Source organism: Streptomyces vulcanius (assembly GCF_042653945.1).
Classification (GTDB): Bacteria; Actinomycetota; Actinomycetes; order Streptomycetales; family Streptomycetaceae; genus Streptomyces; species Streptomyces mangrovi.
The window spans coordinates 1-57671 of record NZ_JBHSFK010000008.1; the positions used below are offsets into that span (position 1 = coordinate 1).

Here is a 57671-nt window from a genome sequence, read left to right on the forward strand (position 1 = left end):
TGCCGGGCTGCTCCACGCTGCCCTTCGCGGAGCGGGTCATGTTCTTGATGTTCAGCTTCTCGAAGCGGACCAGGTCGTAGGTGCGGGCGAGCAGGGTGCTGGTCTTCTCGCACCAGTCCTTGCGGCGATTGGCCTCGCGGGCCCTGAGCCGGGCGACGGCCGCGTACCCGGCCGCTTTCTGCTCGCTGCCTTTGGGTGCGCGGGCGGCGCGGCGCTGGTGTTTGCGGATCTGGGCGTGTTCCCGGGCGGTGAGCTGCGGGCAGTTCAGTTTCCGCCCGTCGGAGAGGGCGGCGGTGATGGTGACGCCGCGGTCGATGCCGATGACCTCGCCGGTGCCGGGCGCGGGTGTCGGCTGGGGGACGACGGCGAACGCGGCATGCCACTGCCCGTTGCGGAAGGTGACGCGGAACGTCTTCGCGTCGGGCAGTTTCGCGCCCTTGCCGCCGGTGCTGAGGCGGAAGCGGACCCAGCCGCAGCCGGGCACCTTCACCTGCGCCCACCGCCGGTTCAGCTTCCGTACCACGACCGAGCGGCCCATGACCTGCCGGCCGGTCTTCGCGTTCAGCTTCACCGAGCCGTCTGCCTGGTACTCGGGGACGCGGTCGGTGCCGATGACACGGAAACCCTCATGTACGAACTTCCTGCGCCAGGTCGGCTCACCGAACCCCGACGTGAAACGCGCGCTCTTGGCCTTCGCGAAGTCCTTGAGGGCCTGCTGCTGCACATCCGCGTTCCCGGCACCCAGCCACTCATTGGCGCGCCGGGCCTCGGTGAGCTGACGGCACTGCTCGGCAAACCCCGGCGCAGACCCGCGGCCCGGCTTCCAGTGCGCATGCTGCTCGACGGCAAGGTTCCACACATACCTCGCGTGCGCGCAGTGCAGCAGCATCTGCCGCTCCTGCCCGCCCGTCGGGTACATCCGAAACCGTGCCATGCCGTGAACGTAGGCCACACGTTCCACGGCCGCGCACAACATCGATCACCATCACCCATGCGAGTGACCACCCCACCCACCGTCGGCCGCCAGCCGCGGGCCCCAGGCCCCACGACTTCCCGTCGCCACCGCCCGTCCGTGGCCACCCTCGGCATCCCGGACGACGACGCCGGACCGCCCTGGCGGCCATCCGGCTACCCCTGCCCCGCACCACGGGAGCGGGCATTCACCCCGGCCCCGAAGGACCGGGCACCCCGCCCGAAAGCCAGGTGGATCCGGCCGGACTGCGTCAGCGCCGTGTTCCCCACGCCACCGCCGTACCGATGGCGGCCTCCTCGGGTTTCCCTCCCCAGACGGTGAGCATGCCGGCTGACAGCGCGGCGCACGCGTCGGAGCCCAGGTACCGAATCGCCGCGTCGACGGCCGCGTCGTCGACCAGGCCGGTGGCGAGCATCGCCGCTCTGCTCCGCTCCCACGTGTCCGCCCAGAAGCGGCTGATGGGACTGCCGGGCAGCAGCGGCGGCACATGGATCTCGGCGGCGACGGGCACGAGCCCCGCCCCGCGCAGCAGGTGGGGGTACGACGGTACCCAGGAGACATCGGTGCCGATGGTGGCCCCCAGCCCCTGCCACATCGCCCGCATCACCGCGGTGTACGGCGTACCGGGCGTCCGGTCGCTCGTCAGGTCGACCGCGTCGCTGAGCACCAGCACACCGCCGGGCGCGACGAGTTCGGCGAGTCGCGTGATCAGACGGTCGTGCTCGGGCAGATGCATCAGCACGAAGCGCGCGTGGACGAGCCGGAACCTGCCGGGGGCGAAGTCCGGGGCGGTGATGTCGGCCTTCAGCACGTCGAGCCCGGGCACCGCCCGCCCGGTGAGGAAACGTACGTCGCGGTCCACGGCGAGAACGCTCGCCACCCCGGCCTCGTCCAGCAGCCGACGGGAGACCGTGCCCGTGCCGGCACCCACGTCGAGGCAGCGCCACCCCGGGCCGGCCCCGAGGGCCCGCAGCCGCGCCATGGTGATGTCGTCGTAGGCGAGGGCGCCGAAGTCGACGCGCTCGCCCTCGCCCGCCTGTTCGGGACGGAAGACGGCCTCGCCGTAGCGGCCGCCGCCCGGCCCGTCCCGGCGCGGAACGCCGGTCACCTCGCCGCCGGTGCGACGCCGAGGGTGTCGTCGAGCAGGACGGAGACCCCCTGGTCGAACAGTTTCATGGCCGGACCTCTCACGCGTCGGGGCGGTGCCGGGTGACGGTCCCGAGGCCGCCTCCCCACCGATCCTCCACCGGCGGCCACCCGCACAGCCGAGGCGCGCCGCGCCTGAGCCGACCGGCCCAAGGGGCGCGCGCCGCATGCACGAGGACCGGCACCGGGCCGACGCCCTGCTCGACCTCATCGCCACCATGGTCGAGGACTACGGAAACTGGTGATCGACCTTCAGTAGTTCTCACCGAACGCGGCCCGCTGCCGCTTCTCCAGCCAGCGCCGGAACAGTGCCGCCACCGGCGGCGCGGGCACCCCTCCCCGCTCGCCGGAGCCGGCCACGGAGGACAGCCAGGCCGGCATGAACTTCAGGGTCCAGCTCGGGGCCGTCTTGCGCATGTGCGTCGCGAACCCCCTCCAGATCTGTTTGCCGAGCACCGGGGCGAGTCGTCCGGACAGTTCCCGCTCTTCGTCCCCGGCGTGCTCGGAGAGCTGTTCGCGTACCCCCTTCGTCAACCTCGCGAGTTCGGCCTCCACTCCGGAGGCCGTACCCAGCCTGCGGCTGACGTCGTGCCAGCTGTGCAGCACCTTCGACAGTTCGTCGTGCTCGGTGGTCATCAGGGTGAGCGCCTCCTCGTCGGCACCCAGCCGCCGCAGCCGCGGCCAGAGGAACTCGTCCTCACCCTCGTGGTGGTGTTCGATCACCTGGAACAGCCTGTCGACGTACTCCCTGAGCGCGACGGCCTGTTCGGGGTTCGGCGACTTCGCCAGCTGCTCGGCGGTGCGGGCGACCCGGTCCAGGTCGCGCACCATCGCGCGATGGGCCAGCAGCATCGTCTGATGGGCAGAGTGCAGGGTGGCGAAGGACTGGGACATGACGCTCCTCGGCGAGTTGGCTTCGTGCTCGGTGAGCGGAGGCGCTCACCAGGCGTCTTCCGGGACGGACATGAGGACGGTGTCCAGCCGGTCCGCGATGGAGCGTTCGGCGGTCACCAGCGCAGGCACCTCCTGGGCGAAGAATCCGGCAGTGGCAATCCTGCCCGGGCAGAAAACCTGTAGCGCTCGGATCACGCCACCGCCGTCGGGGGGCAGCGCGCCGTCCAGCGGGACGGTCGGGTTCGCGCAGGAAGGTCAGCGAGGTGACCAGAACCAGTCCGTAGGGGTACTCGTCGAGATGGAGCCGGAGGTGGTCTCCGCCGTCGACGATCTCGGTGTCGGCGAAGAAGCCGGGTGGCAGGACCTGCCGCTCTGGTCGTCAGCCGGTTCTCGTCCCGGCCGAGCAGGCTCCGGCAGCGGAACCGCTGGATCTTGCCGCTGGGCGTTCGGGGCAGGTGTCCGCGCTCCACGAAGACGCACTCGGAGAGCGCGATCGCCGGCCTTCTCCAGGCCACCCTGGCGGCGTGGTCGGCGATCGAGTGGAAGTCGTCGCTGCGGCGGCCCGGTTCGAGGAACAGGACGAGCCGGGGGACGGGTGAGCCGGGCACCTCGACCAGCGCCGAGCAGCTCTTGCGGACCGGCCCGCTGTCCTCGATCGCCCACTCGATTCGATCTCACCGGCGTACACGTTGCGCCCGCCGACCGAGATGAGGTCCGTCGGCGCGGCCACGAAGAACACCTCGCCGTCGTGGACGAACCCCACGTCACCGGTGCGCAGTTCGCCGTCGCGGAAGCGTTCGGCGGTACGCTGCGGATCCCCGTGGTAGCCGTGCCAGTGGTACCTCCACCTCTTCGCCCCCGAACAACCCGACCTCAACTGGGACAACCACGAAGTCCGCGCCGAGTTCGCCTCGATCCTGCGCTTCTGGTTCGACCTCGGCGTCGACGGCTTCCGCATCGACGTCGCCCACGGCATGGCCAAGGACCCGGCCCTCCCCGACCTCGGCCAGACAGAGTTCTCCGTCACCGCCCACGAGGGCCAGGACAACCACCCCCACTGGGACCGCGACGACGTCCACGACATCTTCCGCACCTGGCGCACCATCGCCGACAGCTACCCGGACCCCCGCGTCTTCGTCGCCGAAGCCCACGTCCGCCCCGGCCGCCTCCCCCACACCACCAACCCCCTCCTCACCTCAGCACCACTCAACAAAGACGGCACACTGCCCCCCGACACCACGGCCCTGCTGCAACTGGACTGACGGACGGCGACGGAATCACCCCAGCGCCCCCATCTGCAGGAGCCCGTCCGAGTTGCCGGAGACGAGGGCGGGCACCCGCATCTGGAGGCAGTCCTCAGGACTGGTCATGGCTGGCGCCCCCGCCGCTGAGCCAGAACGTGCAGTTCGCGACATGCCCTTGGGATTGTGGGCGGTGGAGACCACGATCTCCTTGCCGGCGACTGCCGTGTCCCGAGATCGGTCCGGCTCCGAGCAGACCTTCACAAGAACCGACCCTGCCATACCGCGCGTCCTGATCTACGGTGCCATCAGTCACCCACGACGGGGGAGGAACCGTGGAGCAGACAGGGACGGTGCTCGCCGAGCGGATCGCCGAGCGGAGAAATGGGGTCGGTGACCCCCGGGCGCTGGTCGGTGAGATGCGGCGCTCGGTCCTTCTGGTGCCGATGGCCGGCGGGGGTCTGTGGTCGGCGCGGTCGGGCGGGGTGCGGTGGATCTGCGGGTTCACCGACGAGGCCGCGCTGGCCCGGTTCGCCCTGCGCCAGGCGCCCGGTGACCAGCCCATGGACTACGCGGCGCTGCTGGGCGCGCGCATCGTCGACGAGATCGTGCCCGCACTGGACGAGCCCGCCGGGCTGGCCGTGGACATCGCCACCGAGGACGGGTCGATGTTCTTCCCGCCGGTCGTGGGCATCGTTGCGGACGCCGTCGCCGTGGACGCCGGTGCGGCGGGAGAGGGGCCGCGGCCATGAGCGGTGACGGAGCGGACCTGAAGCTCGACAAGGCATCCGTCGCGAAGTTCACCCAGGGCGTGGGCGCGACCATCGACCAGCTCGGTGAACTGGGCGGCGCCACCGGTTCGGTGATGGGAAAGGGCTTCTCGGGGCTGGCGATGACCGGGATGGAGGCCGGGCACCACGGCCTGTCGGTGGACTTCGAGGACTTCTGCGAGCGCTGGGAGTGGGGCGTGCGCGCCCTGGTGCACGACGCCAGCGCGCTGGCCAACCGCCTCGGTCTGGCGGCGGGTACCCAGTGGGAGCACGACCAGTACATCGCGGGCACGCTGAAGGTGGGCGTCAACTCCGTGATGGGCGGCAACCCGCACGCCAGCGAGGAGGAGATCACCCAGCAGGACTGGGGCGACGTCTTCACACCGGACGCCCTGAACCCGGACTGGAGTGCGGAGTCGTTCGACAAGGCCGGCCAGGACATCGAGCAGACCTGGAAGGACACCGGCCGCACGGTGCTCACCGAGGGCCGCGGCGGGCAGCAGTCGCAGATCCTCAACGACGCGTTCGGCATCTCCGACGACCAGTGGAACCAGGCCCTGGACGACACCTTCGGCCCGTCCCCGCAGGAACGCGCCCAACAGGAACAGCAGCAGGGTGATTCCGGGGGGAACTGACCGTGGGCATCGGCGACTTCATCAGTGACATCACACCCGACTCGGTCGAGGACGCGGTCGAGGACGGCGTCGAGTGGGTCGGCAACCGGGTCGAGGACGCCGGGAACTGGACCGCCGACCGGCTGGACGACGTCGGCTGGGAGTCCGGCGCGGACTGGGTGCGCGAGCAGTCCCGTTCGGTCGCCAACCGGCTGGGCGCCGAGGTCGAGGAGATGGACCTCGGGCAGACCGAGGACAAGACCAAGCTGATCTACGGCAGCCCGGACAAGATCCGCTCCACCGCCGAGAAACTGCTCGGTTTCCAGAGCGCGTTCGACGACGCGGGCGAGGGCCTGAAGGGCCTGGACTCCTCCCGGCTCAAGGGTGAGACGGCCGAAGCGCTGCGCACCGCGGTGAGCACCCAGCCGCCCAAGTGGTTCACCGGTGCCGATGCCTGCGCGAAGGCGGTCGGCGCGCTGGAGGCGTTCGCCGGCACGGTCACCTGGGCGCAGGGACAGGCGCAGACGGCGATCGACAAGTGGAAGGAGGGTGTCAAGGCGTCCGAGGACGCCGCCGACGCCCACCGCAAGAAGGTCGACGGCTACAACGCCGCCGTCGACCGCTACAACGCCCAGCCCGCCGACAAGCGCGACCCGTCCTCGCTGCCTCCCCGGCCCGCGGCGACGTTCGACGACCCCGGCCAGAAGCTGATGCAGGATGCCCAGGACATCCTCGCCGAGGCCCGCACGCAGCGGAACTCGGCGGCGGAGACCGCGCGCAGCGCGGTCCGCGCCGCCCGCGACATGGCCCCCCAGAAGCCGTCCTACGCCGAGCAGCTGAACGACGGGATGCAGGAACTGCAGATCATGGGCGACCACGTCGGCGGCGGCGTCATCAAGGGCACGGCCGGCATCCTCAACTTCGTCCGCAGCGTCAACCCCATGGACCCCTACAACCTCACGCACCCGGCCGAGTACGCCACGTCCCTCAACAGCCTGGCCGCCGGTCTGGTCGTCGCCGCCAACGATCCCGTCGGCACCGGCACCCAGATGGTCAAGGACTTCATGAAGGACCCGGCCGAGGGCTTCGGCCGGCTGCTGCCCGACGTCGCCCTGACCGTGGACACCGGCGGAGGCGGCGCCGCGGTGAAGGGCGTACGCATCGCCGAGGAGGCCGCCGACGCCGCACGGCTGCGCAGACTTCTCGACGACGCCCCGGACGGCACCCACAACACCCCGGACGGCGACCGCAACCCCGGCGGCGATCCGGTGGACCTCGCCACGGGCCGGATGTATCTGCCCCAGACCGACCTCGAACTCCCGGGCATCCTGCCGCTGGTCTTCACCCGCCGCACCGAGTCCGGCAACGCGACCGGCCGCTTCCTCGGACCCGCCTGGACGTCCACCGTCGACGAGCGCCTCCAGATCGACGCGATCGGCGTCGTCCACGTCACCGCCGACGGGCTCCTGATCCCCTACCCGCACCCGGTCCCCGGCGCGCCCACCACACCGGACTCGGGCCGCTCCCGCACGCTCCTGGCCCGCGACGCCGACGGCGACTACACGGTCACCGGCCCCGACAGCGGCCTGACCTTCCACTTCACCGCCCCGCCCGGCACCGAGCCCGGCGGCGACGGCACGGCCTGGCTGTCGGGCATCACCGAACGCAACGGCCACACCATCACCGTCGACCGCGCCGAGGACGGCCTGCCCCTGGCCCTCGTCCACTCGGCGGGCCACCAGGTGAAGCTGACCGTCACCGACGGCCTCGTCACCGCCCTCTCCGTGGCCGGCGCGGGCGAGAACGGCGCGGACCTGCCGGTGCTGGGCTACGGCTACGAGGACGGCAACCTCACGGCCGTCACCAAGCCGTCCGGCGCCAGCACCACGTTCCTCTACGACGACCGCCGCCGCGTCATCGCCTGGACCGACTCCAACGCAAGCCGCTACGACTACGTCTACGACGACCGCGACCGCGTCGTCGCGGAGGGCGGCGAGGCCGGCCACGTCCAGATCACCCTGGCCTACACCGAACCGGATGCCGAGACCGGCCACCACACCACCACCCTCACCACCGCCGACGGGCACGCGACCCGCCACCTGTTCGGCCCCGGCTGCCGTCTGCTGGCCGTCACCGACCCGCTCGGCCACACCACCCGGTTCACCTACGACCCGCGCGGCAACCTGCTGACCCGCACCGACCCGCTGGGCCTCACCACCGCCTTCTCCTACGACGAGGACGGTCGGGTCGTCTCCGCCGTCCGCCCCGACGGAAGCGAACTGCGTACCGTGCGCGGCCCGTTCGGTCTGCCGGTGGAGGTGACCGGCCCGGACGGGGCCCGCAGGACGCAGGAGTTCGACGAACGCGGCAACCGCACCTCGGTCACCGACGAGGCGGGCGCCACCACCCGCTACACCTACGACCACGCCGGCCGGCTCACCACGGTCACCGACGCGCTCGGCGGCACCACCCGCGTGGTGTGCGATGCGAAGGGGCTGCCCGTGGAGGTGACCGACCCGTCCGGCGCCCTCACCCGCACGGAGCGGGACGCCCTCGGCAGGCCGGTCCGCAGCACCGATCCGACGGGCGGCGTCACCCGCCTTCAGTGGCACGCCGACGGGCAGCTCGCCCGACGCACCGGCCCCGGCGGCGACACCGAGTCATGGACCTACGACGGCGAAGGCAACCTGCTCACCCACACCGACGCGTCCGGTGGCGTCTCCCGCTTCGAATACACCCACTTCGACCTGCCGGTCGCCCGTACCCGGCCCGACGGCGCCCGCTACGAGTTCGAGCACGACAACGACCTGCGCCTCACCCGTGTCACCGGCCCGCACGGGCTGACCTGGGCCTACCAGTACGATGCCGCCGGCGACGTCGTCCGTGAGACCGACTTCGACGGCCGCACCCTCACCTACCGCTACGACGCCGCCGGGCAGCTCGCCGCCCGCGTCGACGCGCTCGGCGGGACCGTCTCCTTCGAGCGCGACCAGCTCGGACAGGTGGTCCGCAAGGACGTCGACGGCCGCGTGACGACCTACGTCTACGACCGGGCCGGGCGCCTGCTGGAGGCGGCCGGACCGGACAGCGAGCTCCGCTACCAGTACGACCGACGCGGGAAGGTCAAGACCGAGCTGGTGGACGGCCGTCCCGTCTCCTACTCCCACGACGCTCTGGGCCGCCGCAGGCAGCGCACCACGCCCACCGGTCATGTCACCTCCTACGCCTACGGTGCCGACGGGCAGGTCGAGCGCCTGACCACCGGCGGTCACCGGATCGACTTCACGCACGACGCCGCCGGCCGGGAGCTCGCCCGCGTCTTCGGCGACGCGATCACCGTGTCCTCCACCTGGGACGAAGCCGGACGCCTCGCCGCACAGCACATCACCGCCGGAACCCGCGCCGTGAACAGCCGCGCCTACTCCTACCGCGCCGACGGTCACCTGATCTCGGTCGCCGACCGGCTGTCGGGCACCCGCGCCTTCGACCTGGACCCGATGGGCCGGGTCACCGCCGTCCACGCCCAGGACTGGACGGAGCGGTACGCCTACGACGACGCGGGCAACCAGACCTCGGCATCCTGGCCCGCCCGGCACCCCGGCAGCGAGGCGACCGGGGAGCGCGCCTACAGCGGCACCAGCATCACCCGCGCCGGAGGAGTCCGCTTCGAACACGACGCCCTCGGCCGGGTCACCCTGCGGCAGAAGACCCGTCTGTCCCGCAAACCCGACACCTGGCGCTACGCATGGGACACGGAGAACCGCCTCACCTCCGTCACCACCCCCGACGGGACCCGGTGGCGGTACCGCTACGACCCGCTGGGCCGCCGCACCGCGAAACAGCGCCTGGCGGCCGACGGCGACAGCGTGGTGGAGGAGATCCGTTTCACCTGGGACGGACTCACCCTGTGCGAACAGACCAGCCATCAGCCGGACGCCCCGCACACGGTCGCCCTCACCTGGGACCACCGGGACGTCGTCCCCCTGGCCCAGACCGAGCGCATCCTCACGGCCGACAGTCGCCAGGAGGAGATCGACCGCCGGTTCTTCGCCATCGCCACCGACCTCATCGGCTCCCCCTCCGAACTCATCGACGAGACGGGCGGCGTCGCCTGGCGCACCCGCAGCACCCTCTGGGGCACCACCGCCTGGTCCCGTGACAGCAGCGCCTACACCCCGCTGCGGTTCCCCGGCCAGTACTACGACCCCGAGACCGGCCTCCACTACAACCACTTCCGCCACTACGACCCGGAAACCGGCCGCTACACCTCCCCCGACCCCCTCGGCCTCGCTCCCGCCCCGAACCCCGTCGCGTACGTGGACAACCCGCACAGCGGGTGCGACCCGCTGGGCCTCATGCCCAAGTACACGAAGGAGGAGAAGGCCCAGAAGGCCAGGGACGACGCCCTCAAGGCGATGGACGATGTCATCGAGAGGGCGCAGGAAGGCAAGATCAAGAAGGCCGGCAACTACCACGCACACGACCATGGCTTCACTGAGGACATGGTCACGGAGATCCTCAAGAAGCCGGACGCCGTGTACCACTCGACAGCGGGCAGCGGAAACCTGATTTTCCGAAAGGGGGAGGACATCGTGGTGGTCCGGGCTGACCGTACCGGGGCAGGCAACGTCATCACGGCATACGGTTCGTCCGGTATCAAGGGTCCTTCCGGGGCGGAGGCGCTGGGCGGCTTGCCCACCGATCCCGGTGGGCCGATTACGCACGCCGACGTGGTGGAAGGCAGGATTCCGGCCAAGAACGGCTACATGGCTCCCGGAGTGCAGGTCAGATGAGGTGGCATTCACCATGAGAATCACCATCGACGACAACTGGACCGCGACGGTGACGGACGATCCGCTGCCCATCAGCCCGCGTTTCGATTTCCGGGACTTCCGCGTGCGCGTCGCGACGTACGCAAACGTCGAGGAACGCGGGCGGTTCCTTCTGGACACCTTCGGCAGTCAGCCGTGGCTGTGGGACACGCCTGACGAGCTCCGGTTCGATCAGGCGGGCCGGGATCTGGTCGGCGCCGAGTTCCAGATCGCCGGTGAGGCCGCCGATGCCGAGGACTCCGCCCGCCTTCCCGCTACACCCCCCGTCCGCCCGGGCGGCCTTCGCGCGGACGAGGCCCAAGACTTCCGCTTGGAGGTGACCACGGAGCTCTGCCGCGCCCCCGGAGACACCGAACTCACCTGCCTACGCGACCTCGACGTCCTGGACGAGCCGCTTCAGGCCCGCATCGGCATCGCCCCCGACGTGGCGCTCCTCGTCCAGCACGGCACCGTCGTCGGCTGGAGCCTCACCGACCCCGCGCGGTACCTGACCACCGGCTTCGCCGCCCCCGACCCGACTCCTCCCTCCCCGGCCACCCGGCTCCTGCTCACCGCATGCCTGGACCTGATCACCACGGAGCTGCTCGACGAGGTGCGGGACCGGGTCCCGGCCGCCCTGAACCAACTCCGGGCGCTACACCAGTCCCTCCGCGCCCAGCGCGAGGACCGCCACCGCATCGACGCCCTGCTCTCATTCGTCGCCGACCTGGTCGAGGACTACGCCGACCGGCCGACCGGGCAGAAGCCGTGAACCACCGGCGTGCGACGACCTTCTGTTCGACTGGGAGACGTTGTTGAGCGCGCCCGCCGTACTCGCGTCGCGCGGATCGGCACCCTGCTGCACGACCGCGGCCGCCGAGACGACGGCCGACCCGATACCGGTCCCGACCAGGATCAGCCCTGGCAGCACCCAGGCCGCGTAGGGACTGCCCGCGTCGGCCTGGGTCAGCGGCGCAGCTCCGGCGCCCGGCCTGCGCGGCGCGGCGCTGACGACCGCCAGCGACGCGCTCAGATCACTGTGGTGCCGCCGTCGGCAACCAGCTCCATGCCATTGACGTAGCTCGAGTCGTCCGAGGCGAGGAACAAGGCGACCGACGCGATCTCTTCAGGGCGGCCCATCTCTCGCCGCGGGATCACGGATTCGAACTGCGCCTTCATCTGGTCGTCCATCACCTGCTCCAGAATCGGCGTGGCGACCTGGCCGGGGGTCAGCACGTTCACCCGGATCCTCCTGTCCCTCAACTCGGACACCCACACCCGTGCGTAGGCGGGCAGCACGGCCTTGCTCGCTGCGTACACACTCCAATCGGGGTAGCCCCGGAGCGACGCGTTCGACCCGGTCATGAAGATCGAGCCTCCATCGTTGAACAGCGGCAGCGCCTTCTGGACCGTGAACAGCGTGCCGCGCGCGTTCAGCGAGAAGGCGGCATCGAACTGCTCCTCGGTGATCTCACCGAGCCTGCCCTGCTCGCCCGTCCCGGCACTTGCCCACAACACGTCGACCGCGCCCTTTTCCCGCTTGACCGTCTCGAACAGACGGTCCAGATCATCGAGGTCGGCCGAATCGCCCTGTACGCCGGTCACGTTCCGGCCGATCAGCTTGACGGCTTCGTCCAGCGCGTCCTTCCTCCGGCCCGAAATGAAGACGTGAGCTCCTTCATCGACGAACAACTTCGCACCGGCCAGCGCCATCCCACTCGTCGCGCCTGTGATCACCGCGACCTTGCCATCGAGCTTTCCCACGACCACTCCATTCACCTGCCGTGCCGACGTTATGTACACCGGTCTGCATACTTAACGTATCGAACGGCCGCGCGGGGTGCAAGCTATGCACACCGAGCGGTACCCAAGTGGGCTACGCTGGGTGTGTGACTGAGTTGGAGAAGGGACCGCGAGGCCTGCGCCGCGGCAGGGGCGCACGAGAGCGCATCCTCAGCGCGTCACAACAACTGTTCCGCGATCAAGGCATCAACTGCACCGGCATGGACCAGCTCTGCGCGGTGGCCGAGGTGTCCAAGCGCACGCTGTACCAGCACTTCACCGGCAAGGACGAGCTGATCGCCGAATGCCTACGCCGATTCGATCCCGACATCCTGCCCGAAGTGTTCGACCGCACCGACCTCACGCCTCGCGAACGACTCCTCGCCGCCTTCGACGTGCACTCGCCCCTGTGCCCATTCATCGCGGCGGCCGTCGAAATCCCCGACCCGGACCACCCGGCACGCGTACAGGCCCGCACCTACAAAAAAGCCTTCGCCGCCCGGCTCACCGATACCGCCCGCGAGGCCGGCGCCACCAACCCCGAACAGCTCGGCGAGCAACTGGCACTGCTCCTGGACGGCGCCTCGGCCCGCAGCCGAGTCCTCAACACCGAGGCGTTCACCACCGCCGCCGCCATCGCAGCCGTCCTCGTCGACAACGCCATCCCCACGGCAGCGGCAGCGGCAGCGGCCGGCGCAAGCGCTGTCGAGCAGCACGGCCAGGATCACGATGACGATGACGATGACGCCGGCCGGGGCGGCGCCCCACGTTCCGGCCGTGGCGCCGTTGCCGAGCACCCTGGCCAGGGCCACATCCTTGACCGCATCACGGAGCAGATGTGATCGGAAAGCTTCATTGAGCCGAACGGCACGCGCAAAGATCGCAGCGTCGACTCGCGCAGGCGCGAGGCCCGGCCGGATGCCGGCATGACGAATACCGCCACGGCACGGAGATTCACCATGATCGAGGCAAGTCTGAAGTGGTGAGCCCAACGCCACGCTGGTCGCAGAGCTCGAAGGCCTGGCGTCGGGCCGGGCGCTCGACGTCGGCTGCGGCGAAGGGGCTGACCCAATCTGACTGACCGGCCAGGATTGGCAAGTGGGCGCTCTGGACGTCTCCGAGTTTGCGCTCAATCGAGCCCGCGCCGCTGCCCGTCGTGCGTGCGTCGACGTCGAATGGATTCACGCGGGTCTGCTCAAGGCGTCGCTCGGCGAGTGAGTCCTGAGGCTTCGGCAGAGCCGCCTTCGGGATTCGAACCCGAGACCCACGCATTACGAGTCGGCACATGATCTTGTCTGACCGTAGAGCTGGAGCCGGCCGTCGACGTCGGACAGATCCCAGGCCTCGTTCTTGAAGGCGGCGTGGAGGGTAGTGCTGGACGGACTGCACCGAGGCGAGTTGACACATAGGTGACTCCCGGGCTCCGGGCACCGGCCACCCCGGGGGGAACACCGTCAACATGGGGGAGTTCGGCCGGGGTGGTCGGGATTGTGTTCTGGTCCGTCAGGTCTGCGTCGTTGGTCAGCGGGGCGGTGCTTCGACGCCTGTCATCGCGAGGGCCGCCGGCGGGAGCCGGTCGCCGTGGATGGTGATGCGGGCGACAGCGGCGTTGAGCTCCTGGAGTTCGTCGGGGCTGAAGCGGACTTCTTCCGCGCCGATGTTCTCCAGGAGGTGGGACAGCCTGGTGGTGCTGGGGATCGGTACGATCCACGGCTTCTGGGCCAGCAGCCACGCGAGGTCGATCTGGCCAGGCGTGGCACCCTTGCGCACGGCCCACTCCTGGAGCAGCTGCACCAGCGGCATGTTGGCGGCCAGATTGTCCCGGCTGTTGCGGGGGAACACGGGCCGGAAGTCGCCCTCCGCGAACGGGAAGTACGGGCTCATCGCGCCGGTGGTGAAGCCCATGCCCAGCGGTGCCCAGCACACGAAGCCGATGCCGAGTTCCTCACAGAGCGGCAGGACGTTCTCCTCCGGTCCGCGCCACAGCGTGGAGTACTCGTTCTGGATCGCGGTGAGCGGCAGGATCGCGTGGGCCCGGCGGACGGTCCCCAGGCCCGGCTCGGACAGGCCCCAGTGCAGCACCTTGCCCTGGGCCACGAGGTCCTTCACCGTGTCCGCGACGTCCTCGATCGGGACGGTGGGATCGACCCGGTGCTGGTAGAGCAGGTCGATGTGGTCCGTCCGCAGCCGCTTCAGCATGCCGTCGACGACTCGGCGGATGTGGTCCGGGCGGCTGTTCAGGCCGGTTACGGCCCCGGTGTCCGGGTCGATGTCCCAGCCGAACTTGGTCGCGATCACCACCTTGTCGCGGACGGGCCGGAGAGCCTCGCCGACGATCCGCTCCGACTCGAACGGCCCGTACGCCTCGGCCGTGTCGAAGAACGTCACACCCTGGCCAACCGCTGTCCGGATGAGGGCGACCATGTCCTTGCGACTGGTGACCGGACCGTAGAGGTTGCCCGGCATGGTCTGGGTGCCGAGGCCGATGCTGGAGACCTTCAAGGAACCGAGCCTGCGGCGACCGGTCTGCGTGATCGCCGCGGTCACCTGGTGACGACCGCGGACGGGGGCCCCGGTGCCCTTGGCCGGCGGTGCCGCGTGTGCCTGGGCCGGTGCGGCCCCCGTCACGGCCATCAGCGAGGTCGCCGCGAGGGCGGCTGCGCCCAGGAAGCCGCGACGGCCGCGGTCTGTCGGACTGCTGTTCGGCGTGCTGTCCTGTTCGTGCATGGGTTGCACCCTTCGTGGTCGTCTGTTGAGAGCACCCTCGGTGCATCACCGTGGGTGACGAAGAAGCGGACCTTGCTGCCCTGGTCCGGTTGCGGCCAGGCCCGAACGCAACCGCGACCTGGCGGTCTCGGCGAGCGCCAGGGCATACCGATCCTGAGATGAACGCCTGGCGCTTTACCCGGCGGAGTCGGTCAAGGTCCGTGGGCTTCGGATGATGTCCACGCTCGTCCGGCGATGGGCGTTCTGTGGTTTCGATGGTCCGGGCGGTCAGGTTGATTGAACGGGCCGGGACTATGCCCGCCTTGAGGCGAGTTCGATGACGGTGATGTCGGATGGTGCGTCCACGCGGACGGGTGGGCCCCAGGCGCCGGCGCCGCGGCTGACGTAGAGCTGGGTGTCGCCGTAACGCTCCAGGCCGGCGACCGTGGGGTTCGCCAGTCCGGCGAGGAGGCTGCCGGGCCAGAGCTGGCCGCCGTGGGTGTGGCCGGAGAGCTGGAGGTCGACGCCGTGACGGACGGCGTCGTCGATGACGACGGGTTGGTGGGCGAGGAGGACGGCGGCGCGGGTACGGTCGCGGTCGCCGAGGGCCTTGCCGAAGTCGGGACCCTGGCCTTCTACTTCGCCTTGGACGTCGTTGACGCCGGCCAGGTCGAAGCCGGGCAGTTCCGTACGGGCGTTCTCCAGCGGGCGCAGCCCCAGCTCCCGTACCTTCTCGATCCACGGCTCGGCGCCGGAGATGTACTCGTGGTTGCCGGTGACGAAGTAGGTGCCGTGCCGTGCCGTGCCCGGAGCCCGGCGAGTGGTTCGACGGCCGGGGCGAGGTTCTCGACGCTGCCGTCCACCAGGTCGCCGACGACCGCGATCAGGTCGGGCTGGGTCGCGTTGATGGTGTCGACGACCCGTTGGGAGAAGGCACGGCCCAAGATGGGACCGATGTGGATGTCGCTGACCACGGCGATACGGAACCCGTGCGCGCCGCGCGGGAGTTTGGCCAGCGGAACGGTGAGGCGCTTCACCTTCGGCCCGCGCAGCACACCGTACGTGCCATAGCCGACCGTTCCGACGGCGACGGCTGCCGCGGCGCCGCCCACGGCACGGGAGACGAAGAGACGGCGTGACGGGCCGATGGGGACGGTGCCGGCCGGCGGCGCGGACTCCGACGCGGGCGGGGGATCCAGAACGGTGACGGGCCCGGCGGTGCCTCGTGCCGCATCGGAATCGCCGCGATGCGCTGGTGTCGGCAGTGGCGCGTCGGCCGAAACGAGTTCCTCCGCGCCGGAGTCACCCGCTTGCGCTTCCACGGGCTGAGCCGCCGCCAGAACCCGCTGCCGTAGACCTGCGCCGGCTCCGCGACGCGCGAGCCACCGCCGTAGCACAGGCCGCACCGCCTCACCGGCCAGCAGCGCGAGCAGCAGGTACAGGAACAGCGCCATCCACAGGTACCCGGGCCAGGCCAGGATCCGCTGCACAAGGAAGGGGACGTTTTCGCCCTCTGCACTCATGGCACCCACCGACAGCAGGGGCCCGGCCACGAAGACGACGCTCCCAGCTCGCCGGAGTCGCGAACCCTTGGGCGTGGTGTCCCGTATGAGACGGCGCCACACGTACCAGTGGAGTGCGCCGAACAGTGCCAGCAGGACTGCACTGACGAGCGCGAAGATGACGACCACGACCTTGCGCAGCCCTTCCTTTGAGATGCATGCCGGCTCATGAGCCGGCATGCGCTGAGATACCGCCGGGCCGGATGCACCCTTAGGTGCCGGGTACTGCTGTCCCATTGGCCGTACCCGGCAGGGAGGCGGACGAAGGCGTGCCTACGGACACCGCGGAGCCGGTCGGCGAAAGGGAGAGGGCGTTCTCAGCCGAGGCGGTACCCGCCGACGGCGCTGACCGTCTGCGGGTCGCGGTGGTCGAAGACGATGCTGGCGCCGGTGTCCATCTTGGCGATGCGGTCCATCTCGTCACCGGTCAGCTCGAAGTCGAAGACCGCGAGGTTCTCGGCCATGCGCTCCGGTCGCGAGGACTTGGGGATCACCACGACACCGCGCTGGGTCAGCCAGCGCAGTACTACCTGGGCGACGGACTTGCCGTGCGCTTCACCGATGGCGCTCAGCGTCGGGTCGCTGAAGATGTTGTTGCGGCCTTCGGCCAGCGGGCCCCACGACTCGATCTGTACGCCGCGCTCGGTCATGAGGGCCTGGTCGTCGGCGCGCTGGAAGTACGGGTGGGTCTCGATCTGGTTGACCGCCGGGACGATCTCGTTGTGGTCGATGAGGTCGACCAGGCGGTCGGCGTAGAAGTTCGACACGCCGATCGCCTTGATCAGGCCCTGACGGTGCAGGTCCTGCATCGCGCGCCAGGAGCTGTAGTAGTCGCCGAAGGGCTGGTGGATCAGGTACAGGTCCAGGTAGTCCAGTCCGAGCAGGCGCAGGGACGTGTCGAAGGCTGCCTTGGCGCCCTCTTCGCCCTTTTCGTTGACCCACATCTTGGTGGTGATGAACAGCTCGTCACGGGCGATGCCGCTGGCCTTGACGGCCTTGCCGACGGCCTCTTCGTTGCCGTAGGCGGCGGCGGTGTCGAGGTGGCGGTAGCCGGCGGCGAGGGCGTCGGTGACGACCCGCTCGGTCTCCTCGGCGGGGACCTGGAAGACGCCGAAGCCGAGGATCGGCATCTGGACGCCGTTGTTCAGCGTGACATGGGGGATCTTGGACATGGTGAACCTTTCGGGGTGGTGCTGGACGGCGCGAGGGTGCGCGCCGGCACGTGGGGGAACGGCGGTTCGTTGCCCGTGCTCAGCCGGTGGCCGGCGGCGGGCTGGATGGTTCGGGGAGTGTGGGCCAGGTGCTACTGGCCGCGGTCGCTCGGTTCTTCCTGAGCGGGCTCGACGGCGTCCGGCGCGGCAGCCCAGCTGGCGAGCAGATCGAGGGCCTGGCGGCTGGATGAGCCGGGTTCCGCGGTGCAGACGATCAGCACGAGACCGGCATCGGACGGCAGATCCAAAGCCTCGTAGGAGAGCTCGAGGTCACCGACGACCGGATGGTGCAGCCGCTTGGCTCCCGTGCGGTGCAGCCGGACGTCCTGTGCAGCCCACCGGGTGCGGAACTCCTCGCTGCGGGTGCACAGCTCGCCGATCAGATCGGTGAGTGCCTTGTCGTAGGGGTTCTTGCCGGCCATGAGGCGCAGCCCGGCGACGCCGTCGCGGCCGGTGGCCTCCCAGTCGAGGTAATAACCGGCCGCGCGGGGGTTCAGGAAGCGGAACCGTGCGGCGTTGACCGGCCGGGCGGGGTCTTCGTACAGCGGAGACAGGAGGGCTCTGCCCAGCGCATTGGTGGCCATGACATCCCCGAGGCCGTTGGTGACATAGGCCGGGGCCAGCTGGCTGTCCAAGATGGCTTGGATGGCCGGACGTACCCGCTGCACCGCCGGGCGACGGCGTACCGCCGTGCCGCTGTTGGCCGCACGCGCCAGGTCGAACAGGTGTGCCCGCTCGGCCTCGTCCAGCAGCAGCGCCCGGGCCACGGCGTCCAGGACGCTCTCGGAGGCGCCGCGCACGTTGCCGCGTTCGAGCTGGGTGTAGTACTCCACCGACACCCCTGCCAGGTCGGCCACCTCGCTGCGTCGCAGACCGGGCACACGGCGGGTGCCGCCGTGGTCGACGAGGCCCACCTGCTCGGGGGTGACCTTCCCGCGGCGTGAGATCAGAAAGTCCCGTACCTCGCTGCGGTTGTTCATGCCCTTCACGCTACGAGCTCCGCTTCGGACGTGGGAGATGCTGCCAGCACCCCCCTCAGCGCCATCCCGCACGCCGGCGTCCGCCGCACCACCGCACGATCATGCCGGGCCGCGGGCCGTCGCACGCACCCGACCACGGGGTCGGCCGACCTGGTCCGGGGGTGATCCGCGCCCGTCGGGCGGCCAGGAAGCGTCGCACCCAGGCGGCCCCTACCGCGACGGCAGGCATGTCGCCTGCTCGGTAGGGGGTGCCGGCAGCATCTCCCACCGCCACCGTTGGCTGCCTAGCCTCGATGACGAGGCAGCCGGTGTCGGCCGGCTGCGCCGACGATGAGGAGCGCGTCATGCAGTACACCCGTCTGGGTACCTCCGGACTGAAGATCAGCCGCATCGCACTCGGATGCATGAGCTTCGGCGACACCTCGCAAATGCCGTGGGCTCTGGACGACGAGGGCGCCGAGCCGATCTTCCGCCAGGCCGTCGAGTCCGGGATCACCTTCTGGGACACCGCCAACATCTACGCCTACGGCACCTCCGAGGAGATCGTGGGCCGCGCGATCAAGAAGTACACGAAGCGCGACGACGTCGTCCTGGCCACCAAGCTGTTCAACCCCATGCACGACGGACCCGGTGGGTCCGGCCTGTCGCGCAAGGCCGTGATGGAGCAGATCGATGCCTCTCTGACCCGGCTGGGCACCGACTACGTCGACCTCTACCAGATCCACCGTTTCGACCCGCAGACCCCGGTCGAGGAGACCATGGAGGCTCTGCACGACGTCGTCAAGGCCGGCAAGGTCCGCTACCTCGGCGCCTCCTCGATGTGGGCCTGGCAGTTCGCCACCATGCAGCACTCGGCCCAGAGCCACGGCTGGACGCCCTTCGTCTCCATGCAGGACCAGTACAGCCTGCTGGCGCGCGAGGAGGAGCGGGAGATGTTCGGCCTGCTCGCCCACTCCGGCGTCGGCTCCATCCCCTGGAGCCCCCTGGCCGGCGGCCGTGTCGCCCGCCCCTGGGGCCAGGACAGCACCGTACGGGCCAAGGCCGCCCCCGACACCGACTACGCCGGCCGCCCCCTCTTCGTCGACACCGACGAAGCCATCGTCGACGCCGTCCAGAAGATCGCCGACGCGCACGGTGTCCCGATGGCCCAGGTCGCACTGGCATGGGTACTGAAGAACCCCGTCGTGTCCGCGCCCATCGTCGGCGCCACCAAGACCCACCACCTCACCGACGCCGTCGCCGCGCTCGACCTCACACTGGCCGAGGACGAGATCGCCGCACTGGAAGACCCCTACACCCCGCGCCTGCCCACCTACTTCTGATCCGCTGGAGGGCGTCTGAAAAGCCTGTGAGAGGGCTGATCCTGCGAGGCGGCGCAGGAGGAGCCAGGCGGTTGGGGCGGCCGTGCGGTGAGGTGCTCGCCGTGGGACGAGTCCTGTTCCGCGCGGCCGACCCAACTGCGTGGCTGCACGGCTTCCGCCGTCTGCGCATCCGACAGGAACGACGAGCCGACATCCACGAAGCGTTGCTCAAACTCGCCTGCTGCCTCGTCAACCATCACCGTCGCCCAGCTCACCCTCGCCTGGCTGCTGACCCAGGGCGACGACGTTGTCCCTATCTCCGGCACCCGCAGCGCGACCCACGTCGAGGAGAACGCCGGCGCCGCCAACGTGGAACTCACGCCGGCCGACCTCCAGCGCATCGTCGAGATCCTGCCCCACGGCTCCGCAGGCAATCGCTACCCCGCCACGTACATGCGCACCGACTGGTAACACCAGGTCCCGGGTACTCCCAGCATGCGGATGGGAGCCACGCGCATCTATACGGGGCGACGGTTTCGGGGGAAGTCTGGGTGAGGGCCCCGCTGCCGTCCCCCAACTTGCGGCTCACGGCTGCCGGGGGCGCTCATCCAGCGGCCCCGGCTTGTACTTCTCTACGACGTGCAGGAAACCACGCGACTGCGTCGCCCAGGACCACCGCTTCCACACCTGGCTGCACCGCGCCGAACACCAACGGGCCCGCTGGATCGACCACCAGCACCCCGCACACCTGCTCCACGGGACCGACCTGGCCGAAGGCCTGGACTGGTCACAGCAGCGCGGGCCACCCAAGAGCACAGCCGGGTTCGTCACCGCCGGCCACCACAATCAGCAACCTCCCCTTCGGCGCACCCGAGGCGTCGACAACATCAAGCCCTCGGGTGACGCCACAACACCACGCATGCGCACCCACGTTCACGGCTGGCCACACCCAGCGTCGAGGGCGCAGTCGACACCAGGTTCACCCCGAAAAGTATGCGAGTACAGAAAATATAGACGTAGGAGATTTATCGGCGCCTCAATGTTCCCAGGGTGTTCCCATCCGGGCACAGAAAAAGCCCCCCACGATCTCCGCGAGGGGCTTTCTGGGCTCTGACCTGCACTTTTAAGAGCCGCCTTCGGGATTCGAACCCGAGACCTACGCATTACGAGAACGCAAGATCGTTGCCCCAGGGTTCACTGGCCGTCCCTGTTTTCGCCGTCTATGCAGGTCAACAGGCATGGACGCATCCGGGGCCTGTTAATCGTTCACAGGGTTTCACCGTCTTTCCGGCCCCATCCTGGCCCCAGGGACGCCCTGCCGACGGGCTGGCCGCACCCCAGCCGGATGGGCCTCCAGTTCACAGCCGGGCAGCAAAAGGGCGTCCAGCGCACCGGCCTTGCGACGCAAAAGGCCCTACCCTCTCGGAGGTAAGGCCTCTGGCCGTCTGCACACACCCTGTGCGGGCCGCTGCGCACCGGCTATCGGCTTGGGCTTATCCGCGAGAACAGTCCGCACACGACGCTCGGGCGAATCTCCGGCGCGCTGACGTATGGCTCCCTAACTGGCCGTTCTCTATCCGATCGTGCGCTCGGTCTGGTTCGAACGGTGTGCTGGATCGGGTGACTTGCTGGCTGGTGGGGCATAGAGGAAGGGCCTCTTGGTAGCTCGCGGTTGTCGAGTCCAGCGAGAAACAAGAGGCCCTGTTGTCGAAGTGTCGCGTGGTCGTGGTTGCCGGGTCCAGTCCGTCCACTCCTGGGTGTGACTGTCTCGCCCATCGGTTCGGGAACGCGGCCGACCGGCCAGGGCGCCGACCCCGGTACGGCTCGGACATGAGCGATACGGAGTGGGCACTGGTGCGGGATCTGCTGCCGGTGCCGGGATGGCTGGCGGGCCGGGGAGGCCGTCCGGAGGGCTACTGCCACCGGCAGATGATCGACGCGGTGCGCTACCTCGTCGACAACGGCATCAAGTGGCGGGCGATGCCGTGCGACTTCCCGCCCTGGCCGCGCGTTTATGCCTTCTTCGCCCGCTGGCGGGATGTGGGGCTGGTGACCGAGCTGCATGAACGTCTGCGCGAGGCCGTCCGCCTGGCTGAGGGCCGCAGCCCGGAGCCGAGCGCTGGGGTCGTGGACTCGCAGTCGGTGAAGGCTGACGCCACCGTCACCCATGCCTCGCGAGGTTTCGACGCCGGGAAGAAGATCAACGGGCGCAAGCGGCACCTGCTCACCGACACCCTCGGACTGCTTCTGGCCGTGCGGGTCACGCCGGCGTCCACGACCGACCGGGACGCCGCCCGCAGCCTGCTACCCGCAGCAAAGGATCACTTCCGGAAGTTGGCGCGCATCTGGGCCGACGGCGGTTACACCGGCCACCTCACCGACTGGACCACCCAGCACCTCGGAGTCATCCTCGACATCGTCCGCCGCAGCGACGACGTCCAAGGTTTTCAGGTCCTGCCCCGACGCTGGGTCGTCGAGAGATCCTTCGCCTGGCTCCTGCGCAGCCGGCGCCTGGTCCGTGACTACGAGCGACGCACCGACACCAGCGAAGCCGTCATCCTGTGGTCGATGGCCATGCTCATGAGCCGCCGCCTGGCCGCCCAGCGCCAGCAGCGTCCTGCTCCGGCGCGGGCAGCATGAACCTGCCCGGCTTCTCCTCGACCAGCCAGCCCCGTTCCACCAGCCGTTTCAACCGGGCCCTCGCTCCCTCAACACGGGAAGCGGAAGCACTGTCCCAGCCCAGCACCACCGCTGCCCGCCGGGCACCCAGCCCGTCTCCTCCCGCCTCCAGGGCGGCGGCCATCAACGCCTGGTAGTCCACCGACAACACCTCAACCCCGGCCGCGTCGACCCGATGAGGCACCGCCCGGCGTGGTCCCACCGGCTTCTTCTGCAACACGACGGCCACGGTGGGCGCATCCTCCTCGGCCAGCGCCTCCAGGTACTGTTCCAGGCCGATCACCCGATGCCGGAGCACCTCTTCCGCCGCCGCCAGAGCCGCCCGCAATTGCTCCAGCTCGGCTTCGAGTTCCTCAACCCGCACCGCCGCGGCCTTCTGCCGCGCTTCCAAAACCGCCCGCATCGACGGCATCTGACACCCCCAAGACACCTCGGTCAGCAACGGAGCGAGACTTCCATGGCAGTCGCCATCTCATACCTGACCAGCAGAAACCGCACTCGGGGTTCGGAAAGAGAACGACCTCTAAGGGCTTGCAGGGAATCAAGGTGTTGCTTCCCTGCAAGCCCTTAGCGTGGTGGTCCTGGACGAGGTGCCCTATTTGATGGATGCGGAGGGTGCCTTGGAGGGCATGCTTCAGCGGGCCTGGGACCGAGTGCTGGAGACGAAGCCGGTTCTGCTGATTCTCATCGGCTCCGACCTGTCGATGATGGAGGCGCCTGAACAGCTATGGACGCCCGTTCCACCAGCGCGGACGGGAGATGGTGCTGGGTCCGCTCAACCCGGCGGAGGTGGGCGAGATGGTGGGCCTCGACCGCCTCGGCCTTCGATGCGGCCTTGATCACCGGTGGACTGCCCCTGATCTGCGCAGAGTGGACGCACGGCGCCGGGATGCGGGAGTTCCTGAAGGCGGCACTCAGCGATCCGGTCTCGGCCTCGCTGGTGTCGGCGGAGCGCTCGCTCGCTGCAGAGTTCCCTCAGCAGGCCCAAGCCCGCACCGTCCTCTCGGCGATCGGCGATCGGCGATCGGCAGCGGTGAGCGGACGTTCTCCAATATTGCCCGCGCCGCCGGCGGGATCGGGGCGACCCCGCTACAGCGGTCGCTGGCGATCCTCGCGGACAAGCGGGTGATCGCGGCGGAGCTTCCCGTGTCCACGCGGCCTTCGAAGGATCGTCGCTACCGGGTCGCGGATCCCCACCTCCGCTTCTGGCTGAAGCTCCTGGGTCCGGCGATGGAGGAGATCGAGCGGCGCATCCGCGAAAACTGGACCAGTTGGCGTGGCAGGGCCGTTGAACCTCTGGTACGCGAGGCGCTGGCACGGCTGCTGCCCGACGCGAACCTCCCCGCCGCCCCCCGTCATCGGCGGTTACTGGACCCGCACCAACGCTGTGGAGATCGACGTCGTGGGAGGGGACCGCGCGCCGATCGCCAAGGAGTTGTTGTTCGTCGGCTCGGTGAAGTGGCTGGAGAACTCCCCGTTCGACCGGCACGATCTCGCGGCGCTGCACCGACACCGCGCCGCGCTCACGCCTGCTCCCGTGCCTGTGATCGCCATCTCGCGCAGCGGGACCGAATGCGCGGGGCTCGACGCCGCGTACGGCCCGGCGGAACTCCTCGCGGCATGGTCCTCCTGAGCACGAGCACGCCGGGTTACCTGTTGGGCCGGAGGCGTACGGACTGCCCGCCGAACCTGGGTCGGCCGAGAACTGAGGTGCGGAGGTGCGGAGGTGCGGAGGTGCGGAGGTGCACCAGGATGCCGGTCGCCTGCGTGGGGCGCCCCGCCGTTGAGCGGCACACGATGTTCGGCACGGCACGGCACGGCAGTGCAGTGCAGTGCAGGCCCGCCATCGCTGGCGTCCTGGGGTCACGCCTCGTCCGATCAAGACTTGTGGCGGGAATCATCTTCACAAAACCCGCAATCGTCATGCAAGGTTCCGCATAGTGCTTCAGGGGCGTTCCTGCGCTGAGCGATAAGTCAGCCTTTACATACGCAAGTGGGTGATCATGACCACCTCTGCGGACGGCATCGACATCTTCCCGTCCCGCCGCACCGCGCGCATGGTCAAGCGTCAGGCAGCCTGGAAGCCGGGCTTCCTGTCCTTCCTGGTCACCGCGGCCCTCGCCTACGCCTTCTCCTCCGCGCTGTACTCCCCCAGGGAGACGCTGATGGGCTGGGTGGTCACCGTCCTGTGGACGCTGCCCGTCGTCAGCTCGCTCGTCGGCGTCACCGGTGCCGCGCTCACCCGTCGCCGTATCGCGCGCCAACACGGCTGGACCAACGCCGACCCGGCGCTGCACGACCGGCTCGTCGTGCTCGTCCCGACCATCGGCCGGAACGACACCTACCCGGCACTGAAGCGGTCGGTGCTGTCGTACTGCGCGTTCCTGCCGCGCTGGTTTCCCGCGCTGCGCATCGACATCCTGACGGAGGAGGGCTGCGAGGCCGCCGACCGCATCGACGCCCTGGCTGCCCTCAGCTCCTTGGTTCGCGTGGTCACCGTGCCGAAGACCTACCGCACGCCGGGCGGCACCCGCTTCAAAGCCCGCGCCAACCACTACGCCCACGAGTTGCGCATCGCCGAGGGCGAGGCCCTGGACGACGTGTGGGTGCTGCACATGGACGACGACACCGGCGTCGGCCCCGACACGGCCGAACAGGTCGCCCGCTTCATCAACGCCCAACGCCGCGCCGGCCCCGACGGCAAGCACCTGGCCCAGGGCATGCTGACCTATCCGCGCGAGAACGCCGTCAACCGCCTGACCTGGCTGGCCGACGCGATACGCCCTGCCGACGACATCGCCCGCTTCGCCGTCCTCACCGGCGGCGGTACTCCTCTGGCCGGGCTGCACGGCGAGCTGCTGCTGCTCCGCGCGTCCATCGAGGCGACGATCGGCTGGGACTTCGGCCCGGACTCCATCTGCGAGGACGCTCACCTGGCCCTGGTCTTCGCCAGTCGCTACAAGGGGCGCAGCGACTGGTTCTCCGGGCGCAGTTACGGCGCGTCCCCGGCGACCATGCGGGACTTCCTCAAACAGCGGGAGCGCTGGTCCTGGGGTCTGGTGGGTCTGGCCTTCAACCGCAGCCTGCCGCGCCGTTCCAGGGCGCTGCTCATGTACAGCGTGACGACCTGGGTCATGGGGCCCTTCCAGCACGTCGGCGTCGTCCTGGCGGTCGGCGCGCTGCTCGGCGACCTCAACACCTCGCCCGTCACGCCGTGGATCCTGCCCCTGTGGGCGGTGACCATGGGCTACGCGGTCTGGATGTACTGGGAGGGCCTCAAGATCAACGCCTCGGTGTCGGCCAACGGCCGCCGTCTGTGGTGGGAGCCGATCGCGGTGGTTGCCCTGATGCCGTTCTTCGCGCTCTGTGAGGCGGCCGGTTCCTTCCGGGGGCTGCTGCGGTGTCTGCGCGGCGTGGAGAACCAGTTCGTCGTGATAGCGAAGCCGGCCTGAGGGATGCGTACCCGTCTTCGTGGCCTCGTCCTCTCCGTCCTCTCCGTCCCCCTCGTCCTCCTGCTGACGGCCGGGTGCGTTTCCCCGGGAGCCGGAGCCCCGGCGCCGACCACGGCGCCCGCGAACGCGTCCGCGAACGCCTCCGCGCCCGCGTCCGATAGCCCGGCCCCGGCACGGGTCGCCCGGCCGTGGCGGCCCGGCGACCCCCAACTCGGCGCGCAGGTGCTCTGGTACGCCTACCCGGGCGAAACGGACTCGTCCGTGCGCACCAACGCACTGCGCACGGTGAACTACATGGTCGGTAAACACATGAACGCGATCTCGGTGACCCTGCCCTTCGCGACCGCCGGCCCCACGGCGAGCCGGGTCGGCGCCTCGGCCTCGACGCCCTCCGCCCGGCACCTGGGGATGCTTTTGGACACCGCGGCGGCGGCCGGACTACGCATCACTCTGCGTCCGCTTCTCGATGAGCAGAGCCTGGTGGCCCGTGATCCCCTGGCCTGGCGCGGCTCACTCGCCCCTGCCGACAGGGCTGCCTGGTTCCGGTCGTACGAGGCTTTCCTCGCGCCGTATCTCACCCTCGCGGCCCGCCACCACGCGAGCACCTTCGTCATCGGGGCGGAACTGACGTCGCTGGAGGACGACCCACGCTGGCGCTCGGTGATCGCCGCAGCCCGCAAGTCGTTCCCCGGTGAACTGTCCTACGACGCCAACTGGGACGACTACGTTTCCCGGCACGTCCCCGTCCCTGTCGACCACCTGGGCTTCGACGCCTACTTCCCCCTCCCCGGGCTCGGCGACGACGCCTCCGTCGCGCAGATCGCCGAGGGCTGGCAGCGCTGGCTGGACCGCAAGAGCACCGGGAAACTGCCCCGGATCGTGCTGAGCGAGGTCGGCATCATCGCCGAGGACGGTGCTTATCGTCACCCGGCCGTCTGGAAGGGCGGGGGAAAGCTCAACCCCACGGTGCAGCAACGCTGGTTCGAGGCGGCCTGCCAGGTCGCCCGGGACCGGGACATGGCCGGCCTGTACTGGTGGAACCTCGACTTCCACGCCGACCCCGCGGCCGGCACCCGCACCGACTCCCACACCTCCTTCCTCGGCCGCCCCGCCGAGGCCGTCATCGCCTCCTGCTTCCGGACCTGGCCGAGATGACCGAAGAGCGCTGCGAGCACCAGCCGCCGAACCCGGCCGAGTCCTACTGCGAGTACGGCCCCCATCCCCACCCGCCGTCGGAGCGGGCACATCCGCACGCCGAACCGGCTCCATGGGCCGCGGGGCCCACGGCGGAGCCGGCACCGGCGAGGAGCGAGGCAGTCGACCAGGAACCAGGAGGCGGGGCAGTCCTGGCGGACCGGGCCGGTGGCTACGGCCGGATGGCGAACCGGCCTGGTGAGTACGGACGGGGCCGGGACAGGGCGGGCGACACCGGGCGCCTCCCGGCCGCCGGGTGGCCCCAGGCCGCCAAGTCGGGACGGATCGCGGATCCGCATCCGATCACATGGCCGGAGCCGGCCAACAAGGAGACACCGGCCGCGCAGCGGGAACCGTTCACGTGGCCGGCACCGGGCGTCGAGGTGGGACCGGCCGCGTTCGGAGGACCGGTCGACAGTGCTCCCCTAGCGGACGTCACCCGATTCCCTGCGCTGCCGTCCGGGCCTGCGCCCGGGGCCGAGCCGGACCCGGTGGCGGCGCGGGGTGCCGGGAGAGAGGCGAGTGGGAGGCGGTTCTCCGCCGTGGACGGTCTGCGGGGCGCCGCTGTGCTGGCCGTTCTGTTGCACGACACCGGCATGGGCGGGCCGTATTTCTCCTGGACCGGTGTGGGCACCGATGTCCTGCTGGTGCTGACGGGTTTTCTCACCGTCCTGCCCCTGCTCCGCAGGGCGACGGCAACCGGCAGGACCAGCGTCGTCGGCTTCCTGGCCCGCAGGGCGAAGCGGCTGATTCCCGCCCTGCTGGTGTCGCTCACCATGACCCTTACGGTCTGTTGGGCACTCGGCCCTCCGCGCATTGTCCGCGACCTGGCCCGGCGGGTTCCGTCGGTGCTCCTCGGCGATGGGGGCTGGGCCGGGTGGGTGCACGGCCGACCACTGGGTGCCGTCCCCACGATGGACTCGCCGCTTGCTCCGCTGTGGTTGTGGGATATCACCGCACGTTCCGTGCTGACGTGGTCCCTTCTGTTGGCGTGCCTCTGCTTGCCGGCCCGGCGCCGACTCGCCGCGGTGACATTGGTCGCCGCCCTGCTCGCCGGGGCGGCGACCGTCGCCGCGGCCTGCGGGGCGCTGCCCGGCCTCGGCGTCGTCACCGGCATGCAGACACTCGCCCTGCCGGCCGGTGCCGGTGCTGCTTGCCTCGTTCACCTGGCCGAACGCGGTGGCCGCGCGGTGTCCCGTCCGGCCGCCGTACTGCTGACGGCGACCGGCCTCGCCGCGGCGGCGGCCTTGGCGGTGTCGGCCGTCCTTCGCGGCGGAGGGCAGGGCGACAACCGGTACGTGGTCGCGGCCGTGCTGGGCGCCGCGCTGCTGACGGCAGTGCTCAGCAGCGACCGAGGCCCCCTGGTACGGCTGCTGTCGGGCGACCTGCTCACCGAGATCGGCCGCATGTCGTACAGCCTCTTTCTGCTGCACCTCCCCGTGTACTGGCTGCTGCGGCGCGGTCAGCCCGGCCTTGGCCCTCTCGGCCTGTTCCTGGTCGGGGGCGTGGTGACCTGGTTCCTGTCGCTGCTCGTCCACTACCTGCTCGTCGAGCGCCTGGCCGCCCGTCCCTGGCGTCGTGGGCGGGCGTCCCACTGACCCTCGCGGCATACCTGCCTCTCACGGCGGGCGCGTACGCCCCGCAGAGGCTGACGCCGTAGCCGTGCATCCGGAGATCGGCTCCCCGTCTGCTCAGGTCCGCCTGCGGAAGCGTGCCACCGCCAGCGGGGCGGTCACGGCGGTGATGCCGACCGACCATGCCAGCACGATCAGCACCGAGTGACCCGCGGACCTGTCGTTGATCAGGTTCCGGCAGGCGTCGGCCAGGGCGGACAGCGGGTTGAACCGGGTGAAGGACCCCAGCCAGCCCGGCATCGTCGAGACCGGTGCGAAGATCGAGCTGCCGAACTGCAGCGGCACGGCCACCAGCGCGCTCACGCCCTGGGCTGCCTCGGTACTACGCATGGTCATGCCGATCAGCATGGACACCCAAACCATGGACATGCCGAACATAAGGATGAGGCCGTCCACCGCCAGCAGTTTGAGCGGCCCTGCGCGCACCCGCAGGCCAAGGAGCATGGCGACGTTGATCAGGACAGACAGCGACAGCACCGACCGGATGGTCTCCGCGATGAGCTTGGCCACCAGGACCGACGACGCGGCGATGGGCAGGGTCCGGAAGCGGTCCATCAGCCCGGTTTTGAAGTCGGCGTTCATGCCGGCGCCGACCGATGTGGCCAGTGTCAGGCTCAGGATGCCGAGCAGGCCGGGGATCATGTACTGGATGTATTTCTCCCGTGAGCCCGAGACGGCACCGCCGAACACGTAGACGAAGAGCAGCGTGTAGAGAACCGGCATCAGCAACGAGTCGAACAGCGTGTAGGGGTCCGCTTTGATGCGGAGGAGATTGCGCCGGACGAGCGTGCTGGTGTGACGTAGATAGGCACGCGGCGCGATCCTTGAGGCGCCGCGAGTGGGAGGTGGCGCGACGGCGGGCGACCCGACCGCTGTCGGCATGACCTCCGTCGCAGGGGTGGTCGACCCAGGAGGCCGTGCCTCTCGGGCCGGAGGTGCCGGCTCGCGCCAGGGCTGTGGCCCGGGGCCCGTGCCGGTCCCCTGTCCGGTGAGGGCCAGGAACACCTCGTCCAGGCTGGGTTGGCGCGTGGTGATGCCGCTGATGCCGAAGCCTCTGCCGCCAAGGGTCCGTACCACGCCGCTGAGTTGTCTGTCGTCGAAGGCGGGGACCATCAACAGTCCTTCGGCGGGGTTGGTCCAGGCGCCCGCTATCCCGGCCTCGGACAGGCAGGACAACATGCTGGGCAGGTCCGCCGTGTTGAACGGGCGGACCTCCAGGGTGTCTCCGCCCACCGCGGCCTTGAGCTCGGCCGGCGAACCGTGGGCGATCATCCGGCCGTGGTCGACCACCATGAGTTCATGGGCCAGCTGCTCGGCCTCCTCCATGTACTGGGTGGTGAGCAGGACGGCGGTGCCCTCCTTGGCCAGGTCGTGGATCTCGTCCCACACCTCGTTGCGGGTGCGCGGGTCGAGCCCGGTGGTCGGCTCGTCGAGGAACAGCACCTGAGGGCGGCCGACCATGCCGGCGGCGAGGTCCAGTCGACGGCGCATGCCACCGGAGTAGGTCCGGGCGGGGCGGCCGGCGGCGTCGGTGAGCGAGAAGCGCTCCAGCAGTTCCACGGCGCGGACGCGGGCCCGTCTGCTGGGCAGATCCAGCAGCCGGCCGATCATGTAGAGGTTCTCGAAACCGGAGAGTTGCTCGTCCACCGACGCGTACTGTCCGGTGAGGCCGATGACGCGGCGCACCTGCCCGGGCTGGCGCCGGACGTCGAACCCGGCCACCCGGGCGTATCCGGTGTCGGCCTTGGCCAGGGTGGACAGCACCCGCACCAGCGTGGTCTTGCCGGCGCCGTTGGGGCCCAGTACGCCCAACACCGTGCCGTGGCGGAGGGTCAGGTCCAAACCGTTCAGGGCGGTGGTGCCGCCGTACTGCTTGACCAGGCCGTGTGCCTCGACGGCGAGATCGGCGGAGGCGCCGACGGCGTAGGGGTGCCATGTCATGCCCAGGAGGTACCTTTCACTGCCGTGCCCTCACCCTGTCGGGCAGCCTCTGTCAGAGGGCGGGGCGTGCACGCACGCCCCGCCGCTACCGCTCATCCCCACGACCGGATGGCGGCGTCACCGTGTTCAGCAGAAGCCGTAGGGGTTGCTCTGGTTCCCCTTGGGCGTGCCTTCGAGGACGACCTTGTACACGTCGGCGGCATCGGTCTCGACGTCGCCGTCCCACGAGCCGTCCAGCAGTACCTCGAGCTCGTCGATCACGGTGAGTGTGTTCATATGGCGCTCCGTCTCATGGGGCAACAGGTGGTCAGGGGGCGGCCGAGAGCCCTCACGGGCCGTGCGGCGGCACCCCCTGAAACATGATTCGGTCGGTGATCGACCGCGTCCTCGGTGATGAGCGCAGTTACGGCACGCGGCATGACGCACTGCCCGAAGGAGCAGACCTCTCGCTCCGACGGGCGGTCCTGCCGCTCAGGTGTCGCTGGACCACAGAACGGTGTTCCCGTAGCGGACGGTCGCCTTACCGTCCCTGCCCAGCACCAGCTCAGCGCCGTCGTGACCGTCGGTGCGTGTGGACCACGCGGTCGTCATGCCGGAGGTGTAGACGACCAGGTTCCCGTCCGCCTGGAAGACGGTCTTGGCGCCGCGCCCGCCGGTTCCGGACTGCCAGTGGGGCGTGCCGTTCCGGTCGTAGATCACCAGGTTGCCGTCTCCCCGGAAGGTCATGGTCATCCGGTTCGTGGACCAGGACTGTCCGGGCAGCAGGACGCTCGTGCCCCTGATGACCCTCTGGGTCCCCTGCTGGGCCCCATCACTCGTCGGGGACGGCTTCTCAGCAACGAATGAAGGGGATGAAGGGGGTGAAAGGGGTGAATTCGCGGGCGTCGTGACGGGAGTGTCGAACGCGGCCGAGGCACCGGAGTCGCGTGCGGCCGGACCTGGCGACTCACGATTTCTGGCGCTCGGGCTCGCCTGTCGCGACGGAGTGGCGGTGGTCTCGCCCGACCGGTCGGGGGACGGGGAGACCGAGGGACCCGGGGTGGTGGCGGAAGGGCTCGCGGTGGTCGTTCCGCCCTGTCCCGACAGCAGGAAGGGTGTGACGACCAGCAGGAGGCCGACCAGCGACGCTGCCAGGAGCGCAAGCCTGGTGGAACGAGCGCGCTCGGGTACCGAGGCGTTGGACGCGTCCGGAAGACCGCCCTGCTCGGCTGGGGGCGGCTCCGTGTCCGTCGTCCCACCGGTCCCTCGACGGGGCTCTCTCCGGGCAGCGGTTTCGCGTTCCACGGGTCGGTCTTCCATTCGTCAACGCCCGGGCGAGTGCCCGGCCGGGGCTGTGGCGGCCAGTGATGATTCCGAAGTGTTGAACGTGGTCATGTCCACGGACTTCTCGGTGCGCCTGTCCGGCGGCTCGTCCGAGACAGCGGGCAACTGTAGGCCCGTCGCAGGCGGACCCTGCGACCCTCAGTGCACGGGTACGTGTCCGTGCGCGCACTGGTGTCTTCGGGCGGGGCCCCGTTCACGCGGGGTCGCCGACGGCCGTGAGCAGTTCGCGGCGGCCGGGGCCGTCGACGTAGCGGGGCGCGTTGACGGCCAGTCGCGCGAAACGGGCCATGAGACCCGGCCTCCCCATGGCTTCCCGGGAGTCGGTGAGCAGGAAGCCGATCTCGGCCATCGCGCGCAGGACGCCGGCGTCGCGCAGGCAGGCCGACCGGCCGGCGACGTGCTGGTTCCAGGCGGGGTCGCCGCTGTGGTGGACCTCGCCGCGCATGTCCGCGTCGATCTCGGCCTGGCGGTGCACCTCCCAGCCGGCGAGCCCCGCCCACACGGGGGCGAGGTGCCGTTCGGTCATGTCGTGGAAGAGCAGGGCGAGTTCAGCGGGACGACTGGTTCCGGGGCCGGCCTCACGCAGTACGTCGCGCAGGAGCGTCGCGTGGGTGATGCCGAGGGTCATGCCGAGACCGAACTGGGGATTGGTGGTGGCCCAGGCGTCCCCGACCGCCACCAGCCCGGTCACCGGCGGCCGTCCGGGGTGGACGAGCCGGCGGCGCACGCTGTGGATGCCGCCCAGGGCGACGACGCCACCGATCGGTTCGCCCTCCGCCCATGGTGCGAGGCCGGGATAGAGGGCGGCGGCCCGCTGCCAGGCGTCCCTTCGGCCCAGCCCTCTGAGCTTCTGGTCCGCCCCGGACGTGACCAGAGTCATCGACCAGGTGCCGTTGTCGCCCGGTACGACGATGACCGACACGCTGTCGTGGTGGTGCAGCGGCCAGGGCGCCGGACCGGGGAGGTTCCCGTCGCCGGAGCGGAAGTGTTGGGTGTAGTAGCGGAATCCCCGGCCCGCCCCACCCGGCCGGATGCCCGGGACATCGCCCTCCGCCGCGTCGGCGTACACGGCGTCGAGGAATGACGCGGCGAACCGGCTCCGGCCGGAAGCCGCCACGACCAGGTCTGCCGCGACGTGTTCGCCGTCGTCCAGTACGACTCCGGTGACGTGCGCGCCGCGCGCCTCGGACGGGTCCCCGACCAGCAGCTCCGCGGCACGCAGGCCCCGCCGCAGTGTGATGCCCGTGGTCCGTTCCGCCGCGGCCAGCAGCGCGGCCTCCAGCACCGGCCGGCGTGCCGCCACCGTGTCGAACCGTTCGTCGCCCGGTTCGGCCGCGCCGTCGGGCAGGAGGCTCAGCGCGCCGGCGATCATGTTGTGGCGTCGGCCTCCCCATGCCAGGACCTCGGAGACGGTCTCGGGCAGTTCCCGCCGCAGGATGCGGTAGCCGGCGGGGGCGAGGACGTGGGCGGCGGCGAACTGGCGCGCTCCGGGCCGCGTCCACTTCTCCCACACGCCGTGCGGGCCGTCGGCGGGCGGCCCGGGGTCCTGGTCGACCACGGTGACGCGATGCCCTTCCGCGGCCAGCAGCATCGCTGTGACCAGGCCGGTCGGGCCCGCTCCGAGAATCAGGGTGTGCACCAGGGTCAGCTCCTGAAGAACAGTGGGTGCCGGTACGAGGCGACGCGGAAGGCCCGCCCCGGGCCGGTCGCGCGGAAGGTCGCGGGGGCGCGACCACGAGGCGTTCGGCTACGAGTAGACGGTTACCTGAAGGCGTGGCGCCAGGCCCCAGTTGTGCGGTTCGAAGCCCGCTCGGGCCAGGGGCATACGGGCCGCCGCCTCGCTGAGAACCCTCTCGATGTCCGTCTGCTGCCGCGGCGTGAGATAGCCCCACAGCAGGCTGTGCCACACCACGGTGCGCACGTCACCGTCACCGGCGGGCCGCGCCAGCTCGGCGGCCAGCCAGTCGGCGGCGTCCGCCTTGTCCACCCGGACCTCGGAGCGGGCGGCCAGCGCCAGGGCGTCGTCCAGCTCCATCCGCTCGATGTCCCGCTCGGGCGGCAGGAAGGAGTGCAGGATCAGTACGTCGGCGGGGTCGGCGGGATCGCGCGGGGCGAGGTCGCACCCCGCGCGCTCGACGATGGTGAGGTCGCCGGGAGCCTTGCCGTGGGCCACCAGGCGTACGGGCGAGTCGGGATCGCCCCACTCCCAGCCCGGCCCGAACCAGCGGTAGCGGTCGACGAGCAGGTTCAGACCGGCGCAGGCGCCCAGTTCCAGCAGCCGTACCTTCGGCGCGCCCAGCATCCCCAGCGCGGCCAGCAGAACGCTCGCCCGGCCCGGCTGGTGCTGCTGGACAGGCCGGTCCAGCGCGGCGCGGGTCTGGTCCGGGTGGTCCAGCAACGCCTGGGCGGACAGCTGCCAGGTACGGGTGGCGTACTCGCGATCGCCGATTCCGGCGGTCAGATGCCGGAGGTGCTCGGCGAGTTCGGGAGCGAGACCGCTGAGCATCAGCCAACGCACCCCGGCGACGGCGCGGATGCCGAACAGCGGCTCGGCCGCCTGCGGATGGCCGCCGATCAGGGACCAGACGGGGCCGCCGTGTTCGGCGTCGTCGGCCAGCCTGGCCAGCAGGTCCGCCGAGACGGGCGCGTATCCGGCCGAGCCGGCGGACATGGCCCGCAGGTCGCTGATGGTTTCCTCGGAGGTCGTCATGCTGCGATCCCGTCCTGGTCGGTCAGTTGCGAGGATTCGGCCGAGACGCCGACCATCCACTGGATGACGTCCCGGTGGGGCGAGGGCGCCGCCAGCTGCTGGAGCAGTTCGCACGACCGCTGCCGGAGCGTGGCGATCCTGCGGTCGTAGCCGGCCGCCACGTCCGGTCGGCGCAACCGGTCCCACACGGCGCCGCGCGCGTGCGCGTCCCGGGGAGCGTGCGCGTGGGCCCGCCCCAGCTCCTCGGCCTCGGCCGGAGGCAGGGTCTCCAGCGCGTAGGCCAGCAGCAGGGTCGGGGTGCCGTTGGCCAGGTCGGCGTCCTGTTCGGCGGTTGCCGGCGCGCGGTCGTTCGCCGTCTGCCGCAGCACTCCGAAGAGCCGCCCGAAGACACGCCAGCCGCGTACCTCCTGCTCCGTCCGGCCCGCCAGCATCGCGGCCATCGCGGCGTCCCGGCCGTAGGCGGCGCCGGTCTTCCCCACGTAGCCGGTCATGGTCCGCTTCCAGAAGTCGGAGGTGGTGTCCTGCGCCACGTCGGCCAGCTGGCCGTCGGCGGACTCGATCGTGGCGCGGTTCAGTTCGCGGCCGAAAGCCGCCTTGAGTTCGTCGGGGAACCGCTGGCGGACGATGATCTCCTGGGGGAGGAGGGTGAGGCAGGCGGTGCTCGCGACGGTGACCGCCGCCGCGGAGAGACCGGCGGTGCGCGGGTCGAACTGCCCGTCCATCACGTCGTCGAGGATCTCCGCCCCGGCCCACCACAGCCTGGACAGGACGCACACCGGGACCGCGGGCTCCACATCGCCGGTCAGGGCGCCGTGCACGGGCAGTGCCAGCAGCCTGAAGGGGCTGCCGGAGCTGGCGTCCGTCTCCAGCAGGGCCAGGACCGCCCGCTCCAACTCGGGGGCGTCCGCACAGGCGGTGCGGACGGCGGAGTTCACCGCCGGGGCGAGCTGCCTCTGGTGCTGCAGGAGCAGGTCGTAGGCCGCCTGGGTGTCCTTCGAGGTCATGTGCCGTTTCCTCATGGCGTCGTCGGGGGAAGGCGGGGCATGCCGGGCACGCCCCGCCGGTGACTGCGCGCCTGCTCGCGTCAGTCGGGGGGCAGGCTTCAGCAGTAGGTGCTGCCGGTGCTGCTCTGCTCGAAGCGGACCTCGTGGAGGTCGTGAGCGGCCGCGTCGGCCGTCTCCTCCCACGAGCCGTCCAGCAGCGTCTCGAGCTCGTCGATCATGTGCGACGTGGTCATGTCTGACTCCATTTCGGGGAAGGCCGGTTCGTCCCGGGGGCGGGGCTGCTCGGTCACAACACCTCGCCCGAACAGATGATCCATACGGCGGGCGCCCACCTCGTCGGCAATCCGCGCAGTTACGGCGTGCGCCCGTCCATGCGGCCCAAAAGGGCAGACCTTCCCGCCCGAAAGGGCGAGGGGATGATCGTCGCTCCCCGGACGGCGCTACCTTGGCGGCAACTGCCACGGCAACCGCAACGGCCACGGCAACTGCCACGGCAACGGCGCGCCGCGTCGAGCACGTCGTGCCCGAAGTGCTCCGGCTGCCGGACCCCCGGACGCGCAGGGCACTCCGGGACGGTCTCGGCCCGTCGCACGGCCGGCATCGCGTCGGGTGCCGGCAGACCACGAGTGGACCGTGGCACGGGAGACGCCCTCCCCCTCGCTCCGTACTGCACGGCTCCGCCGCGGCACCGGGCATGGACGGGCCACTCCGCGACACCTCGCCTTCACCTCGGGTACCCGACCCAGATCCCTACAGATCCGACGGTGGCCGCCGCCAGGGAGCAGGATGTGATGCACACCAACCGCCACGCGTACGGCGATGTCGCGGTCGGCGGCCACACGGACCCGCACGGAGGCGCCGGATGAACCCGGCCGCACCCGGCATACGCAGAGGTCTCACGGCAGCACCACCAACAACCTCGGAACAGGGAACAGGGAACAGCGAGCAGGACGTGATGCACCCGCACCCGGACGACCACCCGCACGGCGGCGGACCGCGCGCCCTGCCTCGTCCTCCGTTGTCCGCTTCGCGCACGCCGGCCACCGGTCGCGGCCACCACGGAGGCAGGGAACACCAGTGACCACCGCTCCACCCGACCGATGCGCCACCTGCGACGGCCCTATGCCCGCTCCGGCGCCGGGCCGTCGCTCGGCGCCCCGGTACTGCTCCAACGCGTGCCGTCAGCGTGCCTACCGGCAGCGGCGGAACTCCGTCGACGTGGGAGCCGGTTCCTCCATGGAGGCACAGGCCCGCATGAGCAGCTTCGTGGGCCGCACCGACGAACTGGTCGAGCTCGGCCGCCTGATCGCGGGCGGGCGGCTGGTCACATTGACGGGCCCGCCCGGCTCGGGCAAGACCCGGCTGGCGATCGAGGCGGCCTCGGCACAACAGCGCACCGGGCGTACAGCGGCCGGGCTCGTCGAACTCGACGGGGCCGCCGACCCGCGGGAGGTGAGGGAGAGGATCACCGCGGAGCTCGCGCGGACGAGTTCCGCGGGCAGGACGGACCGCGGTGCCCGGCTGTTGGTCCTGGACGGCTGCGACCACCTGCTCGACGCCTGCGGCAGGGCGCTGAACGAGGCGTTCTCCCAATGCCCTGACCTGCGGGTGCTGGCCACCAGCCGGGAGTCCCTGCGCCACCCGGGCGAGGTGGTGTACCCGATCGCCGGACTCCCGGTACCCGGCGACGACACGGACGCCACCCCCGCCGAGCTGCTGCGTTCTCCCGCCGTGCGCCTGTTCGCGGACCGGGCGCGTGCCGTGAAGCCGGACTTCCGATTAACCGCGGCCAACACCGGCCGAATCGGCGCGCTGTGCGCGCGACTGGACGGCCTGCCACTGGCCATCGAGCTGGCGGCGCGGCTGGTGCGGGCCTTCCCGGTCGCCACCATCCACGACCAGCTGGACGAGGCACCGCTGAACCTGTTGACCGGGGGCTGGCGGACCGCGGCGTCAAGGCACCAGAGCCTGCGAGCGGCCGTCGACTGGAGCCACGACCTGCTGACCGACGACGAGCAGCGGCTGTTCCGTGCCCTGGCGGAGGCGCCCGGCGGGTTCGAACCCGACATGGCGGCGGCATTGACCGCGACCGCCGTCCAGCCCCGCGCCGTACCGGCACTGCTGGCCTCGCTGGAGGCCAAGTCCCTCATCACAGCCCTACCGGACGAGACGGGTGACGCCCGGTTCCGGATGCTGGAGTCGCTGCGGTGCTTCGCACGCGAGCGCCTGGAGGACGTGGCCGAGCAGGACACCGTACGCGAGCGCGCCGCGGCCTGGTTCGTCATGGCTCTCGGTGCCTTCGACGAAACGGGCGTCCTGAGCCGTCACCGTGCGCGCCGCCTGGCAAGGGAACGGGCCAACATCGACCACACGCTCGCCTGGTTGCGCGCGGGGGACGACCCGCGCCAAGTCCCGCTGGTCGCGGCTGTCGAGGCGCTCGACATGATCATGGGCGCCCCGACGGCCCGCCCGCCGGTCCTCGCCTCCGTGCTGAGCCGCGCGGACCCCTTGTCGGGGTACCACCACGGCGCCCTGTCGGCGCAGGCGGTGCTCACCGCGTGGCGCGGACTGGACGACCGCGCCCGGCTCCTGGCCGACCAGGTGCGGACCGGGGCGTCGCGCACCGGGGACGACGCGCAACTCGCACGTATGGAAACCCTGCTCGACCTGTTGCGACGGCCCGGTTCCGGACCGGCGGCCGTCCGCCGACTGCGCCACTGCCTGGGAACGAGCCGCCTCCAGGACGATATGCCGATGGCTGCGTTGAGCCTCCATCTGCTGGCTCGGCAGGTCCTGGTGACAGGGGAGACGGAGCACATGGCCGAGCCCGTCGACGAGGCACTGACCGTCGCGCGTGACGAAACCGTCCCCGGACCGCTCCGGCCGCTGCTGATGGCGCGAGGGGCTCTGGCCCTCCAGGCGGGCGAGCAGCAGCAGGCCACGTCCTGCTTCACCGCGCTGCTCCACGCCGCCGCCGGACACCCGCTGTGGAGCGCCGGTGCCCTGGAGGGCTTCGCGCTCGCCGCCGCCCGCGACCGCGCCTACGAGCGCGCGCTGAAGCTGCTCGCGGCGGCGGAGGAACTGCGCCCGACGGTGCCCGAGGTCCCCGCGACGGGAGTGTGGTGGCAACGGCAGGTGAACGCCGTGCGTACCAGCGTGATCGAAGCCGTACCCCACAAGTACGTCGAGGCCGCGTTCACGTCCGGCCGCACCCTGACGTCACGACAGGCCACCGACTACGCACTGGACACGTCGGTCCCCACGGGGGAGGAGCCGTTGTCCCGTGCGTCGTTGAGTGAGCGCGAGTGGCAGGTGGCCGTGCTGGTGTCCCAGGGCCTGACCAACCGGCAGATAGGCGACCGCATGTACCTGTCGACCCGCACGGTGGACACCCATATCCGCAACATCCGCACCACCCTGGGACTCGGATCCCGCGCCCAGATCGCCGCCTGGATCGTCGAGGCGACCCCCCGCAGGTCGGCCGGCTGACCCGACGACGCTTCCCCACTACCCCCGGGGGGAGCCGCTCTCCGGCCGGCCGCGAGGCGGCGGGCCGGGAGTGGCCACGGCGACGCGGCTCCGAGTCGTGGCGTTTGTCGGTGTTCGTAGATGTTCGTCAGTGTTGGTCAGTTGGCCGGTGTTCGTCGATGTTTGCTGGCGCTGTCGTACCGCGTCGCGGTTCGGGCCGTCGACAGCGACCCGGCGCCGCTGACCGATGGGCGGTTCCGACGCGCGGCAGAGCGCGCATAGGGAGAACGGCACGCACCGGCCTGCTCAGCGACTGTTCCGCATGATCTTCCGTTGCGGCTCACTCGGCTCTACAGCAGCCCGGCCCGCATCGCGTACGTGACCGCGTGGGTGCGGTTGCGTAACCCGAGACGTTTCGTCAGGTCATGGATGATCGACTTGATCGAACGCTCCGAGTAGCTCAGCTTGCCGGCTATCTCCGCCGTGTCGAGGCCTTCGGCCAAGAGCCGGAGTACGTCCAGCTCCCGGGGGGCCAGACTCGCCGGGCACAAGCCTTGAGGCAGCCCGTCCTCCCGCTGTAGACCTCGCATCAACGACGCCAGCCGACCGACGACGGCCGGCGGCAGCTCGGAACGGCCGCGGTGACCGTCCGCGACCGCGCTGACGATCTGGGAGAAGCTCGCCTCGGACCTCCGAAGCAGGATCACGACCCCGTAGCCCACAGCGAGAGTCAACTGCTCGTCACTGACGTCGTCAGCGACGAGCACGATGCGCGTCACTCCGTCCGTGCGTCGACTGATGGCACAGAGGCCGGACATTGTTTCACCGGTCACCTCGTCGACGATGAGGACCGCGATGTCCGCCTGCTCCACGTGATCCGTGGGGAGCAGTTCGACCTGCTCGTGTGCGTCCAGATACGCTGTCGCGCCTTGCCGGACGAGCGGGTCGTCGGCCAGCAGGACAACGGACGGACGCCTCACCGGGGCGCCGTCGCCTGGCATTTACTTCCCTCCCTTGCGCGCACCGAGGGCCTTGACCTCCAAGGTGCCTGCGCAACCATACGTTGACGCCGGTGACTTACTTGATGGACAGTGCACAAGGTCGAGTCTCTCTCTGCACACATTCGGGCTGCCCGACAAGAAGTCGCCGAGGAAGCGATGGCCGCCGTCAACCCGGGCTGAGTGAGCAGCGGGCTGCGGCCATCTCCTGACAGGTCAGCGGCCCTGACCGAGCCGGGCCCAATCCGTGAGCGCCCCCGGCAATTCGCCCGAGCCCGAGGTTGTCGGCGACACCGCTGCCCAGGACCCCGTCCGCTCGCCGGTCCACCCTGTCGCCCCCCGTAGCACCGTGTCCCCGTCCTGGCCCCCGGCAGGAGATGTCAGAAGCCTTCTCTGGTTGCTGCCGGGGCTCGTGGTCGCCAGCCGTCGTGCTTGGACGCTGTGGTTGCGGTACTCCGCTCTGAACAGATGGCCGTGATCGCTCTTCCCCGACGCATCGCGATTTCGTAGGGTCCGATCATTCGAGACTGGCCCTGGGGGGCGTGTGGCTGTTCCTGTGGCTCGGAGTCGTGTCCTGCGCGTGATCCGCGGCGCCGGCTCGTTCTTGAAAGAATTCCTGGAGGAGCTCGCCGGAGAGGTAGCGCTGACGGTGGTCGCCTGCCTTGCCGTGGGGGGTCTGGCTCTGGGGTTTGTCTGGGGATGGGAGCGCAGCCCGCTCGTCACCGGGGGCGTAGGCGGTGCCTTGCTGGCCTTCCTCGGCTATGGCGGCTGGGAGCTGCTTCGTCCCGCCAAGCCAGGGCGGCGCGGGCGACTGGCCGGCGCGGCGGCCACAACGTTTGCCGTGACCGCCCTTTTCATCGCCTACGCCTGGTCCTGCAGTTGCTCCTGAACGGTCAGAGGGCGGTATGAGACCTGATGCCCGATTCTTCGTTTCGTGCGGGACGAGCGGGCAGGCCGTGGCGACGTCGGTCGGCTACGGCCGAGGCTGGGTGAACGAGCCTGGCTCGGTCTCGGTCAGGATCCCGCGGCCGGCCAGCCGCTTGAGCTTGAGGCGGACGTTGTTGATGTTGTTGGGCGCGACCGCCAGGTCCATGGCCTCGCACCTGCCGGGCCCGCAGCGGGTGGTCGGCCGCGGTGAACACCGCCATGATCTGCTGGTAGGCCGGATGATCCGGCAGCTTCGGTGCCGGCGGCGCGGGCGGCCCGGGGTCGGGCAGCCCCAGCAGTGTCTTGCGGGTGATCCGGACTTCCTCGGCGGCCCGGCGGAGTTCGTCGAGCTGTGCGGTCAGCTGCGCGACCTGTTCCCGCATCGTCTCGGCCTGTGCGGTGATCTCGCGTTCCCGCTCCTCCAGCCGCGCCAGCACCGCGCCGAGCGTCAGCTCCCCGCCGGTCATGCGGTGCGCCAGGCCGGTGTGGTCGCCCCGGTCAGCCGACGCAGTATCACCGCGGTCATCGCCCAGTACACCCGCGACTGCGAACTGCGGGGCAGATGCTCGTAGTCGCGCACCAGCCTGCGGTGCAGCATCAAGATCCCATAGGCGCGTTCCACGACCCACCGCTTGGCCTGGGGAACGAACCCGGTCTGCGCGGGATTGCGCTCCACGACCTCCACCTCGATACCCACCTTCTCCCCGTGCGCGACGACGACGTTCTTGAAGCCCTGGTCGACCAGGGCCTTCTCCACGGCGTCGGTGTCGGCGGCGACCTTGTCCAGCAGCGCGATCCCGACGGCGTTCTCGTGCGGCGACGCGGGCACCGCGACCACCGCGATCACCAACCCCAGAACGTCAACGGCCAGGCCGCGCTTGCGGCCCGGTACTTTTTTTGCCGCATCACGCCCCGTCGACTCAGCGGGCGCTCCGGCCGCCGCGTGCACGCTCTGGGCGTCGAGCACCACCAGGCTCGGGTCCGCCTTCCGACGCGCCATTTCCCGCACCTGCCAGCGCAGCAGATCGTGAATGGTCTGATCGATGCCGTCGTCACGCCAGGTGTAGAAGTAGTACTTCACCGCGCCGGGCGGCGGAAAGTCGTGCGGGAGCAGCTCCCACTGACAACCGGTCCGGCCCTGGTAGAGCAGCGCGTTGACGATCTCCCGCATCTCGTACCGGCCCCGATGGCCGCTGACCGAGGGATGCGCGGCCTTCCACGCGGCGATCACCGGCTCGACCAGCGACCACTGCTCGTCGGACAGATCGGTCTTGTAGGGCTTGCGCTCGCTCACGGTGCCCAGCCCAACATGCCCATGGCCGCCAACCGGCCGGGATGCCGCACCGCCACACGTTCAGGCGACGACAGAACTCCTCTGTACTCTCATTCCGCCCTCTCAGACCTCCGGGTGTCCGCCGGCGCGCCAGCGGAGGAAGGATTCGCGGGCCCGGATCACCCGGCGGCGCACCGGTGGGATCCGCAGCAGCAGGGACGGGACGAACACCATCAACTGCCCGGATTCCTCGGGGCAACCCGGCAGCAGGAGCAGGTGGAGCGTGACGAGCGCCAGCACGACGTAGACGAGCCGGGGTGCAGTCGCTTCCAGTCGCTGCCGAACCGGCGCATCGACCACCGGTTGGAGGCGATCGCGAGGGGGACAAGCAGCAGGGTTGCGAGGGTACCGGCGGCGAGGAACGCCTGGCCGGCCACCCCGGCGCGCCAGCCGTCGGTGGACATCGTGGCGGCGAGGACCAGGTCCAGGGCGGCGAGGGCGAAGGTCCACAATCCGAGGTCCCGCGCCAGGATCTGGTGCCATCGCCAGCCGGTGACCGTGGTGACCGGCGTGATCGCGAACGTCACGGCGAGACTCAGCAACGCGGCGTTTCCGAGTATGCCGGCGGCGTTCTGCTTCAGCGTGGCCACGGCGCCGTCGTCGCCGGTGAGCGCAGCGGCCGGCAGCACGGTCGCCAGGAGCACCGGGATCAGTGGCAGCAGCCGCAGGATGATGAGGGTTGGGCGCGGGAGCCACCTGGGGACGCCGAGCGCCCGTGACCGGCGCGGAGGATCTACTGTCTGGTTGCCGGGTGCGATGCCGGTCATCTGGTCCTCCCCTGCTCATGAGCCGACGGTGGGTTCCATTTCTTAGGTATCCGTAAGAGCGCGGTCCCCAGCGACGCTCTAATCCTGGCCTCAGGTTGATCGGGGAAAATGAGCGGCAAAAACATCGACTGGAAGGGGGCGGGCCGGCGTGCGGATCATGATCGCGGATGATGAAGCGGCCATCCGGGATTCGCTGGAGCGGGTGCTCCAGGTCGAGGGTTACGACACCAGCACCGTCGCCAACGGTCTCGCCGTGCTCGACGGGGTCGGTGGGGCCGGCGGTGACACGCTGGATCTGCTGATCCTCGACGTGATGATGCCCCGCCTCGGCGGGCTGGAGACCTGCCGGCGGTTGCGGGCCGCGGGTCGGGATCTGCCGGTGCTGATGCTGACCGCCCGTGACCAGGTCTCCGACCGGGTCGCGGGGCTGGACGCGGGCGCCGACGACTACCTGCCCAAGCCGTTCGCCACCGAGGAGTTGCTGGCCCGGGTGCGGGCCCTGCTGCGCCGGCGCACGCCGACCGACGAGGAGTCGCAGATCCTGTCGTTCGCCGACGTCCGGCTCGATCCCGACAGGTTCGAGGCGTGGCGGGGCGGGCGGCCGCTGCGCCTGACCCGGACCGAGTTCTCCCTCCTGCAGGTCCTCGTGCGCAACGCGACCCGGGTCTTGACCCGCGACGCGCTGTTCGAGGCGATCTGGGGCTTCGGCATGAGCTCCACCGCCAACAACCTCCAGGTATACGTGAGCTACCTGCGCCGCAAGATGGAGGCCGAGGGTGAGCCGCGATTGATCTACACGCTGCGCGGCCTGGGATACACGTTGCGGGAGACTCCTCCGTGAGCAGGCCCGCCGGCCGGGAACCGCGCCGGCTGACCCGATGGTGGCGCCGGCGGTCCCTGCGGGCCAGGCTGACGGTGATCGCGGCGACGGCCATCGCGGTCAGCGTGTTCGTGGCCTTCCAGGTGGCCAGCGAGCTACTGGACTGGGAGCTGAAGGACACCGCCGAGAATCAGCTGCGCGCCGACTCCCGCGTCCTGGCGACGAACGCGGAGCGCGCCGGTCTGGCGCAGGTCCAGCTACCGCCGTATCCCGGATCCGGTCGGCTGGTGCGGGTCATCCTGCCCGACGGCTCGATCCGGACGCCGGCCGGCCAACCCGCGCTGCCCCCGGTCAGCGAGCACGCCGGGCGCGTGGCACAGGGCGCGTCGGCCGACCTGATGGAGTCGAACGACAGCGACGACGACGGCTACCTCATCTACACGCTGCGGGCGGGCGACGGCGCGGTCCAGGTGGCCCACGTCGTCGACGACAGCCCGATCAACCGGTTCGGGTTGGGCATGCTGCTGATCGGGCTGCTCTGCGTGGTCGGCGGCGCCCTTGTCGGGCGGACCGTGGCGCGGACCGGGCTGGCACCGATCGACCGGCTGACCGCCGCCGCGGTACGTGTCGCGCACACCCGGGATCTCGACGCCGACATCCCGGATGAGGGCGGTGGGGAGATCCGGCGGCTGATCCAGTCGATCAACGACATGCTCGCCGCGCTCCGGAACTCCCGGCGGGACCAGCGGCTGCTCGCCGAGGACGCCGCCCACGAGCTCAAGACCCCGCTCACCAGCCTGCGCCTCAACGCCGAGCTGCTGATCCGGCTCGATCGGCGCGGCACCCTGGACAGCGCACTGCCGGCGGAGAGCCGGACCCGGCTGCTCAACGATCTCGGCGCCCAGGTGGCCGAGTTGAGCACCCTTGCCGCCGAGCTGACCGACCTGGCGCGCGGTGACGTCAGCGACGAGAGCACCGAGGTGCTCGACCTCGCCGACGTGGTGGGGGCCGCCGCGACCCGGGCGGGTTCCCGCGCGCCCGACATCGAGGTCGCGCTCGACGTGACCTCTGTGTGGGTGAGCGGGCGTCCCGCTGCGCTCGAGCGGGCGGTGCTCAACCTCATCGACAACGCCGGCAAGTGGTCCCCCGCGGACCAGCCGGTCCAGGTCCGGCTCCGTGCCGAGGGCGCGTCGGCGGTGCTCGAGGTCGACGACGCCGGGCCGGGCATCGACGCCGCCGACGTACCGCGGGTGTTCGACCGGTTCTACCGTGCCGACAGCGCCCGGGCGTTGCCGGGATCCGGTCTGGGGCTGTCGATCGTGCAGCGGGTCGTCGACGCCCACGGCGGCCGGGCCACCGTCGCCCGCTCCGCACGCGGTGGCGCGCTGCTTCGGGTCGACCTTCCGGCCGCGGCCCCGCCCGCCCCGACCGCGCGGCTCACCGCCGGGGAGGACACCGCGATGCGCTGACCCGCCCCGGCGGCGCGGCGCAGGACAAGGGACGGCGGCCCTCGGGCATGGCCCCGCGCGGCTCACCGTCGGGGCAGGACACCGCGATGCGCCGACCCCAGCCCCGGCCGCACGGCGCAGGACCAAAGGGCGGCGGCCGTCGGGCACATGAAAAAATCCGGGACGGGCCTGGGTCCCCGTCCCGGATCTCGTCCGTGCCGCCGCGCTCACCGTTGCAGCGCGGGCTCCTCGTCGTCGGCGAGCGGCTGTTGACCGTCCGGCAGCTCCGCCGCTGGACGGGACAGCCGGCTCGGCCACCAGATCCGGCGGCCGATCAGCAAGGTGAGGGCGGGCACCAAAACCGACCGCACCAGCAGGGCGTCGAGCAGCACGCCGAAGGCAACCAGGAACCCGACCTCGATCAGCATCACCAGCGGAAGTGTGGCGAGGACCGCGAACGTGGCCGCCAGGACCAGGCCTGCCGAGGTGATGACGCCACCGGTGGCCGAGAGGGCTTTGAGCATGCCCTCTCTGGTGCCGAGACGCACGGTCTCCTCCCGGGCCCGGCTGGCCAGGAAGATGTTGTAGTCGACGCCGAGCGCCACCAGGAACAGGAATGCCAGCAGCGGCACCGAATAGTCCATACCCTTGAACCCGAGGATCGTGTCGAAGACGAACACGCTGCCGCCGAAGGCTGCGGCGAATGAGACGATCACGGTGGCCATCAGGACCAGCGGGGCCAGGATGGCGCGCAGCAGCAGCCCGAGGACGATCAGGACGACGGCGAGCACCAGCGGGATCACCAGCTTCTCGTCGCGCTTGGTGGTCACCTCGGTGTCGAGGTTCTCCGCACTCGGCCCGCCGACGATCGCCTCCGCCCCGCTCACCGCGTGCACGGCGGTGCGCACCCGCTTGATCGTGTCGTACTCTGCGACGGTGTCCGGCGCGTCCTTCGGGAACACGGAGATGTCGGCCCAGCCACCGCTGGTCTGCTCCGGGATGGCCAGGGCCACACCGCGAGTGTCCTTGACGATGTCGAGCACCCGCTCCTGGTACGCCGGCCGCGTGAAGATCGTCATCGGCTGGCCGCCGAGCTCCGGGAAGTGCTGGCGGAGAACGGTGAAGCCGGTGACCGACTCCGGCGCGGACAGGAACTGGTCCTGCTCCCGCAGGGCGCCGGTGTTGCCCGCCAGCCCGAGGGAGAGCACGCCGAGGACTCCGAGCGAGCCGAGCGTCGCCACCCACCGGCGGCGGCTGATGGCGGTGCCGAGCCGTCCCCACAGCCCCGGCTTCTCCTCCACGGCCGTGCTGAACCGCGGGATGGCCGGCCAGAAGATCCGCCTGCCGAGCACCACGAGCACCGCCGGGAACAGCGTCAGCATGGCCACCAGCGCGCACAGGATGCCGACCGCACCGATCGGGCCCAACCCGCTGGTGCTGTTCAGGTCCGCGACGAGCAGGCAGAGCAGGCCGGCGACCACGGTGGCCGCGGACGCGAAGATGGCCGGCGCCGCGCCGCGGAGCGCGTGGACCATCGCGACCCGGACGTTCTCATGGTGGTGCAGTGCCTCCCGATATCGAGCGATGAGCAACAGCGCGTAGTCCGTGCCGACGCCGAATACCAGGATCGTCAGCAGCGCCGAGTTCTGGTCGTTGACCACGATGCCGAAGCCCTTGACGAGCAGGTAGACGGTCCCCATCGCGGTGAGTGCGGCCGCGCCAACGGCCACCAGCGGGATGATCCACAACACCGGGCTGCGGTAGGTGAGGATGAGCAGGAGCGTGACAACGACAATGGTGGTGAGGAGGACCTGCACGTCGATGCCGTCGAAGACGGCGTCCATGTCGCCGTCGATCGCGGCCGGGCCGGTCACGTCGAGTTCCAGGCCGGAGGGGCGGTCCTTCGCGGCGTCACGCAACGGGCCGACGATGGCCTCCGGTTCGCCGTAGGCCGTGCTCACCTCGAGGGTGAACATCATCGCCTTGCGGTCGGTGGAGGGGCTCGTCGGTGAGCCCTCGTCGTCCTCGCCGGACGCCGCCGTCGCCTTCGGCGGGTACCGCTTGGCAAGGGTGTTGTAGTGGCGCTCGACCGTCGCGCGGTCGGCGTCGGTCATGCCGCCGACGCGGTGGTACACGAAGACGAACGTGTTGTTGTCACCGCCGGGGAGACTGTCGTCCAGCACCGCCACCTTGGTGGACTCGGCACTGGCCGGCAGGGTGTCCACGGCGCTGTCGGTGGTGACCGAGCTCAACTTTGCGCTCAGCGGCACCATGCCCGCCGCCAGCACCAGCCATAAGCCAATCACTAACCACGGCACCCACCGGCCTGCCAACCGACCGGCCGGCGCTTCCCCGGACGGCGCTGCGCTGACTGCCATCACTAGCCTCCTACATACGGGTTGCATCGCTTATCTGGATGCCTACTTCCTACCGAGCGAACCTGAGACGACTGTTAGAGGGCTGTATGCGAGTTTTTGCCTGATATCTGACTCTGTTATGGGATTAGCGTGCAGGTCAGGGCTGTTAACGAGCGCCGGTTGCACGGCGAGGACGAACAAATCGACTGGGATTCGGCCTGGCGGGCGTGTTGCCGCGGCCGGGTGCCCCTGGCATGGGACCGAGCCAGAGGGCTATCCCAGCCCGGGCTCTGCGACATACTGCGGTCATGAGTGGAGAGGAATCGACACTGCTGGCAAGAGCCCTCATCGAGTTCCGTGAGGCCGAAGGCATCTCGGAGCGTGAACTCGCGCGCCGCACCTGGCTGAGTGAGGCAACCATCAGGACCTTCGAACGCGACCGTGGGGACCTGCCCACCCCGATCGTTGCGCGAAGTTTCGAGGAAGTCCTCGGCTGGGCTCCGGGCAGCATCAAGACCGCGCCGTCCGAGGCGATGGGTCGTGAGGCATCGGCCGACTCGGCCATGGACCTCGAGTAGGCGCGCTGGTCAGGGCTGAATTCCGGGCGATTGCGGTCGTGGCCTGGTGAACAGTCCCGGCTCGGTTTCGGCCAGGATTCCGCGCCTGGTCAAACGCTTCAGTTTGATGCGGAGGTTGTTGATGTTGTTCGGTGCGACCTTCAGGTCCATCGCCTCGCACACGTTGCGCGCACGCAAGGGGGCGTCGGCTTCGGCGAACACGGCCATGATCTGCTGGTAGGCGGGACCGTCCGGCAGGGCCGCAGCCGGCGCCAGGGGCGCCTCGTCCGTCAGTTCCAGGAGCGTTTTGCGGGTGATCGCGATGTGTGGGAAGGGGCTGCTGGTGGTGGATGTGCTGGTCTGGGTGATGCAGCGCAGGGTCGTGCTGGCCGATCGCGCCGAGCGGCTGCGCAAGGAGCTCGCCGAGATCGATGTCGAGGTGGCCCGGCTTGAGGCAGCAGAGGTGGTGATCGGGCAGTTCATCGAGGCCGAGCGGAGCGGGCAGGCCGACGACGCGGCCGTGGCCGAGGAGTTGGAGCGGGTCACAACGACTCCGGGTGTGGGCGGGATGCTGCTGGTCCCGCACCGCGAGCCGGACATGGACGATAGCGCGCTGCCCGCCGACTACCAGGCGATCATGAAGATCGTCGCCGCGGCCTCGGAGCCGGTCCCGGCCAAGGACGTCAGCGTCGAACTCGGCAGAGGTACCCAGCCCGGGCAGGTCGAACCGATACGCGACAAGCTCAGGCGCCTGGCTGACCGGGGCTGGCTGCACCGCACCCCCGCCGGCCGCTTCACCGCCCTGCCCCAGCCGTCCGTCTGACCGGCCGCGGCCCAATTTCGGCGTAACGCACAGGCCCCCGGCGGGAGTTGGGGATTCCATGCGAAAGAACACCAGCCCCGCCGAGGGCACTGACTACCAGTGCCGCCTGCCGCTGTCGAGCGCCACCCTGGACCTGGTCTCCGGCCTGGTGCGCGGCCATCTGAAGAAGATCGGCTCGCGCTGGCGCAAGTTGCCGCCCGGCCGGATCGCCCTGATCGTTCTCGCGGTCCTCCGCCATGACCAGCGGCTTTCCGACATGGCGGGCGGTAACGACGTCTCCGCCTCCACCGTGCGCCGCTGGCTGCTGGCTGCTGGCTGCTGGCTGCTGGCTGCTGGCTGCTGGCTGCTGGAAGTCATCGGCCTGCTCGCCGCGCGCGCCCCACGCCTGGACCGCGCCTTGAAGGCAATCACCCAGAAGGGTGGCATCGTCGTCCTGCTCGACGGCACCCTCGTCCGCACCCGCCGACGCACCGGGGACGAGAACCGGCCGAACTATTCGGGCAAGCACAAGGCCCACGGCCTGCTGTTCCTCGCCCTGACCGATGAGCGCGGCAACCTGGTGTGGATCTCGGCGGCGAAACCGGGCCGCTCCAGCGAGATCACCACCGCCCGTCACAACAAGATCACCGCCCGCCTGTGGGAGGCCGGCCTCGGCGCGCTGGCGGACCTCGGCTTCACCGGCCTGGACGACGACCCCGACGACCCCGTGATCATCACCGGCCGCAAAGCGACTCGCGGCCATCCCCTCACCGCCGCCCAGAAGGAGGCGAACCGGCTGGTCAGCCGCGAGCGAGCGGCCAACGAACACGGCTTCGCCGACCTGAAGAACTGGCGGATCCTCACCAAGGTCCGCATGAACGCCCAACACGCGACGACACTCCTGCGGGCCCTCCTCGTGCTGACGAACGCCGAAGTCCAACGCTGACGGACGATCATCTACCACCGATCACGCCCCGACCGGCATGAGCACCCCAGCCTCGACCCACACCAGCCCCATTGACCAGCAGATTTCAGGATGGAATCAGCTCACTGGGTCCTACCCCCATGTCCCTGTCCGGGACGACGGCCGAGCCGTGGTCTCGCAAGCCAGTTCGGCCTTGCTGGTCGAAACGGTCCGTAAGATCGGCCTTGACCGGGCCATCTCCGCAGCGCTCGTCCCCTGGCGCAAACCGCGGGCCGTCCACGAACCGGGCAAGGTCCTGCTGGACCTCGCGCTGGCGGTCGCGCTCGGCGGAGACTGCCTCGCCGACGTCGCACTGCTGCGGTCCGAGCCGGCCGTGTTCGGACTGGTGGCCTCCGACCCGACGGCACGGTGGACGTGGTGAGCACGGAGGGGAGGGGGCCACCTTCACCCTGCGGCTGCCGGTGAGGTCCTCCACCGACCCTGATCGGATGATGACGGTGCTCTGACAGTTTCCTCACAAGTGGCCGTCAGGGTGTGGTCATGCCCGGAACCTGGTGCGGATCGGCAACCAGGTACGACCAAGCCGGGCTGGAACTGGAGCCCTTACATGTCCCGCCGCCTCACCCTGCGCCCGCTGAGCACTCTTCGCATCGCCGTCCTGACCGGCGTCGCGGCCGGCGCGCTGCTCGTCCCGGCCACCGCAGCCTTCGCCACCGATGCGACTCCGACGCCGGCCGCGTCCGACGCGACCCCGGCCGGCAAGGAGGCCCTGGCGAAGAAGAAGGCCGAGGACGCCACGATGCTCAAGGAGGCCGAGGCCCGGAAGGCCGCCGAAGCCCAGAAGGCTGGAGGCAAGAACTACCCGCGTGGCGGTGTCGCCGCGGGCGAGGCCCCCGCCCAGGACGACAACAACACCGGCACCCTCATCGGCTCGGCCACGGGCGCGCTGCTGCTCGCGGGCGCCGGCACCTACGTACTGCGCCGCCGCACCACCGCCCGCCGCGAAGGCTGACCCGGCAGCGCGACCTCTCGTACGAAACGGTGGCGCCGCCCTTCACCAGGCGGCGCCCTGTGCGTTCCCCGAACCCCTGGGGCTTGTCGTCGGATTCCCGCCCGGCACGCCGAGAGCACGCACCCACCCGGACATCAGCCGCTGCCGCGGCGGGCGCCGGGCCCGCCCTCCGGGCGCACGACGGGAACGTGACGACAGCCCTGGCAACCCACCCTGTTCTGGAGCTCGCGTTGCCCCCTGCACCCCGTCCGGCCCTGTTCCGGGACCGTCTTGCCGTCGCGCTGCTCGCGGCCGTCACCCTGTTCGTCCTCATCACCGCGCTCACCGGCTGCTCGTCCACCCCGGACCCGGTCCAGGTGGTCCCCAGCGCAGCCGGCACCGTCTCGCCGGGCGCCCCGGAGTCCGAGCGGGCGACGGCCCCAAACGCTCCGGCGGCTCCGGTCGCCCCTGCCGAGGTCGCCGTCCCTTCCGTGGGGATCACCAGTTCGCTGATGGAGCTGGGCCTCAACACGGACGGGACGGTGGGGGTCCCGCCGGCCGAGAAGGGGATGACCGCCGGCTGGTACACCGGCGGTGCCGTGCCCGGTGAGGTCGGCGCGGCCGTCATCATCGGCCACAACGACACCCGCTTCGGCAGGGCCGTCTTCCACGACCTCAAGAAGATCACCAAGGGTGCGGACATCACCGTCACCGACATGACGGGAGAAGCCGTCCACTTCACCGTCACGGCCACGGAGAGTGTCGGCAAGAACGCCTTCCCCACGGAGAAGGTCTACGGCCCGACCCGGGACCGCGCCCTGCGGCTCATCACGTGCGACGGCGACTTCGACGCCCAGGGGCACCCGGTGAACAACCTCATCGTGTACGCGACGCGGAGCTGAGGGAGCGTACGGGAGGGGCGGGTCGTGGATTCGTCCTGCCGTCACGAGTAACGTCCGGACAATCCCTGCCTGAAGTCTCAAGTAATTGCCATGAGTTGCTCGATTGCGTACGCCAACTGTCTCTCCAGCACCTAATGCCGCCCCAGACTCATCAAATCGGGGAGCAGACGGGGAACAGGCGAGCTGAGGACAGTGAGCGTTTTCCAACCTCACGTTGACGGGTGGTGAAGGACGAGGACGGCCTTCACCATGTCGGTGATCCGGTTGGTGCTGCAGCGGAGCTTCCGCAGAAGACGCCAGCCCTTGAGCGTGGCCATAGCTCGTTCGCCGACGCATCGGATCTTCGCGTGACTGGTGTTGTGGCGGCGCTTCCACCCCTTCAGACGGCGACCGCGGAACGGGACTCGAACAGGTCCGCCGACGCCTTGATACGCCTTGTCCGCCCAGCACTTCAGGCCCGCCTCGGTGAGCGCGTCGATGATTCCGTGGTGTCGGGCACCAGTGAGGTCGTGGGTCGATCCGGGCAGGGCGGGCGAGGCCCAGAGCAGGCGTCCGAACGGATCGGCGAGGACCTGGATGTTCATGCCGTGGCGCTTGTGTTTCCCGGAGTGGTACGGGGAGTCCGCAGCGATCTCCCCCAGCCTTCGGCCGGGAGGTGCCCCCAGTCGATCGGCGGCAGAGTGCCGTCCAGGATCACGAACGCCTTCTCGCGGATTGTCCGCATCGCCTCGGCGAGTGAAGGCGCGAGGGCGGCCAGGGCCTCGACAGCTTCGCGTATGTAGCGGTAGACCGTGGCGATCCCGATGTCGAATCCGGCAGCGAGCCGGGCGTAGGTATCTCCGCACCGCAGGTGCGCGAGGGCGAGCAGAGCCTGGCGGCCGACGGCCAGACGTCGCCACCGTGTACCGATCTTCGTCCGCCGCGCGGCCAGTTGACCGGTAAGGAACCGCAGGGTTCGGCTGGACAGATCGATCGAGGATGAGCAGACAAGCATGCGAAGCTCCTGGCAGGCACGGGTGATCTTGGTCGAGAACCCGTCCACCAGGAGCTTTGTCGTTGCGCAGGGGCGTCCAACTTGCGGTCAGCATCGGGATGCTGGAAATCGCTCACTGTTCAGTCACTGCGGTGAGCTCGGCGATGAATCCCGTTCGTGACCTCGACGCGGTCGCTCCCGGAGCCGATGTTCAGCACATCGGTCGGTTGCCCATGAACGAGTACTCATGCAAGAGTAGTCGTATGTCATCGATCAGGTTGTTCATCCTCGACACGTTCGCGAGGAACGGCGAGATGCACGGGCATAGGGTGCGCCTCCAGGCCGAGCGGGAACATCTGCACCTGTGGACGGACGTGTCCGTGGGCAGCCTGTACCAGGCGATCAAGCGTCTGCTGGCTGAGGGCTTGCTCGAAGAGGTCAGGACCGAGAAGGAGGGCAATCTGCCCGAGCGTCAGGTGTACGGCATCACCGGTGAAGGGCGGCTGCGTCTCAAGGAACTCCAGTCCGAGAGTCTGCGCCACATCTGGATGAAGCCGGACCCGTTCGACCTGGCCCTCACCCGCCTGGACCCGGAGAAGCTGGACGAGCTCCACACGGTGATCGCATCCCGGCTGGATGAACTCGCCTCCATGCTCTCGGACACCGAGGCGCTGAACGCCAACGCCATCGACGGCGGCTACCTGACGGTGAGCGAGGCACTAGCGGTCAGTCACAGTGCGCACAGGCTGCGCGCCGAGATCGCCTGGCTCCAGGAGGTCCTGGACGCGGTGCCCGAGATTGTCACCGATGAACGGACCCGTCAGCCCGACACCCTCTGAATCACCGGATTCCGCCCCCCTTGAATCCACCCGCGTCGCAGTCGGCGCGGTATCGCCCGGTAAGGAGCACGCCCCATGTCCGAACTCATCGAACCCTTCACCCTGTCCGTGCCGGAGGAACAGCTGACCGACCTGCGTGAGCGGCTCTCCCGCACCCGGTGGCCCGATCCAGAGACCGTTCTGGACACCAGCCAGGGACCCCAGCTGGCGAAGCTCCGCGCGCTGCACGACTACTGGCTCAACACCTACGACTGGCGGCGGTGCGAGAAGACCCTCAACTGCTTCGGCCAGTCACGCACCATCATCAATGGTCTGGGCATTCACTTCCTCCATGTGCGCTCGCCTGAGCCGGACGCCCTCCCGCTGGTCATGACCCACGGATGGCCCAGCTCCGTCCTCGATTTCCACAAGGTCATCGGCCCGCTGACCGATCCCGCGGCCCACGGCGGTGACCCGCGGGACGCCTTCCATCTCGTGGTGCCGTCGCTGCCGGGATTCGGGTTCTCCGACCGGCCTACGGAACCCGGCTGGGGATTCCCCCGGGTCGCCGATGCCTGGATCACGCTGATGGACCGGCTCGGCTACCGGCGATGGGGCGCCCAGGGCGGCGACCTCGGATGCGCGGTCACCGACGAGATCGGCCGCAAGGCCCCCGACGGATGCGTCGGGCTGCACCTCAACTTCGCCATGTTCCCGCCAACGCCCGACGAGATCCGGGACGCCACCGAGCATGAGCAGGCAATGCTCGACAGCGCCGCCTACTTCTGGGAGAACCTCTCGGGCTACGCCAAGGAGCAGGCAACCCGCCCTCAGACCATTGGCTACTCCCTCGCGGAGTCCCCCATCGGCCTGGCTGCCTGGATCTACGCGATGTTCCAGGACACCTGCGGCACGCCGGGGGACGCGGAAGCATCTTTCACCCTGGACGAGCTGCTCGACGACATCATGCTCTATTGGCTTCCCAACACCGGGACGTCCTCTGCGCGGACCTACTGGGAAATGGCACGGTCGGCACGGCCCTCCGCGCCGAACGCCGCCGCACCGATCACACTGCCTACCGGATTCAGCATGTTCCCGGAGGAGCACGTCCGGAAGTCCCAGCGCTGGGTGGAACGCCGCTACAGCAACGTCGTCCACTTCAACGAGCTTGAGGTGGGCGGGCACTTCGCGGCCCTGGAACAACCGGCACTCTTCGTTGACGAAGTCCGGACCACCTTCCGTTCCTTGCGCTGAGCGCACCGCCGGCATCGGCACCTCCTACCGACAGCTTCCCCTCAGGAAGGGCGATACCTCATGACACCCCTGCCCGGCGAACTCCTCAAACTGCTGAACCGGCCCAGCCCCTGCTTCATCGCCACCACCATGCCGGACGGCTCGCCTCAGCTCACCCAGACCTGGGTCGACACCGATGGTGAACACATCCTCATCAACACCGTCGAGGGCTACCGCAAAACCAAAAACGTTCAACGCGACCCCCGTGTGGCCGTCAGCATCGCCGACCCGGATGACACCTCCCGCTACTTCTCCGTACGGGGACGCGTCACCAGCGCCACGACCGACGGCGCCGCCGAGAGCATCGAACACCTCGCCCAGAAGTACACAGGCCACCCCTACGCCTCGTACGGCGGCCCGGGCCAGACCCGGCTCCTGCTGACCATCACCGTCGACTCCGTCATCCATTCCCCCATGCACTAAAAGACCAAGGGGACCGTCATGACCAGCTTCCCCCACAGCGCCGGCACCGCCCGCCCCTATGTCTGGGCGCCGGACCAGTCCCCGGCCTACTGGAACGTCGGCACGTACTGGAGAGTGCTCGCCGACGGCAGCCAGACCGACGGCCGGTCCTGCACGTTCGAGGAACTGTGTCCGCAAGGACTCGTCGCCCCACCGCACGTCCACGACAAGGAGGAAGAGGCGTTCTTCATCCTCGAAGGTGATTTCGTGTTCACCGTCGGAGACGAGGAGATCCCGGCCGGACCCGGCAGCTACATCTACCTGCCGCCCAAGGTCCGCCACGGCTTCCGCGTCGAATCCGAAGTCGGCCGTGTCTACAACATGCTCACCCCGGCCGGATTCGAGCAGAACATCATCACCAACGGCCAGCCCGCCCCCCAGGTCTCGATGCCCCCACCGGGAACGAGCGCCGTGCCGCTATGGAGGCAATTGCGTACCTCCAGGCCCCCAGCCCCCTGGGACGACCCTGCCTGGGCGCCTGACTCGTCCTTTTAGAGCGCCGGCCTAGGCCCGGGCGGTCGCGGCGGGCCAGTGGATCATCGGCGCGCAGCACCGTGCCGACTGGGTCGACGCGCAGCTCGTGCACTGTCGGACCTGTCTCGTCGAACGGCCCACGGGTCAGAGCGACGTCGACCAGTCCGGCGCGCAGTCCGCAGGTCGGATCGGTCAGGTCGGTCTCGCGGATGCGGACCTCGACACCTGTCCGGATCACCGACATGGTGAAGGCCGTCCTCGTCCTTCACCACGCGTCAACCTGAGGTTGGAAAACGCTCACTGGTGACCGAGCCCTTCCGCCGAGCAGTGCCACTCGCACCGGTCCACGGAAGACTGCGGCATGTCCTCCAGCGCGATACCCGGGCTGGACAGGTTGAACACGATGCGGATATCGACCAACCCGGACCCGGTCCTGCCCGAGACGCTCGCCGCGACGGCCTCGACCTTGCCATACCTCGTCACCGCGTCCGGGCAGCGGAGGAAAAGGACCCAGGAAGAAGACACAAAAGACGAAGATGAACGAAAGGGTCATGCGCGGGCCCCAGATCGGGCCCCATCTGGCCCTCTCAGGGCCCGATTAGCAAGTGGTTTAGACCAAAATCCATCCACGGGAATGACAAAAGACCAGGTCACGGGCTACATAACCTGGTCTTCAATGGAGCCGCCTTCGGGATTCGAACCCGAGACCTACGCATTACGAGACCGTGAGGGATCGTGTTGCCTCGTGCCTCGCCGTGCTGTCCGGTGACGTTTCGCCTGATCAGAGCACATGCGACAGGTTGGGCCGTGCCGCCCCGTGACGCGCCGTCCAAAGGCGTCCGGACACCAGGCGGCCACCGAACCGGCTTCCGCAAGGACAGGAGGACGATTTCCCAGGGCTTGTCGCTTCCGCACAAGCACCCCCGCTGGAAGGTCTCGATCGTGCAGCGTGCTGCCACGGCGCGTTCGATCCCGGCGTCGCTGGTGATCAGTGCGGGCAGCCCTGGGCGAGCAGGTTTCGCGGATCGCGGGGCGCATTTCAGCGGGGACGGCCGGCTGCCGCTCGCACCGGACAGGCCGGGCCTCTACCACACCTCGGCGTCGCCCGTTACGTACGGCAGATGATCCGCACCCTTGTCTCACTTCAACGCGCGCCAGCGATCTCGCTGGGGGAGGAAGCACGCGGTGGACTTCCCGCACCCGCACCGAATCGCGTCCCAGCCGTGCTGCAACTCCGTGAGTCGGGCAGTCTGATCCGGCCCGAGTCCCGGTAGGCATGCAGCCGTTCCTCAACCGTTTCGATCGCCCTCAGGACGTAGTAAGCGTTGGCGACGATGCCAGGGGAGGCACCCACCCACACGTCCCTTGCGCGCCTCCTCGCTCGACTGTGCCTCGGCCAGTCGCTGCAGGTCGTCGGCCAGGTGCGCG

Annotated in this window: 47 protein-coding genes and 9 pseudogenes; 29 read left to right on the top strand and 27 right to left on the bottom strand. The window is 69.9% G+C overall.

Annotated features, from left to right (window positions below; genetic code table 11):
* Positions 1–934: RNA-guided endonuclease InsQ/TnpB family protein (locus ACFPIH_RS13795; RefSeq protein WP_381171503.1), on the bottom strand; the 934-nt coding region annotated here is incomplete at its 3' end.
* Positions 935–1223: 289 nt separating this feature from the next.
* A complete protein-coding gene (locus tag ACFPIH_RS13800; protein WP_381171505.1) occupies positions 1224–2081 on the bottom strand; it encodes a class I SAM-dependent methyltransferase in 858 nt (285 codons plus the stop codon).
* A gap of 94 nt (positions 2082–2175) precedes the next feature.
* Here ACFPIH_RS13800 and ACFPIH_RS13805 point away from each other — a divergent pair, with 94 nt between their 5' ends.
* Positions 2176–2364: a hypothetical protein gene (locus ACFPIH_RS13805; protein ID WP_381171507.1), complete on the top strand. Its 189-nt coding sequence runs from the start codon at positions 2176–2178 to the stop codon at positions 2362–2364.
* Between the two features lie 7 nt (positions 2365–2371).
* Here ACFPIH_RS13805 and ACFPIH_RS13810 read toward each other — a convergent pair whose 3' ends face one another.
* Both ACFPIH_RS13810 and ACFPIH_RS13815 read right to left on the bottom strand, forming a co-directional pair.
* Positions 2372–3013, bottom strand: coding sequence for a hemerythrin domain-containing protein (locus ACFPIH_RS13810; RefSeq protein WP_381171509.1), 642 nt, complete (start codon positions 3011–3013; stop codon positions 2372–2374).
* Positions 3014–3058: 45 nt separating this feature from the next.
* A complete protein-coding gene (locus ACFPIH_RS13815) occupies positions 3059–3208 on the bottom strand; it encodes a hypothetical protein (RefSeq protein WP_381171511.1) in 150 nt (49 codons plus the stop codon).
* Positions 3209–3846: 638 nt separating this feature from the next.
* Here ACFPIH_RS13815 and ACFPIH_RS13820 point away from each other — a divergent pair.
* The 5 genes and pseudogenes from ACFPIH_RS13820 to ACFPIH_RS13840 all read left to right on the top strand — a co-directional run.
* Positions 3847–4197 (top strand): annotated as a pseudogene (locus ACFPIH_RS13820) (alpha-amylase family glycosyl hydrolase); the annotation flags it as partial.
* Between the two features lie 392 nt (positions 4198–4589).
* Complete coding sequence (locus tag ACFPIH_RS13825) at positions 4590–5006, top strand: hypothetical protein (protein ID WP_381171513.1); 417 nt, start codon at positions 4590–4592, stop codon at positions 5004–5006.
* On the top strand, positions 5003–5659 hold the full coding sequence (locus ACFPIH_RS13830; RefSeq protein ID WP_381171515.1) for a hypothetical protein: 657 nt from the start codon (positions 5003–5005) through the stop codon (positions 5657–5659). Before ACFPIH_RS13825 ends, ACFPIH_RS13830 begins: the two co-directional genes overlap by 4 nt.
* Before the next feature lie 2 nt (positions 5660–5661).
* Positions 5662–10431 (top strand): putative T7SS-secreted protein, encoded by a 4770-nt coding sequence (locus tag ACFPIH_RS13835; protein WP_381171517.1) that lies wholly within the window; start codon positions 5662–5664, stop codon positions 10429–10431.
* Between the two features lie 13 nt (positions 10432–10444).
* Complete coding sequence (locus ACFPIH_RS13840; protein WP_381171519.1) at positions 10445–11221, top strand: hypothetical protein; 777 nt, start codon at positions 10445–10447, stop codon at positions 11219–11221.
* A gap of 257 nt (positions 11222–11478) precedes the next feature.
* On the opposite strand, the gene ACFPIH_RS13845 is transcribed toward ACFPIH_RS13840, so the two are convergent.
* Complete coding sequence (locus ACFPIH_RS13845) at positions 11479–12213, bottom strand: SDR family NAD(P)-dependent oxidoreductase (protein WP_381171521.1); 735 nt, start codon at positions 12211–12213, stop codon at positions 11479–11481.
* 125 nt (positions 12214–12338) lie between these two features.
* Between ACFPIH_RS13845 and ACFPIH_RS13850 the strand changes: the two genes are divergently transcribed.
* Complete coding sequence (locus ACFPIH_RS13850) at positions 12339–13073, top strand: TetR/AcrR family transcriptional regulator (RefSeq protein ID WP_381171523.1); 735 nt, start codon at positions 12339–12341, stop codon at positions 13071–13073.
* Between the two features lie 679 nt (positions 13074–13752).
* Here ACFPIH_RS13850 and ACFPIH_RS13855 read toward each other — a convergent pair.
* The 4 genes and pseudogenes from ACFPIH_RS13855 to ACFPIH_RS13870 all read right to left on the bottom strand — a co-directional run bounded on the left by ACFPIH_RS13855 (position 13753) and on the right by ACFPIH_RS13870 (position 18690).
* Positions 13753–14958, bottom strand: a complete 1206-nt coding sequence (locus ACFPIH_RS13855) for an aldo/keto reductase (RefSeq protein ID WP_381171525.1) — start codon at positions 14956–14958, stop codon at positions 13753–13755.
* Positions 14959–15249: 291 nt separating this feature from the next.
* A pseudogene (locus ACFPIH_RS13860) lies at positions 15250–16679 on the bottom strand (metallophosphoesterase).
* A gap of 137 nt (positions 16680–16816) precedes the next feature.
* Entirely contained in the window at positions 16817–17662 is an 846-nt protein-coding gene (locus tag ACFPIH_RS13865) for an aldo/keto reductase (protein ID WP_381172087.1), read from the bottom strand.
* A gap of 140 nt (positions 17663–17802) precedes the next feature.
* Positions 17803–18690: a helix-turn-helix domain-containing protein gene (locus tag ACFPIH_RS13870; RefSeq protein ID WP_381171527.1), complete on the bottom strand. Its 888-nt coding sequence runs from the start codon at positions 18688–18690 to the stop codon at positions 17803–17805.
* 344 nt (positions 18691–19034) lie between these two features.
* Here ACFPIH_RS13870 and ACFPIH_RS13875 point away from each other — a divergent pair, with 344 nt between their 5' ends.
* The 4 genes and pseudogenes from ACFPIH_RS13875 to ACFPIH_RS13890 all read left to right on the top strand — a co-directional run bounded on the left by ACFPIH_RS13875 (position 19035) and on the right by ACFPIH_RS13890 (position 22631).
* On the top strand, positions 19035–20012 hold the full coding sequence (locus ACFPIH_RS13875) for an aldo/keto reductase (RefSeq protein ID WP_381171529.1): 978 nt from the start codon (positions 19035–19037) through the stop codon (positions 20010–20012).
* Between the two features lie 137 nt (positions 20013–20149).
* Positions 20150–20242: pseudogene (locus ACFPIH_RS13880) on the top strand (IS5/IS1182 family transposase); the annotation flags it as partial.
* Positions 20232–20462: pseudogene (locus ACFPIH_RS13885) on the top strand (aldo/keto reductase); the annotation flags it as partial. The pseudogenes ACFPIH_RS13880 and ACFPIH_RS13885, both read left to right, overlap by 11 nt.
* 1359 nt (positions 20463–21821) lie before the next feature.
* Positions 21822–22631: an IS5 family transposase gene (locus tag ACFPIH_RS13890; protein ID WP_381171531.1), complete on the top strand. Its 810-nt coding sequence runs from the start codon at positions 21822–21824 to the stop codon at positions 22629–22631.
* Here the strand turns inward: ACFPIH_RS13890 and ACFPIH_RS13895 are convergent.
* The gene (locus ACFPIH_RS13895; protein WP_381172090.1) at positions 22570–23073 is read right to left on the bottom strand and encodes a hypothetical protein; all 504 of its coding nucleotides are present in this window, start codon (positions 23071–23073) and stop codon (positions 22570–22572) included. The two genes, ACFPIH_RS13890 and ACFPIH_RS13895, sit on opposite strands and share 62 nt — an antisense overlap.
* 166 nt (positions 23074–23239) lie before the next feature.
* On the opposite strand from ACFPIH_RS13895, the pseudogene ACFPIH_RS13900 reads away from it, so the two are divergent.
* From ACFPIH_RS13900 to ACFPIH_RS13915, 4 genes and pseudogenes are all read left to right on the top strand, one after another.
* Positions 23240–24303, top strand: a pseudogene (locus ACFPIH_RS13900) (ATP-binding protein); the annotation flags it as partial.
* Positions 24304–24673: 370 nt separating this feature from the next.
* Positions 24674–26122 (top strand): glycosyltransferase family 2 protein, encoded by a 1449-nt coding sequence (locus ACFPIH_RS13905; RefSeq protein WP_381171533.1) that lies wholly within the window; start codon positions 24674–24676, stop codon positions 26120–26122.
* 3 nt (positions 26123–26125) lie between these two features.
* Positions 26126–27277, top strand: a complete 1152-nt coding sequence (locus tag ACFPIH_RS13910; protein ID WP_381171536.1) for a glycoside hydrolase family 113 — start codon at positions 26126–26128, stop codon at positions 27275–27277.
* Positions 27274–28914: an acyltransferase family protein gene (locus ACFPIH_RS13915; RefSeq protein ID WP_381171538.1), complete on the top strand. Its 1641-nt coding sequence runs from the start codon at positions 27274–27276 to the stop codon at positions 28912–28914. The genes ACFPIH_RS13910 and ACFPIH_RS13915 overlap by 4 nt, the downstream gene beginning before the upstream one ends.
* A 93-nt stretch (positions 28915–29007) precedes the next feature.
* Here the strand turns inward: ACFPIH_RS13915 and ACFPIH_RS13920 are convergent, their stop codons facing one another.
* From ACFPIH_RS13920 to ACFPIH_RS13955, 8 genes and pseudogenes are all read right to left on the bottom strand, one after another.
* Positions 29008–29832: an ABC transporter permease gene (locus tag ACFPIH_RS13920; RefSeq protein ID WP_381172093.1), complete on the bottom strand. Its 825-nt coding sequence runs from the start codon at positions 29830–29832 to the stop codon at positions 29008–29010.
* A 93-nt stretch (positions 29833–29925) separates the two neighbouring features.
* Positions 29926–30891 (bottom strand): annotated as a pseudogene (locus ACFPIH_RS13925) (ATP-binding cassette domain-containing protein); the annotation flags it as partial.
* 126 nt (positions 30892–31017) lie between these two features.
* Positions 31018–31167, bottom strand: coding sequence for a hypothetical protein (locus ACFPIH_RS13930; RefSeq protein WP_381171540.1), 150 nt, complete (start codon positions 31165–31167; stop codon positions 31018–31020).
* A gap of 195 nt (positions 31168–31362) precedes the next feature.
* A complete protein-coding gene (locus ACFPIH_RS13935) occupies positions 31363–31617 on the bottom strand; it encodes a hypothetical protein (RefSeq protein WP_381171542.1) in 255 nt (84 codons plus the stop codon).
* 790 nt (positions 31618–32407) lie between these two features.
* Positions 32408–33853, bottom strand: coding sequence for an FAD-dependent oxidoreductase (locus ACFPIH_RS13940; RefSeq protein ID WP_381171544.1), 1446 nt, complete (start codon positions 33851–33853; stop codon positions 32408–32410).
* 108 nt (positions 33854–33961) lie between these two features.
* The gene (locus ACFPIH_RS13945; RefSeq protein WP_381171546.1) at positions 33962–34924 is read right to left on the bottom strand and encodes a DUF2332 domain-containing protein; all 963 of its coding nucleotides are present in this window, start codon (positions 34922–34924) and stop codon (positions 33962–33964) included.
* Positions 34921–35928 carry a polyprenyl synthetase family protein gene (locus ACFPIH_RS13950; RefSeq protein WP_381171548.1) on the bottom strand — a complete coding sequence of 336 codons (1008 nt, stop codon included), beginning with the start codon at positions 35926–35928 and terminating at the stop codon, positions 34921–34923. Before ACFPIH_RS13950 ends, ACFPIH_RS13945 begins: the two co-directional genes overlap by 4 nt.
* Positions 35929–36026: 98 nt before the next feature.
* Positions 36027–36161: a hypothetical protein gene (locus ACFPIH_RS13955; RefSeq protein WP_381171550.1), complete on the bottom strand. Its 135-nt coding sequence runs from the start codon at positions 36159–36161 to the stop codon at positions 36027–36029.
* A 1021-nt stretch (positions 36162–37182) separates the two neighbouring features.
* Between ACFPIH_RS13955 and ACFPIH_RS13960 the strand changes: the two genes are divergently transcribed.
* The gene (locus ACFPIH_RS13960; protein ID WP_381171552.1) at positions 37183–39417 is read left to right on the top strand and encodes an ATP-binding protein; all 2235 of its coding nucleotides are present in this window, start codon (positions 37183–37185) and stop codon (positions 39415–39417) included.
* Between the two features lie 329 nt (positions 39418–39746).
* On the opposite strand, the gene ACFPIH_RS13965 is transcribed toward ACFPIH_RS13960, so the two are convergent.
* A complete protein-coding gene (locus ACFPIH_RS13965) occupies positions 39747–40397 on the bottom strand; it encodes a helix-turn-helix transcriptional regulator (protein ID WP_381171554.1) in 651 nt (216 codons plus the stop codon).
* Positions 40398–40974: 577 nt separating this feature from the next.
* Between ACFPIH_RS13965 and ACFPIH_RS13970 the strand changes: the two genes are divergently transcribed.
* Entirely contained in the window at positions 40975–41283 is a 309-nt protein-coding gene (locus ACFPIH_RS13970; protein WP_381171556.1) for a hypothetical protein, read from the top strand.
* A 4-nt stretch (positions 41284–41287) separates the two neighbouring features.
* Here the strand turns inward: ACFPIH_RS13970 and ACFPIH_RS13975 are convergent, their stop codons facing one another.
* From ACFPIH_RS13975 to ACFPIH_RS13985, 3 genes are all read right to left on the bottom strand, one after another.
* A complete protein-coding gene (locus ACFPIH_RS13975; protein ID WP_381171558.1) occupies positions 41288–41788 on the bottom strand; it encodes a prefoldin domain-containing protein in 501 nt (166 codons plus the stop codon).
* Positions 41785–42615, bottom strand: a complete 831-nt coding sequence (locus ACFPIH_RS13980) for an IS5 family transposase (RefSeq protein WP_381171560.1) — start codon at positions 42613–42615, stop codon at positions 41785–41787. The genes ACFPIH_RS13975 and ACFPIH_RS13980 overlap by 4 nt, the downstream gene beginning before the upstream one ends.
* Before the next feature lie 212 nt (positions 42616–42827).
* Positions 42828–43421 carry a ferric reductase-like transmembrane domain-containing protein gene (locus ACFPIH_RS13985; protein ID WP_381171562.1) on the bottom strand — a complete coding sequence of 198 codons (594 nt, stop codon included), beginning with the start codon at positions 43419–43421 and terminating at the stop codon, positions 42828–42830.
* Positions 43422–43569: 148 nt separating this feature from the next.
* On the opposite strand from ACFPIH_RS13985, the gene ACFPIH_RS13990 reads away from it, so the two are divergent.
* Together ACFPIH_RS13990 and ACFPIH_RS13995 are read left to right on the top strand one after the other, a co-directional pair.
* Positions 43570–44262, top strand: coding sequence for a response regulator transcription factor (locus ACFPIH_RS13990; RefSeq protein ID WP_381171564.1), 693 nt, complete (start codon positions 43570–43572; stop codon positions 44260–44262).
* Positions 44259–45710: a HAMP domain-containing sensor histidine kinase gene (locus tag ACFPIH_RS13995; protein ID WP_381171566.1), complete on the top strand. Its 1452-nt coding sequence runs from the start codon at positions 44259–44261 to the stop codon at positions 45708–45710. Before ACFPIH_RS13990 ends, ACFPIH_RS13995 begins: the two co-directional genes overlap by 4 nt.
* 206 nt (positions 45711–45916) lie before the next feature.
* Here the strand turns inward: ACFPIH_RS13995 and ACFPIH_RS14000 are convergent, their stop codons facing one another.
* The gene (locus ACFPIH_RS14000) at positions 45917–48067 is read right to left on the bottom strand and encodes an MMPL family transporter (RefSeq protein WP_381171568.1); all 2151 of its coding nucleotides are present in this window, start codon (positions 48065–48067) and stop codon (positions 45917–45919) included.
* Between the two features lie 287 nt (positions 48068–48354).
* Between ACFPIH_RS14000 and ACFPIH_RS14005 the strand changes: the two genes are divergently transcribed.
* On the top strand, positions 48355–48624 hold the full coding sequence (locus ACFPIH_RS14005) for a helix-turn-helix domain-containing protein (protein ID WP_381171570.1): 270 nt from the start codon (positions 48355–48357) through the stop codon (positions 48622–48624).
* Between the two features lie 9 nt (positions 48625–48633).
* Here ACFPIH_RS14005 and ACFPIH_RS14010 read toward each other — a convergent pair whose 3' ends face one another.
* Positions 48634–48831, bottom strand: coding sequence for a hypothetical protein (locus tag ACFPIH_RS14010; protein ID WP_381171572.1), 198 nt, complete (start codon positions 48829–48831; stop codon positions 48634–48636).
* An 85-nt stretch (positions 48832–48916) separates the two neighbouring features.
* On the opposite strand from ACFPIH_RS14010, the gene ACFPIH_RS14015 reads away from it, so the two are divergent.
* The 5 genes and pseudogenes from ACFPIH_RS14015 (at position 48917) to ACFPIH_RS14035 (ending at position 52223) form a co-directional block, all read left to right on the top strand.
* A complete protein-coding gene (locus ACFPIH_RS14015) occupies positions 48917–49426 on the top strand; it encodes a hypothetical protein (protein WP_381171574.1) in 510 nt (169 codons plus the stop codon).
* A gap of 58 nt (positions 49427–49484) precedes the next feature.
* On the top strand, positions 49485–50351 hold the full coding sequence (locus ACFPIH_RS14020) for a transposase family protein (RefSeq protein ID WP_381171576.1): 867 nt from the start codon (positions 49485–49487) through the stop codon (positions 50349–50351).
* Positions 50352–50388: 37 nt separating this feature from the next.
* A pseudogene (locus ACFPIH_RS14025) lies at positions 50389–50733 on the top strand (transposase); the annotation flags it as partial.
* 204 nt (positions 50734–50937) lie between these two features.
* Positions 50938–51342, top strand: coding sequence for a sortase-dependent protein (locus ACFPIH_RS14030; protein ID WP_381171579.1), 405 nt, complete (start codon positions 50938–50940; stop codon positions 51340–51342).
* A gap of 230 nt (positions 51343–51572) precedes the next feature.
* Positions 51573–52223, top strand: a complete 651-nt coding sequence (locus ACFPIH_RS14035) for a class F sortase (RefSeq protein WP_381171581.1) — start codon at positions 51573–51575, stop codon at positions 52221–52223.
* A 209-nt stretch (positions 52224–52432) separates the two neighbouring features.
* Here ACFPIH_RS14035 and ACFPIH_RS14040 read toward each other — a convergent pair.
* A pseudogene (locus ACFPIH_RS14040) lies at positions 52433–53217 on the bottom strand (transposase family protein).
* 242 nt (positions 53218–53459) lie between these two features.
* On the opposite strand from ACFPIH_RS14040, the gene ACFPIH_RS14045 reads away from it, so the two are divergent.
* The 4 genes from ACFPIH_RS14045 (at position 53460) to ACFPIH_RS14060 (ending at position 56264) form a co-directional block, all read left to right on the top strand.
* Positions 53460–54035, top strand: coding sequence for a PadR family transcriptional regulator (locus ACFPIH_RS14045; protein WP_327398321.1), 576 nt, complete (start codon positions 53460–53462; stop codon positions 54033–54035).
* A 75-nt stretch (positions 54036–54110) separates the two neighbouring features.
* Positions 54111–55268 carry an epoxide hydrolase family protein gene (locus ACFPIH_RS14050; protein ID WP_381171583.1) on the top strand — a complete coding sequence of 386 codons (1158 nt, stop codon included), beginning with the start codon at positions 54111–54113 and terminating at the stop codon, positions 55266–55268.
* Between the two features lie 60 nt (positions 55269–55328).
* Positions 55329–55730: a PPOX class F420-dependent oxidoreductase gene (locus tag ACFPIH_RS14055; RefSeq protein WP_358633917.1), complete on the top strand. Its 402-nt coding sequence runs from the start codon at positions 55329–55331 to the stop codon at positions 55728–55730.
* Between the two features lie 18 nt (positions 55731–55748).
* Positions 55749–56264 (top strand): cupin domain-containing protein, encoded by a 516-nt coding sequence (locus ACFPIH_RS14060; protein WP_208516698.1) that lies wholly within the window; start codon positions 55749–55751, stop codon positions 56262–56264.
* A gap of 15 nt (positions 56265–56279) precedes the next feature.
* On the opposite strand, the pseudogene ACFPIH_RS14065 reads toward ACFPIH_RS14060, so the two are convergent.
* Positions 56280–56466 (bottom strand): annotated as a pseudogene (locus ACFPIH_RS14065) (LysR substrate-binding domain-containing protein); the annotation flags it as partial.
* Positions 56467–56540: 74 nt separating this feature from the next.
* A complete protein-coding gene (locus ACFPIH_RS14070) occupies positions 56541–56726 on the bottom strand; it encodes a hypothetical protein (RefSeq protein ID WP_381171586.1) in 186 nt (61 codons plus the stop codon).
* Between the last annotated feature and the right edge of the window lie 945 nt (positions 56727–57671).

What these genes read in the sequence shown, in the direction of transcription:
- ACFPIH_RS13960 (WP_381171552.1), top strand. Translation starts at nt 37,183, where the DNA reads ATGAGCAGCTTCGTGGGCCGCACCGACGAACTGGTCGAGCTCGGCCGC.
- ACFPIH_RS13935 (WP_381171542.1), bottom strand. Translation starts at nt 31,617, where the DNA reads ATGACCTTCCGGGGAGACGGCAACCTGGTGATCTACGACCGGAACGGC.
- ACFPIH_RS13870 (WP_381171527.1), bottom strand. Translation starts at nt 18,690, where the DNA reads ATGAACAACCGCAGCGAGGTACGGGACTTTCTGATCTCACGCCGCGGG.
- ACFPIH_RS13985 (WP_381171562.1), bottom strand. Translation starts at nt 43,421, where the DNA reads ATGACCGGCATCGCACCCGGCAACCAGACAGTAGATCCTCCGCGCCGG.
- ACFPIH_RS14010 (WP_381171572.1), bottom strand. Translation starts at nt 48,831, where the DNA reads ATGGCCGTGTTCGCCGAAGCCGACGCCCCCTTGCGTGCGCGCAACGTG.
- ACFPIH_RS13965 (WP_381171554.1), bottom strand. Translation starts at nt 40,397, where the DNA reads ATGCCAGGCGACGGCGCCCCGGTGAGGCGTCCGTCCGTTGTCCTGCTG.
- ACFPIH_RS14030 (WP_381171579.1), top strand. Translation starts at nt 50,938, where the DNA reads ATGTCCCGCCGCCTCACCCTGCGCCCGCTGAGCACTCTTCGCATCGCC.
- ACFPIH_RS13905 (WP_381171533.1), top strand. Translation starts at nt 24,674, where the DNA reads ATGACCACCTCTGCGGACGGCATCGACATCTTCCCGTCCCGCCGCACC.
- ACFPIH_RS14005 (WP_381171570.1), top strand. Translation starts at nt 48,355, where the DNA reads ATGAGTGGAGAGGAATCGACACTGCTGGCAAGAGCCCTCATCGAGTTC.
- ACFPIH_RS14045 (WP_327398321.1), top strand. Translation starts at nt 53,460, where the DNA reads ATGTCATCGATCAGGTTGTTCATCCTCGACACGTTCGCGAGGAACGGC.
- ACFPIH_RS13930 (WP_381171540.1), bottom strand. Translation starts at nt 31,167, where the DNA reads ATGAACACACTCACCGTGATCGACGAGCTCGAGGTACTGCTGGACGGC.
- ACFPIH_RS13915 (WP_381171538.1), top strand. Translation starts at nt 27,274, where the DNA reads ATGACCGAAGAGCGCTGCGAGCACCAGCCGCCGAACCCGGCCGAGTCC.
- ACFPIH_RS14060 (WP_208516698.1), top strand. Translation starts at nt 55,749, where the DNA reads ATGACCAGCTTCCCCCACAGCGCCGGCACCGCCCGCCCCTATGTCTGG.
- ACFPIH_RS13840 (WP_381171519.1), top strand. Translation starts at nt 10,445, where the DNA reads ATGAGAATCACCATCGACGACAACTGGACCGCGACGGTGACGGACGAT.
- ACFPIH_RS13945 (WP_381171546.1), bottom strand. Translation starts at nt 34,924, where the DNA reads ATGACGACCTCCGAGGAAACCATCAGCGACCTGCGGGCCATGTCCGCC.
- ACFPIH_RS13830 (WP_381171515.1), top strand. Translation starts at nt 5,003, where the DNA reads ATGAGCGGTGACGGAGCGGACCTGAAGCTCGACAAGGCATCCGTCGCG.
- ACFPIH_RS13975 (WP_381171558.1), bottom strand. Translation starts at nt 41,788, where the DNA reads ATGACCGGCGGGGAGCTGACGCTCGGCGCGGTGCTGGCGCGGCTGGAG.
- ACFPIH_RS13950 (WP_381171548.1), bottom strand. Translation starts at nt 35,928, where the DNA reads ATGACCTCGAAGGACACCCAGGCGGCCTACGACCTGCTCCTGCAGCAC.
- ACFPIH_RS14020 (WP_381171576.1), top strand. Translation starts at nt 49,485, where the DNA reads ATGCGAAAGAACACCAGCCCCGCCGAGGGCACTGACTACCAGTGCCGC.
- ACFPIH_RS13895 (WP_381172090.1), bottom strand. Translation starts at nt 23,073, where the DNA reads ATGCGGGCGGTTTTGGAAGCGCGGCAGAAGGCCGCGGCGGTGCGGGTT.
- ACFPIH_RS14055 (WP_358633917.1), top strand. Translation starts at nt 55,329, where the DNA reads ATGACACCCCTGCCCGGCGAACTCCTCAAACTGCTGAACCGGCCCAGC.
- ACFPIH_RS13890 (WP_381171531.1), top strand. Translation starts at nt 21,822, where the DNA reads ATGAGCGATACGGAGTGGGCACTGGTGCGGGATCTGCTGCCGGTGCCG.
- ACFPIH_RS13920 (WP_381172093.1), bottom strand. Translation starts at nt 29,832, where the DNA reads ATGCCGACAGCGGTCGGGTCGCCCGCCGTCGCGCCACCTCCCACTCGC.
- ACFPIH_RS14050 (WP_381171583.1), top strand. Translation starts at nt 54,111, where the DNA reads ATGTCCGAACTCATCGAACCCTTCACCCTGTCCGTGCCGGAGGAACAG.
- ACFPIH_RS13875 (WP_381171529.1), top strand. Translation starts at nt 19,035, where the DNA reads ATGCAGTACACCCGTCTGGGTACCTCCGGACTGAAGATCAGCCGCATC.
- ACFPIH_RS14000 (WP_381171568.1), bottom strand. Translation starts at nt 48,067, where the DNA reads ATGGCAGTCAGCGCAGCGCCGTCCGGGGAAGCGCCGGCCGGTCGGTTG.
- ACFPIH_RS13855 (WP_381171525.1), bottom strand. Translation starts at nt 14,958, where the DNA reads ATGCACGAACAGGACAGCACGCCGAACAGCAGTCCGACAGACCGCGGC.
- ACFPIH_RS13955 (WP_381171550.1), bottom strand. Translation starts at nt 36,161, where the DNA reads ATGACCACGTCGCACATGATCGACGAGCTCGAGACGCTGCTGGACGGC.
- ACFPIH_RS13910 (WP_381171536.1), top strand. Translation starts at nt 26,126, where the DNA reads ATGCGTACCCGTCTTCGTGGCCTCGTCCTCTCCGTCCTCTCCGTCCCC.
- ACFPIH_RS13810 (WP_381171509.1), bottom strand. Translation starts at nt 3,013, where the DNA reads ATGTCCCAGTCCTTCGCCACCCTGCACTCTGCCCATCAGACGATGCTG.